The organism is Mucilaginibacter terrenus (assembly GCF_003432065.1).
Lineage (GTDB): Bacteria > Bacteroidota > Bacteroidia > Sphingobacteriales > Sphingobacteriaceae > Mucilaginibacter > Mucilaginibacter terrenus.
In genome coordinates this window covers 2,128,793-2,185,810 of the sequence record NZ_QWDE01000001.1, presented here as the reverse complement: position 1 = coordinate 2,185,810, position 57,018 = coordinate 2,128,793, and the positions used below count along the sequence as shown (strand labels likewise).

59 protein-coding genes and 1 tRNA gene (1 of these 60 running past the window's edge) are annotated in these 57,018 nt (G+C 44.4%); 25 read left to right on the top strand and 35 right to left on the bottom strand.

Translation table 11 applies throughout. The features are described from left to right. The first annotated feature begins 47 nt into the window (after positions 1-47). The 3 genes from DYU05_RS09795 to eno all read left to right on the top strand — a co-directional run bounded on the left by DYU05_RS09795 (position 48) and on the right by eno (position 4,067). Entirely contained in the window at positions 48-1,742 is a 1,695-nt protein-coding gene (locus DYU05_RS09795; protein ID WP_117382756.1) for an amino acid permease, read from the top strand. A 158-nt stretch (positions 1,743-1,900) separates the two neighbouring features. After that, positions 1,901-2,632 (top strand): DUF2490 domain-containing protein, encoded by a 732-nt coding sequence (locus DYU05_RS09790; protein WP_117382755.1) that lies wholly within the window; start codon positions 1,901-1,903, stop codon positions 2,630-2,632. Between the two features lie 136 nt (positions 2,633-2,768). Next, positions 2,769-4,067: a phosphopyruvate hydratase gene (gene eno / locus DYU05_RS09785; RefSeq protein WP_117382754.1), complete on the top strand. Its 1,299-nt coding sequence runs from the start codon at positions 2,769-2,771 to the stop codon at positions 4,065-4,067. Positions 4,068-4,204: 137 nt separating this feature from the next. Here eno and yiaK read toward each other — a convergent pair whose 3' ends face one another. Further along, positions 4,205-5,191 carry a 3-dehydro-L-gulonate 2-dehydrogenase gene (yiaK, locus tag DYU05_RS09780; RefSeq protein WP_117382753.1) on the bottom strand — a complete coding sequence of 329 codons (987 nt, stop codon included), beginning with the start codon at positions 5,189-5,191 and terminating at the stop codon, positions 4,205-4,207. 127 nt (positions 5,192-5,318) lie between these two features. Between yiaK and DYU05_RS09775 the strand changes: the two genes are divergently transcribed. After that, positions 5,319-5,825 carry a DUF5004 domain-containing protein gene (locus DYU05_RS09775; RefSeq protein ID WP_117382752.1) on the top strand — a complete coding sequence of 169 codons (507 nt, stop codon included), beginning with the start codon at positions 5,319-5,321 and terminating at the stop codon, positions 5,823-5,825. A 44-nt stretch (positions 5,826-5,869) separates the two neighbouring features. Then, on the top strand, positions 5,870-6,448 hold the full coding sequence (gene purN / locus DYU05_RS09770) for a phosphoribosylglycinamide formyltransferase (protein ID WP_117382751.1): 579 nt from the start codon (positions 5,870-5,872) through the stop codon (positions 6,446-6,448). Between the two features lie 20 nt (positions 6,449-6,468). Here purN and DYU05_RS09765 read toward each other — a convergent pair whose 3' ends face one another. The 3 genes from DYU05_RS09765 to DYU05_RS09755 all read right to left on the bottom strand — a co-directional run bounded on the left by DYU05_RS09765 (position 6,469) and on the right by DYU05_RS09755 (position 7,943). Beyond that, on the bottom strand, positions 6,469-6,837 hold the full coding sequence (locus DYU05_RS09765) for a response regulator (RefSeq protein WP_117382750.1): 369 nt from the start codon (positions 6,835-6,837) through the stop codon (positions 6,469-6,471). A 108-nt stretch (positions 6,838-6,945) separates the two neighbouring features. Continuing rightward, complete coding sequence (locus DYU05_RS09760) at positions 6,946-7,236, bottom strand: putative quinol monooxygenase (protein ID WP_117382749.1); 291 nt, start codon at positions 7,234-7,236, stop codon at positions 6,946-6,948. Between the two features lie 122 nt (positions 7,237-7,358). Continuing rightward, positions 7,359-7,943, bottom strand: coding sequence for a thymidine kinase (locus DYU05_RS09755; protein WP_117382748.1), 585 nt, complete (start codon positions 7,941-7,943; stop codon positions 7,359-7,361). 78 nt (positions 7,944-8,021) lie between these two features. Here DYU05_RS09755 and DYU05_RS09750 point away from each other — a divergent pair, with 78 nt between their 5' ends. Next, positions 8,022-9,194, top strand: a complete 1,173-nt coding sequence (locus DYU05_RS09750) for a hypothetical protein (protein WP_117382747.1) — start codon at positions 8,022-8,024, stop codon at positions 9,192-9,194. Between the two features lie 2 nt (positions 9,195-9,196). Here the strand turns inward: DYU05_RS09750 and rodA are convergent, their stop codons facing one another. From rodA to purH, 6 genes are all read right to left on the bottom strand, one after another. After that, positions 9,197-10,474 (bottom strand): rod shape-determining protein RodA, encoded by a 1,278-nt coding sequence (gene rodA / locus DYU05_RS09745; RefSeq protein WP_117382746.1) that lies wholly within the window; start codon positions 10,472-10,474, stop codon positions 9,197-9,199. Beyond that, the gene (mrdA, locus tag DYU05_RS09740) at positions 10,467-12,464 is read right to left on the bottom strand and encodes a penicillin-binding protein 2 (RefSeq protein WP_117382745.1); all 1,998 of its coding nucleotides are present in this window, start codon (positions 12,462-12,464) and stop codon (positions 10,467-10,469) included. The genes rodA and mrdA overlap by 8 nt, the downstream gene beginning before the upstream one ends. Then, on the bottom strand, positions 12,461-12,979 hold the full coding sequence (locus tag DYU05_RS09735) for a rod shape-determining protein MreD (protein ID WP_117382744.1): 519 nt from the start codon (positions 12,977-12,979) through the stop codon (positions 12,461-12,463). The genes mrdA and DYU05_RS09735 overlap by 4 nt, the downstream gene beginning before the upstream one ends. Beyond that, on the bottom strand, positions 12,972-13,805 hold the full coding sequence (gene mreC / locus DYU05_RS09730; protein WP_117382743.1) for a rod shape-determining protein MreC: 834 nt from the start codon (positions 13,803-13,805) through the stop codon (positions 12,972-12,974). Before mreC ends, DYU05_RS09735 begins: the two co-directional genes overlap by 8 nt. Before the next feature lie 93 nt (positions 13,806-13,898). After that, positions 13,899-14,921 carry a rod shape-determining protein gene (locus tag DYU05_RS09725; protein WP_117382742.1) on the bottom strand — a complete coding sequence of 341 codons (1,023 nt, stop codon included), beginning with the start codon at positions 14,919-14,921 and terminating at the stop codon, positions 13,899-13,901. Positions 14,922-15,104: 183 nt separating this feature from the next. Beyond that, positions 15,105-16,631, bottom strand: a complete 1,527-nt coding sequence (gene purH / locus DYU05_RS09720) for a bifunctional phosphoribosylaminoimidazolecarboxamide formyltransferase/IMP cyclohydrolase (protein ID WP_117382741.1) — start codon at positions 16,629-16,631, stop codon at positions 15,105-15,107. Positions 16,632-16,802: 171 nt separating this feature from the next. On the opposite strand from purH, the gene DYU05_RS09715 reads away from it, so the two are divergent. From DYU05_RS09715 to DYU05_RS09700, 4 genes are all read left to right on the top strand, one after another. Beyond that, positions 16,803-17,231, top strand: a complete 429-nt coding sequence (locus tag DYU05_RS09715) for a lipocalin family protein (protein ID WP_117382740.1) — start codon at positions 16,803-16,805, stop codon at positions 17,229-17,231. 155 nt (positions 17,232-17,386) lie between these two features. Then, complete coding sequence (locus DYU05_RS09710) at positions 17,387-18,805, top strand: alkaline phosphatase family protein (RefSeq protein ID WP_117382739.1); 1,419 nt, start codon at positions 17,387-17,389, stop codon at positions 18,803-18,805. Positions 18,806-18,822: 17 nt separating this feature from the next. Next, on the top strand, positions 18,823-19,953 hold the full coding sequence (locus tag DYU05_RS09705) for a lysylphosphatidylglycerol synthase transmembrane domain-containing protein (protein WP_117382738.1): 1,131 nt from the start codon (positions 18,823-18,825) through the stop codon (positions 19,951-19,953). A 222-nt stretch (positions 19,954-20,175) separates the two neighbouring features. Beyond that, positions 20,176-20,436, top strand: a complete 261-nt coding sequence (locus DYU05_RS09700) for a hypothetical protein (RefSeq protein ID WP_165852039.1) — start codon at positions 20,176-20,178, stop codon at positions 20,434-20,436. On the opposite strand, the gene DYU05_RS09695 is transcribed toward DYU05_RS09700, so the two are convergent. The 6 genes from DYU05_RS09695 to DYU05_RS09670 form a co-directional block, all read right to left on the bottom strand. Beyond that, positions 20,429-20,791 (bottom strand): response regulator transcription factor, encoded by a 363-nt coding sequence (locus DYU05_RS09695; protein WP_117382736.1) that lies wholly within the window; start codon positions 20,789-20,791, stop codon positions 20,429-20,431. The genes DYU05_RS09700 and DYU05_RS09695 overlap by 8 nt on opposite strands. Then, a complete protein-coding gene (locus DYU05_RS09690; RefSeq protein ID WP_235853982.1) occupies positions 20,788-22,338 on the bottom strand; it encodes a PAS domain-containing sensor histidine kinase in 1,551 nt (516 codons plus the stop codon). The genes DYU05_RS09695 and DYU05_RS09690 overlap by 4 nt, the downstream gene beginning before the upstream one ends. 521 nt (positions 22,339-22,859) lie before the next feature. Next, the gene (locus DYU05_RS09685; protein ID WP_117383011.1) at positions 22,860-24,599 is read right to left on the bottom strand and encodes a phospho-sugar mutase; all 1,740 of its coding nucleotides are present in this window, start codon (positions 24,597-24,599) and stop codon (positions 22,860-22,862) included. Between the two features lie 193 nt (positions 24,600-24,792). Next, positions 24,793-25,347, bottom strand: coding sequence for a GNAT family N-acetyltransferase (locus tag DYU05_RS09680; protein WP_117382735.1), 555 nt, complete (start codon positions 25,345-25,347; stop codon positions 24,793-24,795). Further along, positions 25,347-26,273: a hydroxypyruvate isomerase family protein gene (locus DYU05_RS09675; RefSeq protein ID WP_117382734.1), complete on the bottom strand. Its 927-nt coding sequence runs from the start codon at positions 26,271-26,273 to the stop codon at positions 25,347-25,349. The genes DYU05_RS09680 and DYU05_RS09675 overlap by 1 nt, the downstream gene beginning before the upstream one ends. A gap of 58 nt (positions 26,274-26,331) precedes the next feature. Beyond that, positions 26,332-27,003, bottom strand: coding sequence for a DUF6766 family protein (locus DYU05_RS09670; protein ID WP_117382733.1), 672 nt, complete (start codon positions 27,001-27,003; stop codon positions 26,332-26,334). A gap of 202 nt (positions 27,004-27,205) precedes the next feature. Between DYU05_RS09670 and DYU05_RS09665 the strand changes: the two genes are divergently transcribed. Both DYU05_RS09665 and DYU05_RS21110 read left to right on the top strand, forming a co-directional pair. Then, positions 27,206-27,979, top strand: coding sequence for an SDR family oxidoreductase (locus DYU05_RS09665; RefSeq protein WP_117383010.1), 774 nt, complete (start codon positions 27,206-27,208; stop codon positions 27,977-27,979). 9 nt (positions 27,980-27,988) lie between these two features. Further along, on the top strand, positions 27,989-28,153 hold the full coding sequence (locus tag DYU05_RS21110) for a hypothetical protein (RefSeq protein WP_165852038.1): 165 nt from the start codon (positions 27,989-27,991) through the stop codon (positions 28,151-28,153). 37 nt (positions 28,154-28,190) lie between these two features. Here the strand turns inward: DYU05_RS21110 and DYU05_RS09660 are convergent, their stop codons facing one another. The 5 genes from DYU05_RS09660 to DYU05_RS09640 form a co-directional block, all read right to left on the bottom strand. Continuing rightward, on the bottom strand, positions 28,191-29,252 hold the full coding sequence (locus tag DYU05_RS09660) for a zinc-dependent alcohol dehydrogenase (RefSeq protein WP_205771825.1): 1,062 nt from the start codon (positions 29,250-29,252) through the stop codon (positions 28,191-28,193). 72 nt (positions 29,253-29,324) lie between these two features. After that, a complete protein-coding gene (locus DYU05_RS09655; protein WP_117382732.1) occupies positions 29,325-29,807 on the bottom strand; it encodes a hypothetical protein in 483 nt (160 codons plus the stop codon). 73 nt (positions 29,808-29,880) lie between these two features. Beyond that, positions 29,881-30,420, bottom strand: coding sequence for a YciE/YciF ferroxidase family protein (locus DYU05_RS09650; protein WP_117382731.1), 540 nt, complete (start codon positions 30,418-30,420; stop codon positions 29,881-29,883). Positions 30,421-30,531: 111 nt separating this feature from the next. Next, a complete protein-coding gene (locus DYU05_RS09645) occupies positions 30,532-30,894 on the bottom strand; it encodes a response regulator (protein WP_117382730.1) in 363 nt (120 codons plus the stop codon). A gap of 240 nt (positions 30,895-31,134) precedes the next feature. Then, positions 31,135-32,022, bottom strand: coding sequence for a MerR family transcriptional regulator (locus DYU05_RS09640; RefSeq protein WP_117382729.1), 888 nt, complete (start codon positions 32,020-32,022; stop codon positions 31,135-31,137). A gap of 182 nt (positions 32,023-32,204) precedes the next feature. On the opposite strand from DYU05_RS09640, the gene DYU05_RS09635 reads away from it, so the two are divergent. Together DYU05_RS09635 and idi are read left to right on the top strand one after the other, a co-directional pair. Further along, a complete protein-coding gene (locus DYU05_RS09635) occupies positions 32,205-33,041 on the top strand; it encodes a phytoene/squalene synthase family protein (RefSeq protein ID WP_117382728.1) in 837 nt (278 codons plus the stop codon). Next, on the top strand, positions 33,038-33,562 hold the full coding sequence (idi, locus tag DYU05_RS09630) for an isopentenyl-diphosphate Delta-isomerase (protein WP_235853981.1): 525 nt from the start codon (positions 33,038-33,040) through the stop codon (positions 33,560-33,562). Before DYU05_RS09635 ends, idi begins: the two co-directional genes overlap by 4 nt. 281 nt (positions 33,563-33,843) lie before the next feature. Here the strand turns inward: idi and DYU05_RS09625 are convergent, their stop codons facing one another. From DYU05_RS09625 to DYU05_RS09610, 4 genes are all read right to left on the bottom strand, one after another. Further along, complete coding sequence (locus DYU05_RS09625; protein WP_117382727.1) at positions 33,844-36,495, bottom strand: DUF7133 domain-containing protein; 2,652 nt, start codon at positions 36,493-36,495, stop codon at positions 33,844-33,846. A 267-nt stretch (positions 36,496-36,762) separates the two neighbouring features. Further along, entirely contained in the window at positions 36,763-37,755 is a 993-nt protein-coding gene (locus DYU05_RS09620; protein ID WP_117382726.1) for a ligand-binding sensor domain-containing protein, read from the bottom strand. Between the two features lie 178 nt (positions 37,756-37,933). Beyond that, entirely contained in the window at positions 37,934-39,370 is a 1,437-nt protein-coding gene (locus DYU05_RS09615; protein ID WP_117382725.1) for a phytoene desaturase family protein, read from the bottom strand. A 241-nt stretch (positions 39,371-39,611) separates the two neighbouring features. Further along, positions 39,612-39,684: transfer RNA gene (locus tag DYU05_RS09610), tRNA-Phe, on the bottom strand. A gap of 255 nt (positions 39,685-39,939) precedes the next feature. Between DYU05_RS09610 and DYU05_RS09605 the strand changes: the two genes are divergently transcribed. The 3 genes from DYU05_RS09605 to DYU05_RS09595 are packed head-to-tail and all read left to right on the top strand — an operon-like array spanning position 39,940 to position 42,490. After that, entirely contained in the window at positions 39,940-41,241 is a 1,302-nt protein-coding gene (locus DYU05_RS09605) for a (Fe-S)-binding protein (RefSeq protein WP_117382724.1), read from the top strand. Position 41,242: 1 nt separating this feature from the next. Then, positions 41,243-41,686 carry a DUF2750 domain-containing protein gene (locus DYU05_RS09600; protein ID WP_117382723.1) on the top strand — a complete coding sequence of 148 codons (444 nt, stop codon included), beginning with the start codon at positions 41,243-41,245 and terminating at the stop codon, positions 41,684-41,686. A gap of 9 nt (positions 41,687-41,695) precedes the next feature. Beyond that, on the top strand, positions 41,696-42,490 hold the full coding sequence (locus DYU05_RS09595; RefSeq protein WP_117382722.1) for a (Fe-S)-binding protein: 795 nt from the start codon (positions 41,696-41,698) through the stop codon (positions 42,488-42,490). Between the two features lie 203 nt (positions 42,491-42,693). On the opposite strand, the gene DYU05_RS09590 is transcribed toward DYU05_RS09595, so the two are convergent. Beyond that, a complete protein-coding gene (locus DYU05_RS09590) occupies positions 42,694-43,152 on the bottom strand; it encodes a hypothetical protein (RefSeq protein ID WP_117382721.1) in 459 nt (152 codons plus the stop codon). 70 nt (positions 43,153-43,222) lie between these two features. On the opposite strand from DYU05_RS09590, the gene DYU05_RS09585 reads away from it, so the two are divergent. The 3 genes from DYU05_RS09585 to DYU05_RS09575 are packed head-to-tail and all read left to right on the top strand — an operon-like array spanning position 43,223 to position 44,692. Then, the gene (locus DYU05_RS09585; RefSeq protein WP_117382720.1) at positions 43,223-43,708 is read left to right on the top strand and encodes an ABC transporter ATPase; all 486 of its coding nucleotides are present in this window, start codon (positions 43,223-43,225) and stop codon (positions 43,706-43,708) included. An 18-nt stretch (positions 43,709-43,726) separates the two neighbouring features. After that, a complete protein-coding gene (locus DYU05_RS09580; protein WP_117382719.1) occupies positions 43,727-44,014 on the top strand; it encodes a YciI family protein in 288 nt (95 codons plus the stop codon). A 48-nt stretch (positions 44,015-44,062) separates the two neighbouring features. Then, entirely contained in the window at positions 44,063-44,692 is a 630-nt protein-coding gene (locus DYU05_RS09575; RefSeq protein WP_117382718.1) for a YdeI/OmpD-associated family protein, read from the top strand. A 35-nt stretch (positions 44,693-44,727) separates the two neighbouring features. Here the strand turns inward: DYU05_RS09575 and DYU05_RS09570 are convergent, their stop codons facing one another. The 5 genes from DYU05_RS09570 to rpsF form a co-directional block, all read right to left on the bottom strand. Beyond that, positions 44,728-45,279: a hypothetical protein gene (locus tag DYU05_RS09570; protein WP_133300210.1), complete on the bottom strand. Its 552-nt coding sequence runs from the start codon at positions 45,277-45,279 to the stop codon at positions 44,728-44,730. 83 nt (positions 45,280-45,362) lie between these two features. Further along, on the bottom strand, positions 45,363-46,106 hold the full coding sequence (gene mtgA, locus DYU05_RS09565; protein ID WP_235853980.1) for a monofunctional biosynthetic peptidoglycan transglycosylase: 744 nt from the start codon (positions 46,104-46,106) through the stop codon (positions 45,363-45,365). 87 nt (positions 46,107-46,193) lie between these two features. Next, positions 46,194-46,637 (bottom strand): 50S ribosomal protein L9, encoded by a 444-nt coding sequence (gene rplI / locus DYU05_RS09560; protein WP_117382716.1) that lies wholly within the window; start codon positions 46,635-46,637, stop codon positions 46,194-46,196. A gap of 16 nt (positions 46,638-46,653) precedes the next feature. Continuing rightward, positions 46,654-46,917 (bottom strand): 30S ribosomal protein S18, encoded by a 264-nt coding sequence (rpsR, locus tag DYU05_RS09555; protein ID WP_067054791.1) that lies wholly within the window; start codon positions 46,915-46,917, stop codon positions 46,654-46,656. Beyond that, positions 46,917-47,279, bottom strand: a complete 363-nt coding sequence (gene rpsF, locus DYU05_RS09550) for a 30S ribosomal protein S6 (RefSeq protein WP_117382715.1) — start codon at positions 47,277-47,279, stop codon at positions 46,917-46,919. The genes rpsR and rpsF overlap by 1 nt, the downstream gene beginning before the upstream one ends. 145 nt (positions 47,280-47,424) lie before the next feature. Here rpsF and DYU05_RS09545 point away from each other — a divergent pair, with 145 nt between their 5' ends. The 3 genes from DYU05_RS09545 to DYU05_RS09535 all read left to right on the top strand — a co-directional run bounded on the left by DYU05_RS09545 (position 47,425) and on the right by DYU05_RS09535 (position 52,113). Beyond that, complete coding sequence (locus tag DYU05_RS09545; protein ID WP_133300209.1) at positions 47,425-49,797, top strand: hypothetical protein; 2,373 nt, start codon at positions 47,425-47,427, stop codon at positions 49,795-49,797. 171 nt (positions 49,798-49,968) lie between these two features. Beyond that, the gene (locus tag DYU05_RS09540; RefSeq protein ID WP_117382713.1) at positions 49,969-50,214 is read left to right on the top strand and encodes a hypothetical protein; all 246 of its coding nucleotides are present in this window, start codon (positions 49,969-49,971) and stop codon (positions 50,212-50,214) included. Positions 50,215-50,283: 69 nt separating this feature from the next. After that, positions 50,284-52,113, top strand: a complete 1,830-nt coding sequence (locus DYU05_RS09535) for a DNA polymerase III subunit gamma/tau (RefSeq protein WP_117382712.1) — start codon at positions 50,284-50,286, stop codon at positions 52,111-52,113. Between the two features lie 53 nt (positions 52,114-52,166). Here the strand turns inward: DYU05_RS09535 and DYU05_RS09530 are convergent, their stop codons facing one another. Together DYU05_RS09530 and DYU05_RS09525 are read right to left on the bottom strand one after the other, a co-directional pair. Next, positions 52,167-52,598 carry a hypothetical protein gene (locus DYU05_RS09530; protein WP_117382711.1) on the bottom strand — a complete coding sequence of 144 codons (432 nt, stop codon included), beginning with the start codon at positions 52,596-52,598 and terminating at the stop codon, positions 52,167-52,169. Between the two features lie 71 nt (positions 52,599-52,669). Then, positions 52,670-53,377 (bottom strand): hypothetical protein, encoded by a 708-nt coding sequence (locus DYU05_RS09525; RefSeq protein WP_117382710.1) that lies wholly within the window; start codon positions 53,375-53,377, stop codon positions 52,670-52,672. A 294-nt stretch (positions 53,378-53,671) separates the two neighbouring features. Between DYU05_RS09525 and DYU05_RS09520 the strand changes: the two genes are divergently transcribed. Further along, entirely contained in the window at positions 53,672-54,901 is a 1,230-nt protein-coding gene (locus DYU05_RS09520; protein ID WP_117382709.1) for an NADP-dependent isocitrate dehydrogenase, read from the top strand. A 224-nt stretch (positions 54,902-55,125) separates the two neighbouring features. Next, positions 55,126-56,106: a type I phosphomannose isomerase catalytic subunit gene (locus tag DYU05_RS09515; RefSeq protein WP_117382708.1), complete on the top strand. Its 981-nt coding sequence runs from the start codon at positions 55,126-55,128 to the stop codon at positions 56,104-56,106. Positions 56,107-56,173: 67 nt separating this feature from the next. Here the strand turns inward: DYU05_RS09515 and DYU05_RS09510 are convergent, their stop codons facing one another. Continuing rightward, positions 56,174-56,608, bottom strand: a complete 435-nt coding sequence (locus DYU05_RS09510) for a response regulator (protein WP_117382707.1) — start codon at positions 56,606-56,608, stop codon at positions 56,174-56,176. Positions 56,609-56,624: 16 nt separating this feature from the next. Continuing rightward, positions 56,625-57,018: the 3' end of a PAS domain-containing sensor histidine kinase gene (locus DYU05_RS09505; RefSeq protein ID WP_117382706.1), read on the bottom strand. 1,091 nt of this gene lie beyond the right edge of the window; 394 of the gene's 1,485 nt are visible here — the last part of the coding sequence; its start codon lies off the right edge, out of view; the stop codon is at positions 56,625-56,627.

Genomic DNA, 57,018 nt, shown 5'->3' with positions numbered 1-57,018 from the left:
AAAAAATGGTTATGTTTGGTTTGCAGAACTTAACTGATCATACTCTAATGTCCAAAAGCATATTTCGCCGGAAGTCTGTTGATAGAATAATGGCCGACGTCGCAAGCGGCTTCAGCGATAGCGAACACTCGGGCTCCCACCTGGAAAAAGCATTAACTACAAAAGACCTTACCCTGATGGGTATTGCTGCCGTTGTTGGCGCAGGTATATTTTCTACTATTGGCGAGGCCTCTTTTAATGGCGGCCCCGGGGTTACCATTCTTTTTGTGCTTACCGCAATTACCTGTGGTTTTTCCGCGCTGTGCTATGCCGAATTTGCATCCCGTATACCTGTTGCAGGCAGTGCATACACCTATGCTTATGCATCGTTTGGTGAACTGATTGCCTGGATCATAGGGTGGGACCTGCTAATGGAGTACGCTATAGGCAATATTGCCGTAGCTATATCCTGGAGCGAATATTTTGTAAACCTGTTGGAAGGTTTCCATATCCACATGCCGGCGTACCTTACAATGGATTACTTCAGCGCCTTCAAAGCACACGAGCTGGTAATCTCTGGCAATACGGCAGAAATTACGGACAGAGTTAAACTAGCAGCATCTGCCTGGGCAAATGCACCGGGCGTGGGCAGCTTTAAGCTCATCGCCAATATTCCCGCACTCGCAATTGTTGTAGTAATTACCTATTTGGTTTACATCGGCATTCGGGAAACAAAAAGAGCTACCAACGCTATGGTATACCTAAAAATAGCGGTGGTAATTGCGGTTATTGCAATAGGTTTCTTCTATGTAACGCCTGCTAACTGGCACCCGTTTTTACCTAATGGCTTTGGTGGCGTAATGAAGGGGGTGTCGGGTGTTTTCTTTGCTTACATCGGGTTCGATGCCATCTCCACAACAGCCGAAGAATGCCAGAATCCGCAGCGAGATCTTCCTAAGGGGATGATCTACTCGCTTATTATTTGTACCGTACTTTACATTCTCATAGCGCTTGTACTTACCGGTATGGTAAATTATAAGGACCTGCAGGTAGGCGACCCGCTGGCTTTTGTGTTCAACAAAGTAGGGCTAAAAGGGATAAGCTATGTAATTTCAATCAGTGCAGTTGTAGCCACCGCCAGCGTGTTGTTGATATTCCAGTTAGGGCAGCCCCGTATCTGGATGAGCATGAGCCGTGATGGATTACTGCCGAAAGCATTCTCGCGGATACACCCTAAATTCCATACGCCATCGTTCGCAACCATTGTAACCGGTTTTGTTGTGGCTATACCTGCATTGTTTCTTAACCTTACCGAGGTAACAAACCTTACCAGCATAGGTACGTTATTCGCTTTCGTATTAGTTTGTGGCGGTGTATTGCTGCTGCCACGCGAGGCAACAGTAAAAGGCAAATTTCAGTTGCCTTACATTAATTCGCAGTTTATCGCACCCGTGCTGTTTATTGTAGCTGTATTCATATTCCGAAACCAAATTGTTAACCTGTTTAGTGGTGAGAACGTGCACCAGAGGTTCCCATATTTCTTATTCATCTTACTATCTACTTCTCTTACTGTAGCAGCCTTTATAAAAAAACTTTCTCTTATACCAGTGCTAGGATTACTAAGTTGCTTTTACCTAATGGCCGAACTGGAATATGAAAGCTGGATTCGCTTTTTAATTTGGTTGATAATAGGCCTGGTAATATATTTCTTTTACGGATACCGAAACAGCATTATTGGTAAAGAGCAAAAGACTAAAGCATAAACACAGACTGAGTAAACGTGATAAAAAGCCCCGAGTAAACGGGGCTTTTTTTATTATACACTTTCTCGATAAACTTAACACTAACTTAACATTAACACTTCTATATTTAACATTATAATAATATACCGATAATACATTTGTGTTAAAATATTAACAAAATGTTTAAGTTAAGTTTACGTGCCGCATTGCTGGTCCTGCTATTTAGCAGCTTTTTAAAAGTTAATGCACAAGATAGTAAATTAGGTACATGGGGAATAGCTACAGTAGTAATGCCCGGCGACAGCGTACACAGATGGGGCGGCTATACTGAGTTCCAGACGAGGACTAATGGTCCGTTTAGCCAGTTTCAGTACTATGAAGCGAAAGCGGGTATCAGCTATGATCTCGACAAGAACTTTATAGCCTTACTGGGTACTGGTACGTATCATACTTACGATTACAGGAATGTTAGTGCCGGCCCAAATACAAACGAGTTTCGCTTGTGGGAACAGATGACCGTTAACCAATATTTGGACAGGTTGAAGTTTGAACACCGTTACAGGGTGGAACAGCGATGGGTGAACGGTAACTACCGCAACAGATTTCGTTACCGGGTGAATATGTTTATTCCTCTTAACAATAAAAAGATAGTTGAAAAGACCTGGTTCCTTTCTGTTTTTGACGAAATATTCCTGAACAACAAACGACCAAACTTTGAACGCAACCGTGTATCGGCTGCCCTTGGTTATCAATTTGATAAAAAGTGGATAGCGCAAGCAGGCTGGATAAGGCAAACTAATTTTACAGAAGCAAATACCAGCGGCAAGAACAACATTATGCTGATGTTAATGTATCGTATAAACCGTAAAGGCAGTGCTCCACGGGAACAAGTACCTACTACAAGCGACTAAACAAGGCGATGCCAGCAGCTTAACTTAATAATAACACCATAAATACAAAATTTAGGTTGGTATTTGCGGCATTTGCGCTTAACTTAGCCGACCAAATAAGTATAGTAATTCTAAAGTATCACCCACAAATTCAACTATGAGCTTGATTATTGACGTTCATGCGCGCCAGATACTGGACTCGCGCGGTAACCCTACCATAGAAGTAGATGTTTTAACAGACAACGGCATACTTGGCCGTGCCGCGGTTCCATCTGGTGCCAGCACCGGTATACATGAAGCTGTTGAGCTTCGCGATGATGACAAATCAGTTTACATGGGCAAAGGCGTATTAAAAGCCGTTGCAAACGTAAATGACGTTATTGCAAAAGAACTGCAGGGCATTGACGTATTTGAGCAGGTTGCGATTGATAAGTTGATGATAGAGCTGGACGGTACCGAGAATAAAGGTAAACTGGGTGCTAACGCCATCCTTGGTGTATCATTAGCTGTAGCTAAAGCTGCTGCGCAGGAAAGCCGCCAGCCACTATACCGTTACATAGGTGGTGTTAATGCAAATGTATTGCCTATCCCGATGATGAACATCGTAAACGGCGGTTCGCACTCTGATGCGCCTATTGCTTTCCAGGAATTCATGATCATGCCGGTTGGTGCACCAACTTTCTCGGAAGCTTTACGTTGGGGTACCGAAGTGTTCCATAACCTTAAAAAGATATTACACGACCGTGGCCTGTCTACTGCAGTAGGTGACGAAGGTGGTTTTGCTCCAACTTTTGAAGGTACTGAGGACGGCGTTGAAACGATCCTGAAGGCTATTGAAAAAGCGGGTTACAAACCTGGTGTTGATATTTTCCTGGCTTTTGATTGTGCTGCCTCTGAGTTCTACAAAGATGGCAAATACGATTACACTAAGTTCGAAGGTGAAAAAGGAGCTATCCGCACCAGTGCAGAACAAGCTGAATACCTTGCATCATTAACAGAAAAATACCCTATCATCTCTATAGAAGACGGTATGGCTGAAGATGACTGGGATGGCTGGAAATTACTTACCGAGCGTATTGGCGACAAGGTGCAGTTGGTTGGTGACGATTTGTTTGTAACCAACGTAAACCGTTTGCAAAAAGGTATCGATACCGATACTGCTAATTCTATATTGGTGAAAGTAAACCAGATTGGTTCACTTACCGAAACTATCAATGCAGTTAGCCTTGCAAAAGATAACAGCTATACATCAGTAATGAGCCACCGTTCCGGCGAAACTGAAGACAGCACGATTGCGGATCTTGCAGTGGCGCTTAACTGCGGACAGATTAAAACTGGTTCTGCATCCCGTAGCGACAGGATCGCAAAATACAATCAACTACTTCGTATTGAAGAAGAACTGGGAGAGAACGCAAGGTTTATTGGTAAAAACTTCAAGTACTACAAAAACCGGTAATCTCCGGCTTGTAAAATGAATATAAAAAGCCCTGGCGTGAGCCGGGGCTTTTTATTGCCTTAGTGTTTGAAATTTGCTTATTAATCGTACTCCCGGCACTTTCCAAAGTACATCAAGCTACCAAAGGCGTTGTCTTATTATAGCTTTTTAACTTCCTCCCATATTTTTTCATCTACCGTTACACCTTCGCGCAGACTCTTTTCACGGGTACGCATCATGTTCTCACCTGGATATAATATTTCTTTGTTCGTAATAGTCGCACTTGTTTTTGTATAGTCAATAATCTGCTTTATAAGTTCTTCATTGTTACTGCCGTTTGGCTTAACGCAAATAAACACCTGCGACACCGCACTCTCTTTTTTGCCGTTTTTGGAGATAGCGGCGGTAGAGTTGCCGCCGCTTAGCAAGGCAGCAAGCATATCCAGCACCAGTGACAATCCAGACCCTTTCCAAAACCCGATTGGCAATGCCCTTTTTGTGGCCATAATGGTGGCGGCATCGGTTGTTAAGTTATCTTCATTGTCGTACCCGCCTGGCAGTGGCAAAGGTTTTCCCTCCGCTTTATACTGGCCTAACTTCCCAAATGAGTATTGGGAAATGGCCATGTCCAGTAACACGGGGCCGCCTTGTTTAGGCAATGCCACAACGAGGGGGTTATTGCCCAGGCGTGGCTCAGTTCCGCCCCACGGCGGCAGGTTAGCCGTAGTGTTGGTGAAGCATATGCTTATGCAGCCGGCTTCTGCCGCCTGCAAGCCGTAAGTACCACCGCGCATCCAGTGATTGGTGTTTTTTAAGGCAACACAGCCAATACCGTTTGCATCGGCAAGGGCAATCGCCCGGTCCGTACAAAACTGCGCATTCAGCATTCCCGGGCCAAGGTTTCCGTCCCACTGTTCTATAGCACCAAAAGCAGTCACCAACGCCGGTTCTGCACTTGGTATTAATAATCCTTCCTTAACATACTGCACAAACACCGGAAAGCGGTTTAATCCATGCGAGGCAACACCATCGCGGCTATTGTCGGCGAAAATTTTGGCGCATTCTTCAGCTTTCAGCTCAGTAAAACCGAGGCTAAGCAGTATCCGGGTAAATTCGTCTTTAAGCTGATCGTAGTGGACTTTCATGGCAGGAGATAAACAAAGCAGCAAGATAGTTGCTTAATACTTGTTTGTAAAATAATAACAGGTTTAAAGAGTTATTGGTTTGTATAATGTTGGTGTAGGAGAATTCCTATTTTTGCCGATATAGCTAATGAAAAGAAACGTCGTTTTTTTAGGTCTCCTGCTGATTGTCGCATCAATAGTAGTAAACTCTTGCAAGAAGCAGGATCAAAGCAACATTCCCAACCTGCTTACAGGCGGCAACTGGCAGTTGGCATCGTTACTGGTTTACCACTATGTAGGCGACACACAACAGTCGGTAGACACGCTGAACACGAAATGCGATACTACGCAACTGTTTGCCTTTTTTAAAGATAAAAGCTGTACGTACACTAATTTCGACTGCAAAGTACAGCCAATTGCCCGTGGCACCTGGAACCTAAGCGATAACAAATTGGTACTTAGTGCAGACATGACCTGCCAGGATACTACTAAAGCCGGTAGTTCAAAACCGTTTGCTAATTCGCAGATAATTAACCTGGGGGATTTTTCTTTAGTACTACAGACCGGAGATATAGAAAATTATTACACCTCAACTCAGCCAAGAACGATATACCGTTATGGTTTCATCAGGCAAAAAGCTACGGGTACAAGATAATTTGAAGAAATTTTATATTTTGCGTATAAAAGCAGCCATTAATTTTGAAAAAGAGAATAGCCATTTTTGCTTCCGGATCGGGTTCCAACGCTCAAAAGATAATGGAGCACTTTAAGCGTCATTCTGATGCGGAGGTTGTTCTGATACTTACGAATAATCCGCAAGCTTACGTATTACAACGCGCAGATAACTTCGAGATACCATCACACATATTTACCCGCAACGAGTTTTATCAAACCGATGATATTATTAACCTGCTTAAGAACCTGCAGGTAGATCTTATTGTACTGGCCGGCTTTTTATGGCTGGTACCGCAAAATCTGTTGAAGGCATTTCCTAACAAGATCGTTAACCTGCACCCTGCATTGTTGCCCAAGTTTGGCGGCAAGGGTATGTACGGCGACAATGTACATAAAGCGGTACTAGCTGCCAATGAAGAGGAGTCAGGCATAACCATCCATTTTGTAAATGCAGAGTTTGATGAAGGTGAGATCATCCATCAATCAAAGTTCAAGATTGAACCCGGAGACAGCCTGGAGATGGTAAAATTTAAAGGCCAACAACTGGAGCATCACCACTTCCCCAAAGTAATTGAAAGCCTGCTAAAGAAGATGAGAAGCTGATATCCTGCTTTGGTCTTTCGTTAAGCTGTATGCTTATCTATCATTTCAACTAAAGCGCTTAGCTCAAAAGGTTTTTTGAGATAGCCATCTGCAAGACCGGCTTCTGCAATTTCTTTAACGTTACTTACTGCCGAAACAATAATTACGGGTATGTGGCTGGTCGCCGGATCAGACTTTAGCTGTTTGCTTAACTGTTGGCCGTTAGCATCACTGCGCCATTCGGTAAGCCAGTTGTCTAGCAGCACCAAGTCGGGTTTATGCTGATCTATGTACCTGAGAATTTTTGCATTTTCGGACGAAATCACTTCATAGCCTGCATCCTCAAGGGCATAGGTAACCGTATCCCTTATATCTTTGTCATCTTCAATTACCAGTATCTTCTTAGCCATAGTTTTATTCAAAGAAGTGTATCTTCTAAAAAACACGTATCAATAAATAAACGCATAACATGGGCCATTGTTTACTTCAGGAAAGCGAAAATTTACGTCATAACACCCTCAAATCAATCTTGTGAGTATTTTTACGTCGGCAGCGGTTCTCAATAAAGCATTTGATACCCGCACAAAGTTTTTGTAATGAGGGGTTTCCATATGCGCGCCAAGTGCATCCTCATCAGTCCACTCTTCTTCAATAACGTATTTATAAGGCTCGTCTTTATATTGGTATAATTCGTACGCCAGACATCCAGGTTCGTCAACTGATGCTGTGACAAGTTTCTTTAATTCGCTTTCAAATGCCAGTTCAGCATCACTTTTACAATGCAAACAAGCAAGCAGGTTTATGCTCATAGGTGTATAGTAACGTTCTGAAGCTTTTAACGGAGACGAGCGCTTTTCGGTTGCACCGTTTTCAAGTGCGTGAGCGTAAGTTTGTTATTGCGCGATAAAACCCTTAAACTATCAAGTCACCTTTATAGGATATCTCCGTCAAGATTAAAGCAGTGGCGGCAACGTGGTTCGTAACTTTCTTTTTCACCTAATAAGATCTGGCTCTCATCAGGCACGAGGCGATAGGAGTGCAGCGCGGGGCTACCGCATTTTACACAAACCGCGTGCAGCTTGGTTACCGATTCGGCAAGGGCCATAATCTCTGGCATCGTTCCAAAAGGGCGACCTTTAAAATCCATGTCCAGCCCAGCCACAATCACCCTTACACCACTGTTGGCGAGCGAGGTGCAAACCTGCGGCAGATCGGCATCAAAAAACTGGGCTTCATCTATACCTACTACCTGGGTTTGGTCACTTATCTTTAATAATGCAGAAGCTTTATCTACAGGTGTTGAGGGAATAGAATTGAGGTTGTGCGATACTACAGCGCTTTTATCATAACGCGTATCGGTAACAGGGCTAAATATTTCCACCTTTACTTTGGCTATACGTGCGCGGTTTACCCTGCGGATAAGCTCTTCGGTTTTACCAGAGAACATCGACCCGCAAATTACTTCTATACTGCCCCCAACCTCGTTATTCCTTCTAAAAACCTGCTCTGTGTACAACGCTCAAAACTTTTGTGAGGGGCTAATATCAGAATTTTATAGTACTTTTGATAGGCAATTTTCCTAACATAATTGGCAATGAAGCAACAGGAAGTTTTTAAAAAAATAGGCGGGATAATACAGGAAATTAACGATCAGTACCAGTATCTGCAAGGGAGTGAGAACAACATGAACGACCTTGAACTGGAGCTTTTTGTCGCCAATACACATTTTCTGAAAGACCACGCGGAGATACTGCGGAAGCTTAACGCAATAAAGACCCCGGCAACCACAGCAAGCATAGGCAATGAGCCGAAATGGTTTGAGCCTGTGGTTCAGCCTGCCAAACCGCAATTGCCACCGAATACAACGTTTAAACTTGATGCGCCTGCCGCTCCAAAGGAAGAAGACCATATAAGGTATGAAATTGGTCAGCCAGAAGAACCTTCACCCACTGTTGAGTTTACCCCGGTTAATAAAGTAGCAAATGAATTGACGCAGGCTGCTGATGAACCAGTTGCAGATAGCATTGACCTGGGTGCAGCTACGCCTGATGACACTTACTCATTTGAAAGGGAAGAACCTGAAATAATAAAGCATCAACTGATACTGGATGATGAGCAAGCAACAGATGAGGTATCATCACCTGAAGATGAAGCTCTGTTAACGCCAATCACCTACGTAGATGAGCCGGAGCCTGAGGAGGTTGAAACCATTGATCTGCCCGTTGTTGACGTAGCGGAGCCTGAACCTGTTATTGAAGATGCTGCTGAAGAGCCCCTGACTGAAACTTTGCTGCTGCCCGAAGTTAACAAGGCAGAAACAAAACCATTTTCTGCCAGTATGGAGGAGATACAGGCAGAACATTTCAGCAATCAGGAGAACCAAAGGGTAAGCCAGGCTGAATTACCTAAAGAAGAGACAGACCTGAAAGAAGAGCAGATACTCACGTTAAACCAGCGCTTGTCTGCCCAGTTAAAGGACAAAAGCCATAATATATCAGCAGCAACACCTAAGGAAGTGGTGGAGCCGTTGGCTGATATAAAGGCAGCTATTACATTAAACGACAAGCTGCTTTTTGTTAAAGACTTGTTTAAGGGTTACAACCTGGCTTATACGGAAGCTATAGAAATAGTGAACCGTTTTACTAATTACGAAGAAGCCGAACGGTTTTTGAAAAATAACTACGTTACCAAAAACGACTGGGAAAGCAAACCTGCCACTGCCGAAAAGTTTTATGCGCTGCTAAGAAGGCGCTACGCCAAATCTTAGTACTAGCCGTAAATTATACCCATACGGTTGCTATCCAGTTTTAGCAGGATAAACAACAGGATAGTAAAACTCCACAGCGATGATCCGCCATAACTTATAAAGGGTAGGGGGATACCTATTACAGGCATTATACCCGTAGCCATAGCAATATTTATAAGCACGTGGAAGAAGATGATAGATGCTACCCCATACGCGTAAATTCGCGAGAACGGCGCACGCTGCCGCTCTGCTATAATTATAATTCGCAGCAGCAAAAACAGGTATAAGCCCAACACCACTACCGATCCTGCAAACCCCCACTCTTCACCAACGGTGCAAAAGATAAAGTCTGTACTTTGCTCGGGCACAAAGGAGAATTTGGTTTGTGTACCCTGTAAATAGCCTTTGCCCCATACCCGGCCTGAGCCAATGGCTATTTTTGCCTGGTTTTGGTTGTAGCCTACACCCTTGTTATCTTTTGTTAAGCCAAGCACTACATCTATACGCTTACGCTGGTGGGGTTTAAGCCCATGTTCGTACAACGGTTTTACTACAAAAACGAATGCGATACTAATAAGAGCACCTGCAACAATCTTGAAGATAAGCGGACGATTCCGTTTGATAGTAAGCACAATGGCTACTGTTGCCGCTACTATCGCCGCTATCACATACCAATGGTTAAACATAAGCGAAGTAACAAACAAGGTGATGAGCAGCCCAACTACGATCAGAAACAGCGGCGATAATCCTTCTCGGTACAGCACAAATATTAATGAACAAAATACAAGGGTAGAGCCATCATCTGGCTGCATTTTTATAAGCAGCATAGGGAGCAGGATAATGCCACCTGCAATGAAAAAAGACTTAACATCAGTAACCTTAACGTTGGTGGCGCTAAGATATCTGGCTAGAAGCAAGCAAGTGGAGAATTTAGCAAACTCCGAAGGTTGCAGCCTGAAACCTCCACCCATATCTATCCACGCCTGGTTACCACCTACGTTGTGGCCTATGGCCAGTACCAATATGAGCAGCAGTACGGTAACCACATAAAATAGGGGCGCCAGCGATGATAAAAACCTGCTCTCCAGCAGCAATATAACGGTACCTATGACCAGACCAGTCACAATAAAAATAAACTGCTTGCCATATTGCGTGTCGGTGTCCAAAAAGCCGGGATTGGATTCGTCGAAAACTGCCGACCTAATATTTAACCAGCCTATAATGCACAAGGCAAGATAAAGCAGCACTGTAACCCAGTCTACGTTGGAAAAGAAGCCTCGCTGCTGGTTGTTGTTATTCATCGTCTTTTGTTTTTGGCAAAATGGCTTTTGAATTGTTTGCGGTGTCTTTTTCCAAAGGTTCTTTAGCCGGCCGCTTCAACTTTAACTTTGCTAATGAATCGAGTTTTATTCTCTTTAAGCTATCCTGCTTCATTTTTTCCTTAGGAGTAAGCTTGGGTTCTATAATGGGTAGCAAGTTCGCATTCTCATAATACTCAGGGTATATGCCTGAAGAGCGTTTTGTTATAGTACCTTTAAGATATTTCTCTACAATAAAGCTGGCGATAGGTGCAGCCCATGTTGCGCCCTGCCCAGAGTTCTCCACAATAACCGCAATAGCGATCTTCGGATTATCGCGCGGAGCAAAAGCTACGAACACGGAGTTATCTTTATGGTTTTTAACCTCCACCGTACCTGTTTTACCGCACATAATAATGTCTGGTATTTTGGAACTTGCCGCCGTACCCACCTCAACCACCTGCTGCATTCCATTAATAGCGTATTTGAAATAGCTAGAATCTACCCCCACATAGTTCTTTAGGGTATATTCCCGCTTTATTACTTGTCTATCGCCGATAGACTTGATAAGGTGCGGTTTGTAGTAAAAGCCCCTGTTGGCAATGGTAGCTTCTATATTGGCCAGTTGCAGCGGTGTTGCTAATAACTCGCCCTGTCCAATAGCAAGCGAGGTAATAGTGCTGGAGCGCCATCCGCCTTTACGGTAAAGTTTGTCGTAATACGTTGCTTTGGGTATAAGGCCACGGCCCTCTGCCGGCATATCCAGATCAAGTTTATGGCCTATGCCAAATTTCATTACATTATTGCGCCACTCGCTGTAGCTGGTATCGGTATTTCTGCCCCCTTTACGGTTAATCAGCTTTTCAAATACCATGTTGAAGTACCCGTTGCAGGAATGTGCAATGGCAGTGCTAAGCGTAACTGCACCATGTACCTCGCCGTGGAAGCACTTTACCTTGCGGTTGCCTGCAATATAATAGCCGCGGCACACGTAAACAGTTTGCGGGTCAATCATTCTTTCCTGCATCGCAATAAGCGCACTCAACGGCTTGAATGATGATCCCGGCGGGTAGTATGCCTGTACCGGCCGGGTGAATAAGGGTTTATATGGGTCTTTGTAAAGTTTCGCAATGTTATTGCCACGCTCTTTGCCAACCAGCAGATTAGGGTCGTAAGTGGGCGTGCTCACATAGCAAAGTATCTCGCCGGTGGCAGGCTCAATAGCTACAATACTGCCTACTTTGTTCTGCATTAATTTTTCGCCCAGCTTTTGGATGCGCATGTCAAGCGAAGAGATGAGGCGTTCGCCGGCTACTGCCGCGGTATCGTAAGCACCGTTGGCATAGGAACCTTTGCGCACGTTACGCGAGTCTACCAAAACGTTCTCTACACCCCGTTGTCCGCGTAACAACGGCTCGTAAGAACGCTCCACACCGGTAATGCCAACATAGTCTCCGGGACTGTAATAGCCGCCAGAGCGTTTGATCATTGCATCTGTAACCTCACCTATATAGCCCAGGAACTGTGCAGCAGATGAATCAGGGTAGGTGCGTATAGACCGCGTTTGGGTATCAAACCCGGGGAACTCCGACCGGCGTTCCTGAAAGTAGGCGTTTTGTTGTGCCGTAATCTCCCGCTCAAATATGGATACCAGTCTTGGCGAGTACTTTTTTGCCTTAAGCATCCGCTTGATAAAAGTTGCTGTATCAATGTTAAGTACCTTGCAAAGTTCGGCAGTGTCGAGGTTTTTAACCAAAGCAGGCAGAACTATCATGTCGTACACAGGTTCGTTCTGCACCATAATGTGCCCGGTACGATCAAGGATAGGGCCGCGGGCTGGGAACTGTATATAACGGCGCACTACGTTCTTTTGTGCAAACAAGAAATAGCGGTCGTCTACCACCTGCATGTAAAACAGGCGGCCAAGCAGCATTAATATAAAGGCAATAAATATACCGGCGACAATGTATCTCCGTTCGAAAAAACTATTCATTTACGTTCTTTCCTTTTGTAAAATATCAATCCGGAAACCAGCATCAAAAATACGGTAAATATTGAACTCAATAAGAACCGGCTTAGTGTGTACTGGATTTCTGAAAAACGGAAAACCTCTATATTGAAAAGGAAAAAATGGTGAAATAAGGTGAGGATGAGCGCGTAGGTTAGGAACCAGCGAAAACCCATAATGCTTAACGTTGGCTCAGGTTCGTTATCAAATCCCTCTTTTTGTACGGTCAGGCTGATGAATATAATACGCACTAAAGCAAGCAGCGAACAGGCGGCGGCATGCAATCCGGGTGTATCGTAAAACATATCTACGGTCAGGCCCAATATAAAGGACAATAAAAATAGCAGCACATTCGGCGTTTCGAAGGGCAGCAGCAGGATGAACAGAATATAAAGAAACGGAGTAGACAGATCGTATAAAGCGATATTTTTGAGCAGGAACACTTGCAGAAACACAAGTGCTACAAACCGGATCAAATTGGCTATAATTACCCTAATCATCTTTTTTCTCCTGTGCCTCCAACGTGGCTTGCTCCAGGGCAAACTTGTTCTTAATTACGTATACGTACTCCAGCTTACTAAAATCTACCGATAGGTTTACTTCCATGTTAAGGAATAAGCCAGCCCCTTTTGTACGTAGTTTACTAACCTTCCCAAATGGTATACCTGCCGGGAATAGTGATAGCTGCGAGGTGACAACCATTTCACCTACACGTGGCTGCGCGTTGTTAGATACGTCAGTCAATACGGCTTTATGCGGGTCAAGGTTATCCACCCATTGCACATAGCCAATTTCTTTATTGGTGACCAGCATAGCGCTAAAGCGGGAGTCTTTATGCAACAGCGACTGAACAATAGCTAGATGTTCCCCTACAAACGACACTTTACCTACTACACCGCCCGCACATATTACGCCCATACCTTTTTCTATGCCGTCTTTAGCACCCTTCGCAATGGTAAGATAGTTGTTGCGCTTGTTAACAGAGTTGTTGATCACCTTAGCGTCTATATACTCATATTGCTGTTTGTATATAGTGTCGGTTACCAGGTGTTTAGCTAAAGTATCAGCATACTTTGCTGAACGGAGTTGATTACGTAATTGGGCGTTTTCTTTCGCCAGTTGGTCATTTACCTCCCGGAGTGATAAGTATCCCTTTACTTCATCACTGCGGGCATATAGTTCACCTGTAACTTTATTGGTGCTGTTTATAAAGGTGGCCTTTTGAAAAGAGTTGTACTTGATGTAAATAATAAGCGAAGCAATCTCAAAAATGAGAAAAAGAAAGAATGCGTTGTACTTAGTGATAAATATCAGGAGGTTACGCATTTGCCTGGAAGTTTCGAGATTAGAGACAAGAGTTAGGAATCAAGAGAGAAGACGTTCTTAATTCCTGACTCTTGATTCTTGTCTCTCTTTTTACTATTGCATTAAGAACTTAAAATTACCAATATTTTTAAGGGCGGTGCCGGTGCCGCGTACCACAGCACGAAGCGGGTCTTCAGCCACGTGCACGGGCAGTTTGGTTTTGGCAGCTACGCGTTTATCAAGCCCGCGCAGCAATGCGCCGCCGCCGGTAAGGTAAATGCCGGTTTGGTAAATATCCGCAGAAAGCTCCGGTGGAGTTATTTCCAATGCCTTTAATATCGCTTCTTCAATTTTAGAGATTGATTTATCAAGGCAGTGTGCAATTTCAGTGTATGATACGGTGATCTGTTTTGGTACACCTGTCATCAAGTCGCGCCCTTGAACTGCAAAATCTGCAGGTGGTTCGGTAAGTTCCGGAAGTGCTGCACCTACTTCTATCTTTATCTTTTCAGCAGTACGGTCACCAATCATTATGTTGTGCTGGCGGCGAATGTACTGTACAATGTCGGAGTCAAAGTTATCTCCCGCTACACGGATGGATTGATCACAAACAATACCCGACAAGGCAATCACGGCGATCTCGGTGGTGCCACCACCGATATCGATGATCATGTTACCCATTGGTTCTTCTACGTCAATGCCAATACCTACAGCAGCAGCCATTGGCTCGTATATCAGGTATACTTCCTTAGCGCCGGCAATTTCGGCACTGTCACGTACGGCACGTTTTTCTACCTCGGTGATGCCGGATGGAATGCAGATAACCATACGCAATGACGGAAAGAACCATCCTTTACCCTGGTTGATCATTTTGATCATCCCGCGGATCATTAGCTCGGCAGCGTTAAAGTCGGCAATTACACCATCTTTAAGCGGCCTTACGGTACGGATGTTATCGTGGGTTTTTCCTTCCATTTGCATGGCTTGGCGGCCAATTGCAATAACCTTATTTGTGGTACGGTCAAAAGCAACTATCGACGGTTCGTCAACAACAACTTTATCGTTATGTATAATGAGGGTATTTGCGGTACCCAGGTCAATAGCTATCTCTTGTGTGAAAAAATTGAATAAACCCATGTGGCGTATGTGTCAAATAATTTGCAAAGTTAACAATAAAGTGCTCCAATATTCATGAAAATGTTCAGCGTCAGCCGAAATTTCGGCGTTAAAACTAAGTAATAGTTAATAACTCCACTTTCTTAAAATTCGTATGAATATGAGCAATTTTGCGCGATTATTAACCCGTATTAATCAGAATAATTAGTGTTTAAAGTGACGTACACCGGTGGTTACCATTGCAATGCCTTTCTCGTTGCATTTAGCTACTGAAAGTTTATCGTTTATTGATCCGCCTGGCTGCAATACCGCAGTAATACCGGCATCAGCACCTATCTCCACACAATCCGGGAAGGGGAAGAAAGCATCAGAAGCCATCACCGCACCTTTTACATCAAACCCAAACTCTGCTGCTTTAACCAGAGCCTGTTTCATGGCATCTACGCGTGAGGTCTGGCCTACGCCGCTAGCCAGCAGCTGGTTGTTTTTGGCAATAACAATGGTGTTAGATTTTGTGTGCTTTACCAGTTTGTTAGCAAAATGCAGGTCTTTTAATTCCTGTTCTGTCGGTTTTACATCGGTAACGCTGGTCATCTGGTCCGGGCCTTCTACAACCAGGTCTTTGTCCTGCTCTATAACGCCATTCAGTAAGGTCTTGAACTGTTTTAACGGCAGCTCCACACGATTGCGAATCAACACTATGCGGTTCTTTTTGGCGGTAAGAATATTTAAAGCTTCATCGGTATAAGCTGGAGCGATAAGCACCTCGTAGAAGATATTATCTATTTCTGTAGCTGTCTCGGCGTTTATTTCATCATTAGCGATGATCACACCGCCAAATGCCGAAACAGGATCGCAGGCAAGGGCATCTACCCAGGCTTCTTTAATGAAATTACGTGTAGCTACGCCGCAAGCATTGGTGTGTTTTAAGATAGCAATGGTAGGTTCGGTAAACTCATCGATAAGTGATACCGCCGCGTCAACATCTACCAGGTTGTTGTATGATAGTTCCTTACCATTCAGTTTGGTGAACATGGCTTCGAGGTTGCCATAGAAAGTGCCTTTCTGGTGCGGGTTCTCGCCATAGCGCAGCGTTTGACTTTTTTGAATGCTTTGCTTGAAAACAGGCATCGGCTCCGTTGCATCAAAATACTGAAAAATATGCGTGTCGTAGTTTGATGATATGTTGAAGGCCTTTTGAGCAAACTTACGACGCTGATCTATCGTGGTAGAACCATCCTGCGTTTTAAGGATATCTTCCAGGATGCCGTAATCATCTTTTGAGGCTAGAATAACTACATCCTTGTAGTTTTTTGCCGCCGCGCGGATGAGCGATATGCCGCCGATGTCTATTTTTTCAATAATATCGTCCTGGTTTGCACCGGAGTTTACTGTTTCTTCAAACGGGTACAGGTCTACAATTACCAGGTCAATTTCCGGTATCTCGTATTGTGCAAGCTGCTGCTCATCGCTATCCAGTCCGCGGCGCGATAATATGCCGCCAAATACCTTAGGGTGCAAAGTTTTTACACGCCCGCCCAGGATTGATGGATAGGAGGTAAGGTCCTCAACTGCAATCACATCTACACCCAAATCGCGGATGAAGGTTTCGGTACCGCCGGTAGAGTATATCTTAACGCCTAAGCGGTTAAGCTCATGAATTATCGGCTCCAGGTTGTCTTTGTAATAAACCGAGATAAGGGCATTTTTTATTTGAACGGACTGGCTCATCAGCAGGGTGTTTTTTGAGCCGCAAAGGTAAGGAATTTAGTTAATTAACAGATTGGCAAAAAGCAGAAAGTATAGGGCGTATTATGTTAGCTGCTTGTGAAGCTTATGTTAAAGTTTTGTTGAGCTGTATCAGCTACGGTGTTGAAACCGTAATCTAAAGAAACCACTCCAATGAAGACACTGGTAAAACTTACAGCATGTTTGTTAATTGTGTTATTAGCAGCATGCACCAAAGAAAAAGTTGAAGCTGATAAACCCCTCGCCGGAACCTGGCAGCTTAACGCGGCTTACACCGACCCCGGCGACGGCAGCGGTAAATACGTTCCGGTGAGTAACCCGGGTAACAACAAGCTGACGTTTAAAAGCGACGGGAAACTGGAGGTAAGCGGACTAAATAATTCGGATAACTTCCTGCTGTATTTCTCGGCATACAGTACTTACACCGTTAAAGACAGCACTACGCTTGTATTTAAGAAGCAAACCGGGACCGATTCACAAAACTTCATTTATAAGATAGAAGGCGATATGTTAACATTATCCCCAGCCGGCCCGCTGATGTGTATAGAAGGTTGCGGTGTTAGGTTCATCAAGGAGGACTAAAATAAGTGTTTCCTTATAAATTTAACATAATTTAGCATACTTGCCGGTTGTATGTTATAATTACCGTGCTTAACGATAAGTAAATTAATTTACCTTTGCGCAATTGTTAAAAGGGTGTGCTGCGTAGCGCCCACCTCCCTAAATGATTTAAATTGATGCAAAGCAAAAAGCGCGTGCTTTTTTACCTGGTAGACGGCGCCCACGCCGAAGTAATGCCCGAGTTGTTAGAACAGGGACTGCTACCCAATATTAAAAGGATTATAGAAGAAGGTACTTACCGCAAAGCCACAACCTGTTTCCCTTCTACCACCGGCCCTGCTTACCTGCCGTTTTTAACAGGCCATTTTCCCGGCACTCAGGATATAACCGGCATACGCTGGTTTGATAAAAAAGAGTTTAAGCGCACCCGCTGGAACAAAAATGCGATGCGCAGCTATTGCGGGCCGGAAGCTGCCTGGTTTAACACGGATATGCACCCGGACAAGCCAACTCTGTTTGAGCTAATGGGCGAATCGTACAACCTGTACAACATGATTACCCGTAACGTGCCTGATGAATATGACTTAGGTAAAAAGGGTAAAGGTTGGCTATACACTAAAGCGCATTTTAAGCAGGTACACCATCCGGTAGATTTACAGGGCCACGACCGTATTATGCAAATGCTGGAATCCGGCAAAGACTTTGATTTTCTTTTTGCGGTATTCCCCAGCGTAGACTGGGACTCGCACTATCACCACATACGCGACGAACGCACCATTGAGGCATATAAAATAGTAGACCGCAGTTTAGGTACCGTACGTGCCAAGCTGGAGAGCAAAGGCATGTGGGACGATACATTGTTTGTATTGACATCTGACCACGGGCTTACGCCAACAACCAAGCACCTGGATCTGGGTGACTGGATGACCAACAACGGGCTAAAATCTGTTTACTACCCGGTTATCTGGAAAAGTAATCCAAAATCGGCCGTGATGATCTCCGGTAACTCATTTGGCAGCATCCACCTGCTGAATCATGAGGGTGACCATGTGCTACGCGAAACGGAGATTGTAAACATAATGGGTGCAGACAAGCTGCAGAAGCTGCTTAACGAAGATGCGGTGGATTTTGCTATTTACCGCGGCGATGAAGAACAAACCTTTATTGTACATAACAAAGCAGGCAAAGCCAAAATATCTGTCAGGAACGACGTGTTTACTTACGAGCCGCAAACTGCGAATGTGCTGGCATACGGGGGCAAAGTAGAAGCTACCGGCCACCGGGCTATACTGGAGGCTACCTTTGATACCGATTACCCGGATGCTATTTTCCAGATATACCAATTGTTCCAAAGCCGCAGGGCAGGGGATATTGTTATCAGCGCTAACGTAGGTTATGACCTGCGTGAGTTTTGGGAATACCCGGAGCACATAGGATCGCATGGTTCGCTCCGCCGCGAACATATTCATGTGCCGCTTATCTACAACCAAAAAGGCTGGAAAGAGGGCCCTGCCCGTACCGCCGACCTGTTCGATACTATCCTGAAGTGGAAAGGCATTACGCCTGAAAAGTCTGAAGGTGAGCCTTTATTTTAATTTTTATATTTGCGTTAATGGCACACCCCACGGATCAGGAGACAGTACAGGCAGAACAGCCGGAATTGGTAAAAGAAAGCAAGCAAAAGGCTTTACAGGCCGATAAGCAGGAAGTTACCACCGTATTTAACAAGTCTGTAATTATAAAAGGTGCCTTTTGGTTCGCGCTGATCACCGTAATCACTATCGCCGGTATTTTCTTTTATAACAACACCGGCGATACGGTAAAGGCCCTGTCGCACATATCTTACAAGTATATAGCAATTTGCTTTGTGATGCTTTTTGTGGACCTTATGCTGGGCAGCTGGCGCAACCACATTTACATTCGTAAACTGGCACCCGCGGTATCGCACTGGGTAAGTTTCAGGGCAAACGTAGCCAACATGTTTATGGGTGCGGTAACACCAGCGCATGGCGGTGCAGGCCCTGCCCAAATATTTGTATACACCAGCAATGGTGTGAAGTTTATTGATGCATTTGCCGTAAGCCTTATTAATATGGGCGCTACGCTTATATTTATGCCGTTGGCCGGCTTTGTTGCTATTACGCTGATGGACACCAGTTCGGTAAGTAGTTTTGTACCGCAAATGCTGCGCTTTGGGTTCACGTTCTTCCTGCTTTTCCTTACAGCATTCATGCTCGCCTTTTGGAAACCCTTGTGGGTAGGCGCGGCTATACGTAAAATAGCACAGTGGCTGGCTGTCTTACTTCCCAAGCGTAAAGAGAAACTGCACAACTGGGCCGAGAATTCTTTTACCAGCATCAGCAATTATCAGCAAACATGCAGTGTTATTGTAAAGCAGCACCCGTTCCTGTTTCCGCTTAGTTTGCTTATTACCACAGTACTTTACCTCAATAAATATTGCTTGCAATGGGTTATCCTGATGGGCCTGGGTGTTAATGCCAACCTGGTGCAGGTTATCGCTTTCCAGGTGATCATTCAGTTCGGTATCTATTTTGCGCCCAGCCCGGGGGGCAGCGGTTTTGCCGAGGTACTTATCTCCAAGCTGTTCGGTACCATTATCCCGGCTACGCTGCTGCCGATATTTACCCTGCTGCAACGTTCGTTCCTGCTGTTTTTCCCGGCAATGGTTGGCGCTTACGTGGTGATAAACCTGCTGCGCAAACAAACCATGAAGAAAGCGTAATACGATACACTACATAGCCTTCTTTTTAACGTCATCGCAAGGAACGAAGCAATCTCTCATTAAAGGGTCAACTCCAAGCATGAAATTGCTTATTTACAGCTGAATCAACACAATTCATAAACCGCAAAGTGGCTTGCTAAACAACCCCGTAAAACTACCTGATTTGATTTTTTTCCATTGAGGATGTACATACGTGCCGTAATTTGGTACTATATGTACATCATGAGCAATGATTTCCCCCGAAAAGACGAGCCTGGTGCAAGCGAGGAAAGCTATATACAACGGCTGTTAAACAGCACGTACAACCAGGAGAAGATTGATGCGGAACTGGAGCAAATACGTACGCGCTTTGTAAAAGAAGACCGGCGGATTATCTGGTTTATCAGCAGCATATTAATTATGCTGGTAATAACACTCATCATATTTTTGGTATACTTTTACGGCACCCCTGATAAGCTGCCGTTTTTGAACCGAGCTAATTAAGTAAGGCTTGCACCTTGTCAATAAGTTTATCTACATCAAACGGTTTAGCTACGAATTCGCTGGCTCCGGCGTCCGCAGCTATGCGCTGCCCTTCGGTACTTGCCGAAATAACAATCACCGGCATATCTTTAGTGCGGGGGTTTTTTCTTAGCGTACGCAGCACCTGGTCCCCTGATAAAACAGGCATCCAAAGATCAAGCAATACAAGATCAGGCTGTTCTTTCTCTATAAGGCTGTAAATGTTCAGGCTGTTACGTTCGGGTATAATGGTGTATCCACTGTCTTCCAATACCATTTCCAGCATATCCAGTATGCCCTCATCGTCATCACAGATCAATATCTTTTTGTCTGTCATACCGCGCTCCTCTCGCTTACAGGCAATGTAAAACTAAACGTAGAGCCCTTGCCTTTTTCGCTTTCCACCCATAATGATCCGCCATGGTTTTTGATGATCTGGTCGCATATGTACAGGCCAATGCCCATGCCCGGGAAGCGCTGCTGTATGTCGCTGGCGCGGTAAAAACGTTCAAATATTTTTTGCTGGTCCTCCGGGCTTATGCCCATGCCGTAGTCGGTAACAGAAACTTTAAGATAGTTGCTCACAAGTGATAAATAAACCAATATTTCGTCCCGCTCCGGAGAGTACTTTATGGCGTTAGATAAAAGATTGCTCATCACCTGTACCAGGTGCGATTCATCGCCTACAAAGTTACTGGTGGTTTTTCCCTTAATAACAATCCGGTGCGATTTGTTTGCGGTTTGCAGTCCGTCCACCGTTTCGCGCACCATCTTGTCAAAATCAAACGCCTCTTTGTGCAGCTCGATGTTCCCGGTTTGTATGCGCGATACATCCAGCAGTTCTTCTATCAGGTTGTTAAGCCTGTCTATATAGGTGCTTGTTTTGTTTACCACACCTTTAAATTTTTCACCTGCATTTTCGGGCATCAGGCGTTCCAGCATAGATACATAGCCCTTAATCGTGGTCAGCGGGGTTTTAAGCTCATGACTGGCTATGGACAGGAAATCATCCTTGCGGCGTTCTATCGAGCGGCGCTCGGTTATGTCTTCGATCGCAATTAAAATACGGTCCTTAAACTGGCCTTCTAGCTCTATACGGTGTGCATTAAGCAGCATTATCTTTTTGCCGATATGCGGAAAATCATGCTCCACTTCAAACTCTATTACGGGGTTGTTGGTGGGGAGTATTTTTTCCAGCAGCTCTTTCAAACGGGGTATATTCCACTGCCCGTTACCAAGCTGGTACATGTTCTTGCCTTCTGTTTCCTCGCTTGATACTTTAAAGGTGCGCAGGAAGTGCTGGTTAACACTTATTACGTTATAATCTACATCCAGCACAATAAGGCTTTCCCGTACGGTTTGCACTATACTGGCCAGGTATTCTTCGCTTTCTTTTAACAAACGGGTGCGCTCTTCAATGCGCTTTTCCATTTTATCTTTTTCCTGGCGTAATTCCTGTTCTGCTTTCTTACGCAGGGTAATATCGTTTTGTACACCAATAAAGTAGGTAACGTTGCCCTGTTCATCCTGTATAGGCGACATGTACAATTCGTTCCAGAAAAGCTCCCCGTTTTTGCGGTAATTACGAATTTCCACCACGCACTTCTCGCCATTCCGCACCGCGTTGCGCAATATCTCGCGCTCTTTTTGGTTGCGGTCGTCCATCTGCAAAAAACGGCAGTTATGGCCAATTATATCCCGGCGGTCGTATCCTGTGATACGTTCAAAGGCCTCGTTGCAATAAATTATAGGGTTATCGGGCTGCTGATTGTCAGTGATGATGATACCCGATATAGAGGCATTGACTGCTTGGGTAAGCAGTTCAAAATCTCTCTTAAGCGTTCCGTTGGAGAATGAAAAATCTCCGTCCTGAATGATATCCAAAGTAATTAATATGAAATAGGCATAGGTTTCCCCAGCCCGTAAAGGACCTTGCTAATTAGGGGGAATATGGTACATCAGCTAAACCCGGTGCAACATATAATCTGCTAAACTAAATAAAACAGCCAAAAGTTTTTTGCTTTGAAGGATATTTTTTTACACAAATAAAGAATATTCCACAGCGGGTAGAAGATGAGAAAACCTGTTAAGGCTACTGTTGACGATTGCAACAAATGGATATAATGCTGCAGGCCTTGGACCTATAAAAACTTTCTTTAAGGCGGTCAGCATCGAGGTGTTTTTCTACCTGTAATATCACCTATTACTTGCAAATAAAATTTAAAATAGCAGATTTTTTTTGTGTGGTTTTTGAAGAACTCTGCATTAAATTTTAAGCAAAAAGTGCGATTCGACTGCAGATTGGCGCTTTTTACGAGGATTAACGTAAAGCGGTAAGCAGGTGTTCAAAACGCTGTTCGACAAAAAAAGCTGAACACTTTTGAACACCTGCGCGCTTTATGGCACTATTCTACTCCAAGGTCGGTCATGATCTTTTTGATCTTCTCGTCAAGCTGTTTATCGGCTTCAGCGTAGGCTTCTTTGCTTTCCAGTTTGCCGTTAACGCTGCAATAGAACTTAATCTTCGGCTCGGTACCAGATGGGCGTGCCGAGATGATGCTGCCATCCTCTGTAATAAACTGCAGTACGTCTGATAATGGCAGCTCGATTGGTTTAGTGGTATTGGTGGTAAGGTCAGTTTCTATACGCTTTTCGTAATCCTTAAGCGTAATCACCTTAGATCCACCCAGTTCACTTGGCGGGTTGTTACGGAATTTCTCCATCATCGCTACGATCTCTTCGGCACCTGTTTTACCCTTTTTGGTTAAAGAGATCAATTTTTCTTTGTAGAAGCCATAATCTATGTAGGTCTCCAGCATGGCATCAAACAGGCTGCTGCCTTTATCTTTGTAAAAGGCGGTCATCTCAGAGATAAAAGCTGCCGATACTATAGCATCCTTATCGCGAACCAGTTCGCCTACAAGGTAACCGTAGCTTTCCTCGCCGCCGCCAATAAAGGTTTTTTGGCCCTTGTACTTGGTGATCAGTTCACCTATGTATTTAAAGCCTGTAAGCGTGTTGTAGAATGTAACGCCTTTAGCCTTAGCTATCTGCTCTATAAGGTTGGTGGTTACAATGGTTTTAACAATGTATTCGTTTCCGGTAAGTTTACCTTTTTCCTGCCATGCGGTGAGCAGGTAGTTAATAAGCAAGCTGCCGGTTTGGTTACCATTAAATAGGATGAACTCGCCTTTATTATTCTTTACCGCAATACCAACACGGTCTGCATCCGGGTCGGTTGCCAATACCAGGTCAGCGTCAGTTTCCTGAGCTTTTTTCATTGCCAGGGTGAGAGCTTCTTTTTCCTCCGGGTTTGGATAAACTACGGTAGGGAAGTTACCATCAGGTGTGGTCTGTTCATCAACCAAAATAACGTTCTCAAATCCGAACATTTCCAGCGCTTTAGGCACTAAGGTTATACCCGTTCCGTGGATAGGAGAGTACACGATCTTCAGGTCCTTCTGGCGTTTAATAGCGTCAGGCGATACCGACAGTTTTACTATGCCATCAAGATACAGTTGGTCTATTTCTTCACCAATTTCTTCAATATTAGCATCAACACGATTAAACTTAACGTCGTCTACGCTCTTGATTGCCGCAACTTCATCCATCACGGCTTTATCATGCGGAGCAACGTACTGGCCGCCATCATCACCGTAAGCTTTGTAGCCGTTGTACTCCTTAGGGTTATGAGAGGCCGTGAGCATTACACCACTCTTGCAACCAAAGTGGCGCACCGCGAATGACAACTCTGGCGTTGGCCTTAAAGCGTTAAAAAAGTAAACATGTATATCATTAGCAGAGAATACCTCGGCAGTTATACCTGCAAACAGGTCGGAATTATTGCGGCTATCATGCGCTATGGCCACCTTGATCTTTTCGCCGGGGTAGGTTTTTTTGAGGTAATTGGCCAATCCCTGCGTTGCCGAGCCTATTGTGTATTTGTTTATGCGGTTAGTACCAGGACCCATTATACCACGTAAGCCGCCGGTACCAAATTCAAGGTCGCGGTAAAAAGAATCTGTCAGTTCGGTATAGGCTTTGTCATCCAGCATTTTTTGTATTTGCTGTTTCACGTCGGCATCATAGTTTCCTTCAAGCCATGAATTGACTTTCTGGAGAATGGTTGGGTCTAGTTCCTGCATAGTGGTATTTGTATTTTCGGTTATTAAAGTTGTAAAATCAAATATGATAATAAAAATGTATTTAATAAGCAATGAGGTACATTCCTCAGTGCCAATAAACATATGGTTTACTAAATAACCTGCAAGGCCATTTTGTTTATCTATTTGTTAATTAATTAGCGGCTAAATTCAGCTAACGATGGTTGCTGTATTCTCAATAATTGTGTTGCATATGGTAATGCTGCCCTCCTAAAAGGTATTTTTTGCCGCAAATAGTAAAGCCCATGCTTGTATAAAGCTTTTGAGCTTTATGATTATCAACATCTGCCAGTAAACCTACAACAGCATGCCCGTTGGCAGCTGCTTTTTCGATTGTACTTTTGAGCAACTCTTTTGCGATGCCTAGTCCCTGGTATTGCGGATATACAGCAAGGCAATCAATGTAAAATTCACCGGCAGACGTTTCATCCTCAGGTGTGCCCTCAAAGCCCAGTGTTCCGCGTATATAATCAAGAAAGCGGCTGCGGAGCACATCCAATTGTGCGCCGTCATATCCCATGATCATCCCTCTTATCGCATCTTCTTCTGTATCAACTAAAATGTTTTGGTAGCTATACTGATTTAACGGCTCTCCTATAAAACGCTCGAAAAGCGCTCGTGTAGCGTTGGTATCGTCTGTATTGGCAAACTTTGCTGCCAGCGGCCCCATCGCCAAAATTATCAAAGGGGCAATCTGCGGAGCGTCCTCGGGTAGGGCTTGTCGTATCATTATAAAAAGCTGTCTGCCTCACGGTAGGCCTGTATCAGCGCGAGCTCGCCAGCTTTGCCTTTCCCGGCAATACCATGTTCCATCCCTACTACCCCTTTGTACCCTTTGTTATAGATGTGCTTAAATATATTTTTATAGTTTATTTCACCAGTACCGGGTTCGTTGCGGCCGGGGTTATCGCCAACCTGGTAGTAGCCAATTTCATCAGATGCCCAGTCAAGGGTAGGAAGTATGTTGCCCTGGTTGCGCTGTACGTGGTACATGTCATACAATATTTTGCAGGATGGGCTGCCTACGGCTTTACATATCTCAAATCCCTGGTCTGGTGTGCGCAGAAAAAGGTTCGGGTTGTCGCTTAGTGGCTCCAGCACCATAACAATGCCGTGAGGCTCCAAAACAGCAACTCCTTTTTTGATAGCTTCTATAACATTCCCCATTTGTATTCCTATAGGTAGGTTTCGTTGAAAGTCGCCGGGTACCACTGTTACCAGTTTACTGTTAATTCGCTTGGCAACTTCGACGGCCTGCGTACACGACTTTATAAAATTATCTACCTGGTCGCTTTTGCCTGTCGCCAGCATATTACCATCGTTACTTAAGCCCGGCTGCACAAACACGCCCATTCCCATGCCCAACTTGGCCAGGGTATCGCCTATTTTCTTTTGTTGTTCTACCGGCCTGCCAGACATTCCGTTGTCTTCAATCGCCCTAAAACCTTGGTCGTAAGCAAACTTTATCTGATTAATAAAGTCATCACCTGCATGGTTTTTAAACATGCCATCGTGAATGCCGTAATTTAAATTGAACGGTTTGCCGGCTATCTTATCTCCCGCCGGTTTGCCAGCTATATTTGCTTTTACAGCATTGCCTGCAAGCAGCGATGCACCTGCCAGCAGCGAGCTTTGCATGAAGTTTCTGCGTTTCATGTTTGGTAAGTTTGGTACGGCAATATAGGCGGAATAGATGAGCCGTCCAAAGTGTGCCTTACTTACCTGTTTCCATATGTGGTGCATCAACAGGCTTTGATTCAGGCGAGCCCTTTTGACGCAAGTAGATGGTGAGGAACACGATAGACACGATAGACAAAAACTCACTTTGCCAGTTTTGAAATGTTTCAAACCAAAATTCTGGTTCACTCAAATAAGTTAGCAGATCTTCCTGTGGTTTATGCATCAGCATTTGCTCGTCGTTGTGGTTGGTAAAGCTGCCATACAAATGCCCTGCCCAACTCAAAAGGAACAAACCCAGGAAACACAAAGACAATGAATTACTATAAACCCATAACAGCCAGCCACCTTTGCGAACAGCAAAAGGTGCATCGGGCCCGGGTTTAGGTTCACGGTCTACCTCTTCTTCGCCCTCCATACTTTTAGATTCTGCCGATCCTATCTGCCGTAATCCTACAGTGCAAAGTACATACATCCCCATCTGCAAAAACTCGCTTTGAAAGTTCTCGAAAGTGGCGGAAAAGAAATGGCCCGATCCGAGGTAGGCGCCAAACGTTAGTGCTTGTCCGCCTTTTTCCTGTATCTCCTGGTTGTTTTGTTTCCATCCGGTGAATGCCTGGGCAACCAGAGTAATAATGAAAAGCGCCAAAAAAAATAGTGTCAACCCGTTGCGCTTAAAGAAGGAATATTTTAATGGAGAGTCAGGCATGGTAAAGCAGCTCAAACACCATATGGTGTATATGATAGTATTAATTAATCATTTTTCTTTTAATGAAACACAAATACACCTTTTCTGTTTTTCAGACACATACCAGCTCATGTTTTTATATCTGCCGGTCCGCAATGCCATTCTCACGGGTATGTACCATTGGACATCATTAATCGCAGAAATTAATAAAAACAATATAACTATGACAGCTGAAACAGATAAGTTATTACACGACATTTTACCCGGAACGGTAAACGGTTTATCAATTATTATAACAGGTGGTACAACCGGTATTGGAAGGATCGCGGCAATAGCATTAGCGCAGCAAGGTGCAAACGTGCTCTTTGCCGGGCGCGATCAGCAGCACCTGGATGATACCCTTGCCAGCGTAAAAGGGCAGGAATTTAGTGGAAATTTGCACGGCATTGTTGCCGATTTGGCCACCAGCGAAGGAATAGACCATTTATTTAGTGAAGCGGACGAACGTTTCTCTAAGCTAGATGTATTGATCAATAACGCTGCGCTTGCGTTCCAAAGCGTGAGCGAAGGAGATTATGCTGACTGGGAAGAGGTTGTTAAAACAAACGTTCTGGGCTACATGGGTTGTACCCGCAAGGCACTGGACCGTATGAGAGCTAATAAAAGCGGCCACATTGTAAATATTGGATCGATGAGTGCCGATATAAGAGAGCAAAATAGCTCTATATACGTTGCAACAAAGTCGGCCATACAAGGCTTTTCAGAAGCGCTGCGTAAAGAGGTTAACGAAGCGGGTATTAAGGTTACCCTTATAGAACCAGGCGCGGTAGGTACAGATATGCAGCCGGTAAGTGTACCGGATCAGCAGGAAAAAGAGGAAAACCTCGAAATGTTAAAAGCTGAGGATATTGCCGGCGCCATCTTGTTTGCGTTATGTCAGCCAAAACGTTGCGATGTAGTTAATATACAAATAAGGCCGCATTTGCAGCTGATATAACTTAGAAATATGGAAAGCGGAGTAAAATTTGTGAAAGGCCAAAAGGTATTGGCTCCCGAAGGTGAAGGTTCTGTAATAGAGGTAAACGGCGGCGAGGTGAAAGTGAAACTCTCCAATGGCGAAGTGAAGTCGTACCAGGGTACCGACCTGGAAGATGACTCCGATGCAGGGTAAAACTAAAGAGGCGAGCCATGAAGCTCGCCTTTTTAGTTTATGTAGTTAGCGCTACAAATACGGCTGCAGTTTCCTGCTTGTTTTTAGCTGTTTCGAATGCCTGGTTAATATCGTCCAGTGCAAAACTATGGCTGATCATTTTTTTTGCGTTGAGTTTTCCCTTTGCTAAAAGTTCCAAGCTCATTTGCATTTCAGGATAGATGTCCCAGTACGAATAACTCGCGCTTCCAATAAGCTTTATTTCGGACATTTGCATCCGCTGCCACTCCAAACCTATGGTGGTGATGCCTTCGTCAAAACCACCTACTATAACCACCTTGCCGCCCCTTCGTGCAAAGGTTGTGGCCTGCGGAAGCGTAATGGGCATTGCCTCGCCACCGGCACATTCAAAAACTATATCAGCACCGCGCCCATTGGTAAAAGCCATTACTTTATCTTTTGGATCCTCTTTATCAGAGTTAATTACTACATCGGCACCAAGTTCTTTAGCGAGTTGCAGAGCGGAGTCTACTTTATCTATAATAACAACATCAGCCCCGCAAATTTTAGCGAGTTGTAACTGACCTAAGCCAATGCAGCCTGCTCCAATTACAACCACCTTGTCGTTTAACTTTATTTGGCTTAGCTGTATGGCATGTAATGCCACCGAAAAGGTGTCGAGCAAAGTAGCTTCTTTGTAACTTACGTTCTCCGGCAGTTTATAGCATTTTTTCGCCGGAGCAATTACATACTCAGCAAAGTCGCGCGATACAGTTTCTGATCTTACCGGGTATAGATTAGGGCATAAATTATATTGCTGTACGCGGCACCAGTCGCAGCTTTCATCACCCAATACTGTCTCTACTACTACGCGGTCGCCAACTTTCAAATCTTTTACCTGATCGCCAACGGCAACAACTTCGCCCGCAGTTTCATGGCCCATTATTTTGCATGCCAGGTGGGGTTCTGCTTTTTTCCAGTGCCGCAGGTCGGTTCCGCATATTCCCACCACCTTTATATTTACAAGCACCCAATCTGGTGCCGGGAGCGTGGGGCGTTCAACTTCAGAGATCTCAAAATCGCCTTTTTCGGTCTTTAAGGCAGCCTTCATCTTATCCATAACAAGTTATTTATAACTTAAATTATTATTTATAAGGGAATTTTGAGGTTATTTGTTTGAACTCAGCATTAGCTAAACAATGGTTTTTAATAAGGCAGCCTTTTTGCGTTTACTATCTCTAATGAGCTGGTAATTAAGTGTAGCGAATATGGCAAACACTACATGTGCAGGTATACGCTGCAGGTAGTATTTGTTATAGTTTATCCATGGTGGCAGCGGGTGTGCTTTAAACGTTCCCTTCCATATTAGCGCACCGGCAATGCCGCTTATACCGCCAATAACCAACGCTGTTTTGAGATTGGCCTTTATTTTCCCTGCTTCCCAGAGCTCCACGTAAATGCCGGCGAAGACAACCCCCATGGCATAATGCGCGCCCCAGCCGGCAATGGTTAACCATTTTTTATCCAGCGCAGGCACAAGCCTTTTTACCATGGTTTGTAGATGGTCTGGCTCGCGAAAGTTTTCACCTGCAAAATAGGAGTGAAGCGCACTATAAGCTGTCATGAAGTTAGTACCCATAAAGGCCGACAGCAGAGTTTTTTTTAGCTGATCCATGTGTTCACTTGTTTAAAGTAAAAATGCCGGAGCGCTAAAAATGTTTGTTTATAAGAGTAGCAGCGTTAAAACCCTAACTTCCCGTGCTGGACACAATATATTTGGAGCCGATAAGCAGCAACAGCGTACGGTCGGCTTTTGCTTCGTCGTAATTTTCTCTAAGCAGTTGTTTTATCTGTTTGTTCCTGAGCTTAACGGCAGCCATTTGCAAAACCTGGAACGACGCCATTTCCAGGCTCTCTATATTTTGAAGATAGAACACGATAGACATATCGCGCAGTTCATTTTCTTTAGCATGTTTTTTTATGTCTTCAAAGGCATCGTCAACAAGGCCCGCAAGCCCTCCGCAATTTGCATTGTTAGGGCTGGAGTCCAGCAACTCATAAATAACTTCCATGCGTGCCATTTGTCGTTCTACATCCTCTATAGTTTCCCGAACGGCTATCTTAAGATCGGCGAAGTGAGCTTCCTCTTTAATAGTAGGCAGATGGTTCACCAGGTGTGCTTTTGCAGAATAAATTTTATCGAGGTGGGAGAGGAAAAATCCCCGTAATTTTTTAGAGCCGAGGCTTATTTTCTTTCTTGGTTCGGGCTTATTTGTATCGTTGCTCATGTGACCGGCTTATACTATATTGTATGTAGGTGAATTATCTGTTTATTAAAAAAGTAATTGCTTTTTATGTGGCAATTTTTACGGTAAAACGCAAAATGAAGTTTGAAAATTTTACATAAGGTGCTTATTTACCTGCATTGTCATTTTGAAGATATCAAACGGCTTTGGTATGAAACCGTCTGCACCGCATTGTTTAGCTAACGAAGCAAGGTCGTGCTCACCCGAAACAAGTATAACCGGCAACTTTAAATCTGGATAGAGCGACTTTATTTCGGCACATATTTGCAGCCCGTTTTTAGTGCTGCCTTTTATCCTTACATCTAGCAATACAATGTCCGGGTGGATAACAGATATATGATCCGCTGCCTCGCTGGTATTCGAAACTACCACATCATACCCTTCATCCTGGAACACTATATTAAGTATCTCCAAAATATCCTCGTCATCGTCAATTATAAGTATCCGTTTTGCCATCTCGTTTAATTCTCTCAAGCATTACAAATACCATTCCGTAAAGGCTTGATAAACATTAATTAAGCTTTAATTTCGTTATAAGATATTGGATTATCGTTCTAATTTTTAATGGTTATAATTTTAAGCTCACAACTTTAAGCTCATTTAAAAATGTATGCTTAAAACCTGCGTTTTGTTTAATTTTAAGTACAATGCGTTAGACAAAGTAAAGCACTTTAACTTTAAGTTGCAATAGTGTTGTTATGCTGCGGATTTTTGAAGTAAAGAAACAAGATCGGCAACTGAATAAAAGTTTTTTCCAAAGTCGCTTATCTTCCCTGTAATCAATCTTCCGGTAAAATATACCGGGATGCCTGGCAGGGCTTTTCTTAGTAGATGTGCATAGTCCGGTAGCGATAAAGCATTAAGAGATGTGGTCATGCCGGTAACTACTACGTCTGGCTTACAGGTTTCTGCAACAAGCGGCAGGCTTTCCAGCGGAACGGATTGGCCGAGGTAAATTGTACGGTACCCTCGTATTTTAAATGCATAGTTGTAAAACAGCAAACCAATCTCGTGAAGTTCGTTCTCCGGCAAAAGCAGAAGTACTAATTGCCCTGCTCCAAATTCGCTGGTCTTGACAGCATCTGTGGCGGCTATTATCTTCTGCCTGATCAGGTTAGAAAAAAAATGTTCCTGGGCGGGGTTAATTGATCCCGTTTGCCACATTACACCTATCTTTTCGAAAAAGGGAAATATAACGTTGATGAAAGCTTTCTCGAACCCCATCTTTAGTAAGATGCTCATGAACGCATGATTGAACATCGCCTCATTCATTTCTATTAGGCTCAGTAAAAGGTTCTCCTGTACAGCTTCCGTTCCGTCTCCGGTCAGGGTAACTGTGGACATGTGGCCCGCTATATCCGCATCAGACATGCCAGCGATAGCAGAGATCTTATACCCGTTCTTATTCAGCAAACTGATGTTAAGGATATGCCGTAAGTCGTCGTTAGAGTAAAACCGGATGTTGGCGTTAGTACGGCTGGGCTTAATTATATCGTAACGCTTCTCCCATATGCGGATAGTATGGGCCTTAATACCGGAAAGTTTCTCCAGGTCACGAATAGAATAGCGGGCGGTAGTGCTCATAAGGCGGTGGATCCGAACAGGTGGTTTGCTGTTGCTAAATTAAATTAAAAATTTAAACAATGTTCTTTTATGCAAAAGTAAATCCAAGAATTTTGTTTAACTTTTTACAAAAAACATTAAACAAAATATTATGTTTGTAAAGCAGGCTCAACTTAAAACAGAAGGGCTTGCTAAAATAATATATGAAAGCGCTCTTTGACGAGATAAGTACCACCTGCAGTAAGCTGGTTACACGTACTTACAGCACATCTTTTTCTCTTGGGATAAGGCTGCTTGATAAACGCCTGCAAACCCCCATTTATAACATTTATGCCTTCGTTCGCTTTGCCGACGAAATTGTTGATTCATTTCACGGCTATCCTAAAGCAGCACTGCTGAAAGATTTTCGCTCGCAAACTTACGCGGCACTTGAAATGGGCGTTAGCTTGAACCCTGTGTTGAACAGCTTTCAGCATACCGTGCGCAAGTACGGTATAGACCAGGTGCTGATAGATACCTTTTTGGATAGCATGGAGATGGACCTTAACCAGCAAACCTATTCTCGGAGGTTGTATGAACAATACATACTAGGCTCGGCAGAGGTGGTTGGTTTAATGTGCCTGCGCGTATTCTGCGAGAATGATAATGAGCTGTACGAACGTTTGAAGATCCCGGCTATGAAACTGGGTGCAGCCTTTCAGAAAGTGAATTTTTTACGTGATATAAAAGCTGATTCACTTGATTTGGGCAGGATGTACTTTCCGGGTTTACAGATCAACAGCTTCGACCAAAAGCATAAGAGATTAATAGAGGAAGAGATAGAGGCAGATTTTGAACAAGCGCTTGCTGGAATACGCGGCCTGCCTAAAACAGCACGAAAGGGCGTTTACCTTGCATATACCTACTACTGGGTGCTTTTCAACAAGATAAGGAGGTTAGAGCCCGCGCACGTAATGAGTGCAAGAGTTAGAGTGTCTGACAGGTATAAGTTTGGGTTGCTGTTAAGAGCGCTGATACTACCCCAGGTAAAACTATTATGATGCAGGGATATGACCAGGTGATACTGGTGGACAGTGACGACCGGGAAACCGGTGTAATGGAGAAAATGGAAGCACACCGAAAGGGGTTGCTGCACCGGGCGTTCTCTGTAATTGTATTTAATGACGAAGGGCAAATGCTGTTGCAGCAGCGTGCGTTAAGTAAATATCACTCTGCCGGGTTATGGTCAAATACCTGCTGCAGCCACCCTCGCCCCGGAGAAGAAACACATGCCGCTGCCAACAGGCGGCTACTCGAAGAAATGGGTTTTGAATGTGAATTAAAAGAGATATTCACCTTTAGATACCGTGCCGAGTTGGAGAACGGGCTTACAGAACATGAAATAGATCATGTATACCTCGGAAATTATAATGGTATACCTGAAATTAATGCGGAAGAAGCTGATGCGTGGCGCTACGCCGACTTAGAAGAGCTAACAGCAGATGCTGCCGCAAACCCCGACCATTACACTTACTGGTTTAAAGTACTGCTAAAAGAACTTACCGTACGCGACTTGATCTAACCGCAATGTTTTTAGGAATGGGTACCCGTTAATGTATTGTTTATAAAAAAATTTGCTGTCCCAAACTGTCCCAAAGCCGGTGTTTATGGCACAGTTTGTAAATGATCGAATTTCAGTATAACAGCCTCTTATACTGACTTGTAGTTGTTTTTATTAAAGCTTTTATACTGTCCCGCACTGTCCCGCTTTAATTACGCAAATTACTGGTTTATAGATAGATGTCTTTTTTAGGTGTCCCGGGTGTCCCGATTAAAGAGCGGGACACCCTAGAACATGTTATCCTAGTTTTTCTGTTGAGAAAGGAAGGTCACGAGGGATGCAAACTCTTCGTACGATAGCGCGTTTGCCAATCCTGTTGGCATCATCGAAGTTTTCATTTCTTTACGCGATATCACATCCGACTTTTTGATAGTATAAACATTGCCGCCTATGTCGCGCATTACCATCTTTTGTGCCGAATCCTCTGTAACAAAGCCGGTATAGCTCTTGTTTCCTTTTGCCGTCACCATCACCGTAGCAAACCCCTGTGATATGGATGCGTTTGGCTTCAATATCGATTCGGCTATTTGCTGGCGGGTCATGATAGAGCCTATCTGGCCCATGAACGGCCCTTTAGGTTTTTGCGACCTGCTAAGATTATGGCACGCAATACAGCCCTGTTGAGCAAACAACGCCTTGCCTTTTATCGGGTCACCCTTTATCTTAGCTAAGGCGAGCATAATATCTTCTATGGACGATTTACCTATTTGCCCTTTTTTGTTCCGGATCTTGTCCAGGTCAACCTTTACTTCCTTGGAAGCTAATACTTTTTCTTCACCTCCAAACGCCGGGATACCCATTTGATTACGGGCATTCAGGTCAGCAAAAAATGTTTTTCCTGCAGCATCAGACTTGGCGCGAACCGCTGAAAGGAAGGTTTTTATTTTAGGCGATGAGCCCCATAGCACGGCGTTATAATACGGGCCATGTGAATCGGGCCGGGTACTCCACCACCATGAACCATCATAGTCTTTTTCCTTACGGTACAGCCGGCCAAGTGTTGTAAGTATTTGCTTCTTAACTTTCTCGTTTTTAACACGTGCATAAGCTGATATTAAGCCGCTTACTGCTTTATCGTCATGCATGTACCGCAAGGCCCAAAGCGCAAGGGTGTTGTTTTGTGTTCCGATTGCATTTACGCAGGCGTTTACCGCGTTTAAGCTTACAAGCGCCCGTACGGCTAAATGTGCGGGCACTATTGCGGAGTTTGGCTTAGCATGTGGGCCTTCTGCTTCTTTGCCGGGTGCTACAAAACTTGCAGGTACTTTAGTTTGCAGTAGCGCCTGTGCAATTTCAGGTCTGTTGAGCCTGCCAAGGCCAATAATAGCTGCCGCCTGTACCCGTGCAGATGTATCTTTAAGGCCTTTCAAAAAAGGCTCGGTTGGCACATCCTGGAGAGTTGCTTTCCTATCGGCCAGTGCCCTTAGTGCAAACTCTTTCATTTTAACGTCAGCAGATAACTTCACGAGTGAAGGAATAGCCTGTGCGCCTGCGAGCTGGGCGTAGGTATATAATGCTACCACACGCCCGTAAAGCGGCTGATTAACTTGTTGTGCAATATTTAAACACGCTTTAGCAGCTTCATCTGCCGGGCGAGTTAATAATTCCTGTGAGGCGTTTATCCTGGCAACTGCGCTGCCTGAGGTAAGCATGCGGGCCAGGTCCTGAATCGAAGCCGCTTTTAGGTTTGGAAAGGCTTTGTACGTCCAGCCTGTTGGTACCGCCCGTAAAACGTAGCCTTTATCCGGTGCACCCTCGTACCCTGCGCCATCCCAGGCAGATAAGTATAATCTTCCGGAGCCGTCCACGTCAAGGTCCGTTATCTGCGACAGGTCAATAAAGTTTTCTTCTTTTTGTGTAAAGCTGGCACCGCTTGGCGTTACGCGGTGGATGAACAACTCGTTTCTTCCCCAGTCTGCCATCATGGGCACGTGGTTGTATTTAGCCGGCCATGTATCTTCATCCATAAAAAGGCAACCAGTTCCCGAGCCACCGCCAAGGTCTGCCAGGGCAGGGATAATCTCATCAGTGAAATGCTGGAACAGCAGCGGATAGCCATATTCTGCAGATTGTATATGATGAGAGAACCTGATGTTCCACCCGCCGCCATCATTGGTATTATCGCGGGTGAAAATGTTCATGTAAGGGTCAATAGCAACATCATATATGTTCCGGGTACCGTGGCTGTAAATTTCCATTTCGGTGCCGTCGGGCCGTACACGCACAATGCCACCACCCAGCATAGTTAGCTTTTTTCCGCTACGATCAACAGCATCGTGAAAGCCAAAGTCGCCCACAGCAATATATATCCAGCCATCTATACCTAGCCGTATGCCATTGGTAGCATGGTCGGTACCGCGTTCTGCCAGCATGTTAGGGTTGCTGATATGTTCTATTAACGGCTTAGAAGGTCCGTCAGCTACGCCGTCTTTGTCTTTATCTTCAAACACCACCAGGTCCATGCCAGTAGCAGTGTGGGTTTCGGGAGAGAAGATGGTGTGCAGTACATAAACTTTATTTCCGATGATCTGGATGCCCCGGGGATTGTCAACTTTGGCAAACTCGGTATGGCTGTCCAGTTTTCCATCGTTATCTTTATCTACAAGCCGCAGGATACGCCCTTTGCCTGGCGCTTTTCCAAGCGAGCCCATCATATCTACACCCACATAAACTTCGCCTGTTGCTGCAGTAGCTAAACATGCAGGACTGGGGGTAAGGTCGGGCCCGGTAAACGGGGTAACTGTTAAGCCGTCGGGCCAGTTGGCCTTAACGGGCAACTTGCCCTGATTTTCCTTTTTGGCTGATGTATTACTTGCCGGCGTACGATCACCAAAGAAGGTAATCACGCTCAGAAAAGTAGAAATAAAAAGTAGTGTAAAAGAGAATTTAAACATGAGATTATTGGCGTTTTAACAACAGAACAGCAATAATAATTATAAAAAAAGTATATCTTTTTATAAATATAGAATGTCTGTCGCTGAGCTTCTTTGCTGCCAGTTAAATTCAGCCACACATGTTCATATCAGGGGGGTATTTTTTTTTAGCGGCGGGGGTAAAATAAGAATGTAGACTAAGATTGATGTTTCTGTGCCTCTTTTGGTAACATCTTTTTTACAAATGTAAGGCGATGAACAAGCCTGAAAACTCCTTCTAATGTTAACTCACATCTTTGGATTGTAAACTACTACGCCACCATAGTAGGTGCCCAGCCATTTACGGCCGTTGTTATCTAAAGCCATCGAAAGGATAGGAGAGTCCGTCCCGGGCAGGGAAATCAAAGGAGCCTTTTTATCGCCAAAGCGGGAGAACGTTGCGCCGCCAACCCACACAGCATCATCGTTCACAACCATTGTCCTTAAACCTCGTGCCTGCTCTGGACGGGTAAGTTCATCCCAGCTGGTGCCGTTAAACTTAATGGCGGCCTTTACTACAGTGCCGCCGAGTACGGCAACGGGATTGTTGTCTCTCCCTATTTCAATATCATACGGGATAGCAGAGGTATAACCCATTTGGTCGAGCCGGTAGGTAGTCCAGCGGCCGTTGGCATATTTCTTTATCATGGCGATAAACGCAAAGTCATTAAATACTCCTGCCCACAAAGCACCATCCCGATCAGTGGTCAGCGAAAGCTTCACGTTATATTCTTCAATATTGTCCCACTTGCCGTCACTTACTTTTACAATACCATCATCTGTTGCTATCCACGTAGTATTATGCGCTGCATCGTGCGTAATGCACTTTATATTATTGTTTGGAAGTATGCTGTTGGACATCGTATAAACGGACCATTGTTTGTTATGCAGACGGGCAAGGCCGTTATCGGTACCTACCCAAACGGATCCGTCGTTTTCTACAGCCACAGCCTGGATCATATCTGACGGCAGCGCCGTATTAACCTTATTATAAATATTCCATTGGTCGCCTGTTAAACTGGCGAGTCCGCCGGCAGTTGCTACCCACTTTACGTTGTCTTTGCTTACGGTAATAGCATTCACCTGGTCATTAGGCAACGCAGAATTTGTGGTGCTGTAGGTAACCCATTCCGGATAGGTGGTAGGCGTTGGTGCAGGAGCTGGTGATTGGGGTTGGTCTTTTTTGCAGGAAGACGAAAAGCAGATCAGGACTACAAGTGAGAAAAGAGTAAAATGTTTCATTGTAAAACGGTAACGTACCGTGTAGACTAGGCACGCCAAATAAACGTTGCGATAGAAAACCTAATTTTTTGTTGTTGAAGTCACGATGGAGTATATACTGTTGGGTATATTAAAAAGTGTGGTTTTTGCAGATTTTGGTTCACCAAACCCGCTTAAAACATCCTTTTAGATGTGTTTTTTACCGAATATTCCAGATATCTTTTAGCGCGCGCCTGGCGGCATGGTACCCGCACATGCCGTGCACACCGCCTCCCGGTGGAGTAGAGGAGGAGCAGATGTATAGTCCCTTTGCAGACGTTTTGTAAGGTGATGCTCTTAAGACAGGTCGGGTGAACAACTGGGTAATGTCCAGCACTCCGCCATTTATATCCCCGCCAATGTAGTTAGGATTATGCTCTTCCATCTGGGCCGTATCAAAAGTGTGCCGGGCAAGTATACGCTCCTTAAAGCCTGGTGCAAAGCGTTCTACCTGGTTTTCTATGATAGTAGTCATGTCCTTTTTAGAACCATTTGGCACGTGGCAATAAGCCCAGCCGGTATGTTTGCCGGTGGGTGCCCGTGTGCTGTCGAACAGGCTTTGCTGGGCGAGCAGCACATACGGCCGTTCAGAATGCTGTCGTTTGAAAGGTGCCCGTTCAGATGCAGCAATCTCCTCAAAAGTGCCGCCGATATGTACAGTACCCGCTTTACGGCATCCCTGGGCTGAAAACGGAATTGGTGCATCCAGCGCCCAGTCAACCTTAAAAACACCATCTCCGTAACGGAAGCGGTTGAGTTGCCATTTGTACAGCGATGAAAATTTATGGCCTGCTATCTGCAATAATTGTTTCGGTGTGATATCGAACAGAACGGCGTGAGATGATGGAAGCTGCTGAAGAGATCTTACGTAAGTCCCGGTTTCTATTACGCCACCAAGGGATATGAAGTAATTGCTGAGCGCGCTTGCTATGCTTTGTGAGCCGCCTTTGGGTATTACCCATCCGTTTAGATGTGCATTGGCCATTAACACCAGCGCAATTGATGAGGTGGCTATATTACTTAAAGGCTGTATAGCATGAGCGGCCATACCTGCAAAAAGGCCTTTAGCTTCCACCGTTTCAAACTTCCTTTGAAGCCATGTAGCAGGCTGTATGGCAGAAAGCCCGAATTTCGCCAGCTTAAGCGGATGTTTAGGAAAGCCTAACGGACCTAAAAGCTCGGGTGCCAGGTAGGGCCAGTTTTTGGTAACAGGTCGCATCAGGTCCAGGTAGTTCTGGCGGTCTGCGCCAAGCCGGTTTGCTGTTTCTTCTATCGACCGCGAAAGCGAAGCTGCAGTTCCATTGTCGAACGGATGAGCCGCATCTATTTCCGGATAGATCCACTCCAATCCGAACCTATCTAGTGGTAACGTCTTAAAGAACGGTGATCCCGCCGCTAAAGGGTATATGGCTGAACAGATATCATGTTTGAAGCCCGGCAAGGTAAGTTCCGCTGTGCGCAGGCCGCCACCTATGGTGTCTTTTGCTTCAATTACCAGTACCCTTAACCCATTTTGTTGCAAAAGTATAGCTGCGGCAAGCCCGTTGGGGCCAGAGCCAACCACCACTGCATCGTAATCTCGCTTTTCTAACACCATCTATCTGAACAAAAATAAGCTATAAAAACGTTACTACGATGACTAAGCTTTATACCATTGAAAAAGGAACGACCTAGCGGATTTGTTTATCTATTGAATTGTAGAAATAAGATGTCAACAAGTTTTATTTAAGAGTTTAGATGAGTAATCTTTGTCTTGTGACTTATCTTTAAAGAGCAGTTGCCCGTAAATATCAGGTAAATAAAAAAACCCTGTAGTAATTACAGGGTTTTTATTGGTGTGGTATCAGCTGGAATCGAACCAGCGACACAAGGATTTTCAGTCCTTTGCTCTACCAACTGAGCTATGATACCGTCCCGATTGGGATTGCAAATGTAGCGTTTTTTTTATTCCCCAAAAGTTTTTTTTCATTTTATAGACAATCAACGTACTGCTTTAGTGCGTTTAAGTTGTGCGTCAATCATTTACATTGTTAAAGATCCTTCAAAAAAATTATAAAGCATTTATCAGGGCCGTCTTTAAAACAACTAACCAAATTTTACCTTTACAAGAATAAGCACGAGCATCTGGTATTTTACATATTAAATTACTATGCTTGCATAATAAATATGATTGGTCAGATTATTTTCATTGTTGTTTTACTCGGTGCAGTTTACCTTTTTGCCAGGAACGTAGCAAAAGTGCGGCGTAATATTTTGCTGGGCAGAGACGTTGATCGCAGCGATAACCCAGCAGAACGCTGGAAAGTAATGGCCAAGGTAGCGCTCGGTCAATCAAAAATGACAAAGCGTCCCATGGCTGCAGTGCTGCATTTTTTTGTTTATCTGGGCTTCATCATTATCAACCTGGAAGTGCTGGAGATTACTATTGATGGCATTTTCGGTGGTCATCGGGTGTTTTCAAAGCCGCTTGGTAGTTTGTACAGCTTACTGATAGGCGGATTTGAAGTTTTAGCTTTGCTGGTATTGCTAGCTTGCGTTGTATTCCTGGCTCGCCGTAATGTACTCCGTTTGAAACGCTTTACCGGCACAGAGATGACCAGTTGGCCTAAGAGTGATGCAAATTATATATTGATCACAGAAATACTGCTGATGACGGCCTTCCTGACCATGAATGCTGCCGATTATAAACTACAGGCAATGCATTTCGGGCACTATGTGCAGGCAGGGAGCTTCCCGGTTAGCTCGTTTATAGCACCGCTGCTGCCATCTGCTGCGGCAACGTTAGTTGTTTTAGAACGCGCCTGCTGGTGGTTTCATATTGTAGGTATCCTGGCGTTTCTGAACTACCTGCCGTACTCCAAACACTTCCATATTCTGCTGGCCTTTCCAAATACGTATTATTCAAAGCTGGAGCCTAAGGGAGAATTTACCAATATGGCGTCGGTCACAGGAGAGGTAAAAGCCATGCTTGATCCGTCCTTTGTTCCGGAGCCCACCACAGAGGCCACCCGGTTTGGCGCAAAAGACGTTACAGACCTTACCTGGAAAAACTTAATGGAAGCTTACACCTGTACCGAGTGTGGCAGGTGTACATCGGTATGCCCGGCGAATATTACAGGTAAGCTGCTGTCGCCGCGCAAGATCATGATGGACACCCGCGACAGGGTAACTGAAATCGGCAGAAATATAGATAAACACGGCAAAGACTATACAGACGAAAATGTGCTGCTGGACAATTACATCACACGCGAGGAGTTATGGGCTTGTACTACCTGCAACGCGTGCGTAGAGGCCTGCCCGGTTAACATCAACCCGCTGGAGATTATTACCGAGATGCGGCGCTACATTGTTATGGAGGAATCTCAGGCGCCGGGAAGTTTAAATAACATGTTCGGGAATATGGAAAACAACGGCGCTCCCTGGAAGTACAGCCCCGCCGACCGCCTGAACTGGGTAGATAAGAATTGATATGCTGCAAAACGATATAGCGATAGAAGACAAGTACCGGATTTTTGTAGAAAAAGTTTCGGCCTCAAAGGCGGTATGGGCGTTACAAAGTAAAGGCGGTTGGGCCAACTCGCATTCTAATGAGGATGAGGAAATAACCGTAGTTCCGTTTTGGTCGGAGAGAGCGTATGCTAAGGCATGTGCACGTGACGAGTGGAAGGGGTATGCTCCTGCAGAGGTATCGCTGGCGGAGTTCCTGGAAAGCTGGTGTGTAGAAATGGCCGAGAGCCATGCCCTGGCCGGTGTGAACTGGGACGCCAACATGTTTGGGGCCGAAAGCCAGCCCTTGCAACTTGCATTGGATGTGCTCAACAAGCTCAAGGCCATCAACTCGGCAATTAAGTTTAGGAACTATACCAGCATCGACGACTTTATTGAGGACATAAGCGAAGCGGACGACGAATAAGCGCAGACAATGACAACAGAACTGATGATACCTACCATGGCCGAAATGGCTGCCCAGGGTAAAGAACCCGAGATACTGTTTTGGGTTGGCTGTGCCGGGAGCTTTGATGAGCGTGCGCAGAAGATAACCCGCGACATATGCAAGATACTGCAGCATGTGGGCATAAGCTTCGCGGTATTGGGCACCGAGGAAAGTTGCACCGGCGATCCTGCTAAACGGGCCGGCAATGAGTTCCTGTTCCAGATGCAGGCGATGATGAACATACAGGTGCTGGATGGCTATAACATCAAAAAGATTGTTACGGGTTGCCCGCACTGCTTTAATACCATTCGTAACGAATACCCCGGCCTTGGCGGTAATTACGAAGTAATACACCATAGCCAGCTTATCCAGCAGCTGATTGATGAAGGTAAGCTTAAAGCCGAAGGCGGCGAGAGCTTTAAAGGCCGCAAGATAACCTTTCACGACCCCTGCTACCTGGGCCGGGGTAACAACATTTACGAGGCACCACGCAAAGCGCTGGAGATACTTGACGCGGAGCTGGTAGAAATGAAACGCTGCAAAAGCAACGGGTTATGCTGCGGTGCCGGTGGCGCGCAGATGTTTAAAGAGCCCGAACCCGGCAGGAAGGACATTAACGATGAACGGATGCTTGACGTAATAGAAGCCAAGGCAGATGTAATTGCATCGGGTTGCCCATTTTGTATGACCATGCTTACCGACGGCGTAAAACACATGGAAAAGGAACAGGAAATTAAGGTGCTTGATATCGCCGAGCTAACCGTACGCGCCAACGGGTTGTAACAACTGTAACACGACAGGGTGTTACACCTGTTACAGTTTTTTGGGTCGAAAAATAGTTAAGTAACAGATGTTTAGCACATAAGCTAAAAACCGTGTTACAGTTTTTGGAACCATGATACAGTTTTTTACAAATATTTAAGTGGTGATACACTTCTGCAGGTACATGTTTGCGGCTGCGTAGTAGCGAGTTTACGCGTCTTTTGCTATAGGTTCTTACCCTTCAAAACTTCCAGTGCTTGTTTTAGGCTGTCCAGCCGCCCGGCAGAAAGTTTCCGTACCGGCATAACAAGCATGGTGGCCATCGAGTCGATGTCGCCTTTAGGATCGTTATAAGTTTGGTAGATGATGTCGTCTGCACGGGTATGAAAACGCAGGGTATCGTTAACCGCCCCTGGCACATAGTCCATTTCTGCAAAACGCTGCATATTGAAGGAATAATATTCCTGTTTACCCTGTTGATAAGTTTTTCTGAGCCGCATAAAATGGTCGGCGGTAAGCATTATTTCCCACTTCTTTACCCTGGCTTCGGCAAGCGGGTCCACGCTCTCGCTGAGTGCGTGGTTAGCCCATGTTATCCAATCCTGTTCTGCGTTAAATGCCTTAAAACTGCACAATAGGGCAGTTATTCCTAAAATAAGAACAATCTTACGCGCTTTTCTCACTCCTGTAGAATTGATGGTAGCCTGACAACAAATTTCAGCTTCAAGTTAATAAAATGGCTAAATTCGCAACATGGAATTTTCTTCACACTCCCGGGTTTGGATCTACCAGTCGGACCGTAAACTTACCGACGCAGAAGTGATTGACGCGCAGGTATTGCTGGACAATTTTACCCGCGACTGGACGGCTCATAACAACCAGCTTAAAGCAAAAGGGGAGGTGAAGTATAACCGTTTCTTTATTCTTGTGGTTGATGAAAGCCAGGCGGGTGCAAGCGGCTGTTCTATCGATAAGTCGGTGCGTTTTATGAAAGAGGTGGAACAGCATTTCGGCATCAACCTGTTTGATCGCTTTAACCTGGCTTATCGCTCCGGCAGCGAGGTGTTGTCCGTTCCGCGCAAACAGTTTGAAGCGCTGTTGAAAGAAGGCGTTATTACCCGCGACACCATCGTTTACAACAACCTGGCTCAAAACCTTACCGAACTGCAAACCAAATGGGAGGTCCCTTTTAAGGATAGCTGGCATATACAGTTATTTAAGGACCTTGTAACGGCTTAATGCCTGCCAAAGCTTATCATGTTCATTATCAATCTCCGATATATTGTACCACTTGAACAGCTGGACAGGCATATGACAGAACATGTAGCTTATCTAAAGAAGTACTACGCTGCCGATGTTTTCATCATGAGTGGCAGAAAGGTACCCCGTACAGGCGGCATTATCATTGCACAGGCAGATTCTGAGGAGATACTGTGGAAGATCATAGAACAGGACCCGTTCCACCAACACGGCCTTGCAGAATTTACAGTTACGGAGTTCCTTCCGTCCCAATCACATCCCGCGCTGAAAGGCTTGCTGCGTTAATAGGCGGCATCTGTTTTGCTTTTTTACCAGACAGTATTATATTGCGGTATGGAACAGTACGATAGCCGCGTGGACGCTTATATAGAGAAGTCTGCCGAATTTGCCAAACCCATTCTTAAACACCTGCGAGAAATAGTTCACAATGCGTCTCCGGAGATTACGGAAACTATCAAGTGGAGCGCTCCATTCTTTGAGTACAAAGGCGTGCTTTGTTTTATGATGGCGTTTAAGCAGCATGCAGGCTTTGGTTTTTGGAAGGCGGAGCAACTGCCCGATCCGCACCAGATATTATATACAGAAGGTGGCGAAGCTGCCGGGAGCATAGGTAAGCTAACCAGTATAGCAGACATCCCGGATGCCGACATCCTGGTGTGGTACATTAAACAGGCTATGGCGCAAAAAGACGCGGCAGGGCCGGTAAAAGCAAAACCAGCTGCTAAAAAGGTAACAGGGCCTAAGCCGGCTAACACTACTTTAGACACGCCAAATTATTTAGCCGAACTGTTCATCTCTAACCCGGAAGCTAAGGCGTATTTCGATAAGTTCAGCCCTTCACAAAAGAAAGAATACATTACCTGGTTTGAAGATGCCAAAACCACCGCCACGCGCGACAAGCGCTTAAAGGAAGGAATAGAGTGGATGAATGAGGGCAAAACCAGGAACTGGAAATACAAGTAATTAAAGTACCTGCGGAAGTATAAAAGGCGTAAGGGTTATTTGCTGACGTTAAACGAGCCGATTACGGTATGTAAAGTACCGTCGTTATCATTTGTAGCCAAAATGCGGAAATACCCTTTTACAAGATAACCGTTGGTATCCTTACGAACAATAACCGCCTTTACCTTCCCGCTGCTGTCATCGGTAAGCCTGAAATCCTTGTAAATAAGCCAAAGCAGGTCATCAGCAAATTCTCCGGCCCTGGCGGCGCTAAAGTTTAGTTTGAACGTTACTTCCGGCGACACCTGATCTGCCAGTACCATGGTATAGCCGGTTGTTGCCGAGCCGTTGTTGGGGGTAATGTCGGCAGTAGGTTCTGTTAACGTTACATTTTCTCCATCGTCTATCTTAAACACTATTGTGTTTAGTGCGCCAATAGGTACGGTATAAAAGCTATCCGGTCCTGCGTCGGGTATAGTTGTTGTATCCGGCTTTACAACCTCCGGCGGCTTTTCTGCAATGGGGTAAACGGGCGCGTCCAGCTTACAACTGCTGGCGGCAATTGCAACAAAAGCTATCATGCTCAGAACGTGAAGAAAACGTCCCATTGGTTGTTAAATTGGTAGATAAACTAAATGTACAGTTTATCTGCTAATTAAAACCAATTATCTGATGAATTAAGATTTTTTCACTAGAATTCCAGCGGGCCCAACCGCCGCATGTTTTGCCTGATAAGGTACTGCCGGTGTTTAAGATAGCGTGTAGGCTTTGTTGCCGACCACTTAAGCGGGCTTGGGAAAATTACCGCAATAGCTGCAGCCTGCCGTGTGGTAAGCCGCGAAGCTGGTTTATGAAAGTAGGCCTGGGATGCAGCCTCGATGCCGTAAATGCCATCGCCCATCTCAATTACGTTGAGGTAAACCTCCATTACCCGTTTCTTACTCCAGAAGGTCTCTATCAGTACAGTGAACCAGGCTTCAAATCCTTTGCGGATTATGGACCTGCCCGGCCATAGGAAGACGTTTTTGGCAGTTTGCTGTGTAATGGTACTGCCGCCTATCAGCTTTTTACTGTTGGCGTTCTTTTTAATGGCCCGCTGGATAGCTTTAAAGTCGAAGCCGTGGTTCTCCAGGAAGGTTTGGTCCTCAGCAGCAACAGCGGCGCGTTTCATGGGGTCGGCTATGCTGTCAAACTCTACCCAATCTTTATCAATCTTCCAGTGCTTGCCGTCTGCCTTACGCTCGAAACCGCGCTGCACCATTAGCCAGGTGAACGGCGGGTTAACAAAGCGGAACAGCAACACCCCGAATAAACTAAGCGCTACAAACGAAATAACAACGAGTTTTACAATCCGGAAGATGAGCCGGAGCAAACCGCCCTTAAACAGGCTTTTAGAGGTATTCTTTGCGGATGCGTTAGTGCTTCGTTTTTTCACGCGCCAAAGGTAATTATTGTAAACAAAAAAGGTGTTGTGATAAAACACAACACCTTTTTATTTTGGTATTCTTTAAAGATGGGTAACTTATTCAGCTACTACTTCAAAAGGAACCTGAACCTTAACTTCTTTATGCAGGTTTACGTTTGCAACGTACTCGCCAACAAATTTTGGCTCCTGATCAAAAGTGATACGGCGACGGTCAACTTCAAAACCTTCTTTCTTAAGGGCATCAGCCACCTGGATGGTGTTGATAGCACCGAAGATTTTGCCGCTTTCGCCTGCTTTAGCGCCAATGGTAAGTTTTACACCTTCCAGTTTAGCAGCAATAGCATCAGCATCCTTACGGATCTTGTCTTGTTTAAATTGAGCCTGTTTCAGGTTTTCTGCTAATACTTTACGGGCAGATTCTGTGGCTAATATGGCATAACCCTTAGGAATAAGGAAATTACGGCCATAACCTGGTTTAACGTTCACTACGTCGTCTTTATCACCCAGGTTTTTTACATCTTGTTTTAAAATAACTTCCATTTTGTAAACCTCCTGTTTATTTTAAAGAATCGGTAACGTAAGGTAATAAACCAATGTGGCGCGCACGCTTAACAGCCTGAGCAACTTTACGCTGGAACTTTAATGAAGTACCTGTTAAACGGCGTGGTAATACTTTACCCTGGTCGTTAATAAACTTCAATAAAAAGTTTGCGTCTTTGTAATCAATGTACTTGATACCGTTCTTTTTAAAACGGCAGTATTTTTTACGGTTATCCTCCACCTTAGGAGCGGTAACGTATTTAATTTGGTCGTTTGCCATTAGTTTGCTTCCTCCACTTTTGCAGATTTCTTGTTAAAAGCACCGCTGCGTTTTTTGTCGTTGTAAGCAATGGCGTGTTTGTCCAAAGCAATGGTAAGGAAACGCAAAACGCGCTCATCGCGACGTAATTCTACCTCCAATTTGTTAATTAAATCACCTGGAGCCCTGAATTCAGTTAAGTGATAGTACCCTGTAGTCTTCTTTTGAATAGGGTACGCTAGTTTTCTCAAACCCCAATTATCCTCCTGGACAATTTCGGCTCCGCCGTCTGTTAAAACTTTGGTGTATTTGGCAATAGCCTCACCAGCAGTTTCGGTAGACAGCAACGGGGTTAGAACGATCACAATTTCGTACTGTTGCATTTTTACTTGTTTTTTAATTTACCCGCTATTACGGGGCTGCAAATATAGCCATAATAACCTTAATAACAAATACTTCAAATACCGTTATTTAACGGGTTGATGCTTATTCCTGATTGTTGTAGGTTGGTCATCTAAACCACTTATCATGAACACCCCTCACACTCACAACAATCTGTGGCTTAGGTACCTATATATGCCGGCCATCTTCACGCTTATTTTTAGCTCCTCATTTGCTCAGCGCGCTCCCAGAAAGGCTGAATTGAAGCCTGCAAAGCCTGTATTGGTTAAGTCCACGGTGCAAATTAGTAATGATGGCCATATAGAATATTTTACCATTGGCAACGTGGAAAGGTTAGGAGATAGCCTGGCCGTGAGGACGATTTATATCCCATTTGATATTAACGGCCCTGCACCCGCCAAAGATGTTGTAGTTACGCTTAATTTAATTAATGAATTTACCACAGCCCGGCCGGTGTTTGATAACAGGAACACTACCAAAGATATTGTTATAGAAAAGGAATTATTTAACGGTAAACCGCATACCATCAATCAGGGCGTATTAATAAAGTTCAACCTTCAGCCCGCGATAAGCGGAGAAGCCAATATACGTATTGGCAAAGGCGGAAGTAATGTGCGCCTGAATTTTGATTATATAAGGTCTGCTGCAGATATACAGGTTAAAACTAATGTTAAGCCGGATGAAAAAAGTGACATACCACAAACACCCTTATCTAAACCGGCTGTAGCTTTGGTTTCCGGCAGTACCGACGTGAGTTTAGATACACTTTTAAGTCCTAATATCACCTTTCACAAGTACGCCAAAGTAAAATTACGACTGAACAGGTCTGAAGGAAAGGACACTATCATAAAATTCGACCTGTTCCCGGTAGGAACACTCGAAAACATAAAGTTAGCAGGTACAGATGCCGGGCACGCTACACTTAAGTTGTACAAACACGATTGGGACGACACTAAGGAAGTTGAAATTGAGCGGGACGTAAGGATAGACCTTGAACAGGCAGCTGCGCTATCCGGCGTACAGTTGATAGATATATATCTGCCTGATGGTAAAGTGAAGCATACTTTTAAGATCAATCCGTATACATCTAAAAAGAAGGCTGTTTATAAACCGATAGCCGCCGGTGGTGCTGAGATAGTTCCGGGAGCTACAGCAAATATAGAGCGCCGGTACGGATCGGTTATAAGCGCGCTTGATACAATAAGCGTGAGGGTGAAATTTAATGGAAACTTTAGCCCGGAGGCAAACCAACTATTGTTTGGGTTTGCTGATACGGCGCTTAATAAAACCTACCAGATAATTGAAAACCCAATAACCGTGACAAGGGAAGAATGGGTGCAGGGAAGTAAAAAAAAGCCTGATCTTGAAACTGAGCTAAAAACTGCGATGATGAAAGACGGAAAGGACGAATCATCAGCAAGCACTGAGGCAAAAATTCAAGCTGGCAAAATGACGGAGGGTATACTTGTGCCCTTACATATCCGCACCATAAAAGCTACAGATACTTTAAACACCGTTAGAGATGTTGACCTCGTAATAAAGGGCCAGACGCAGATATTGCGGGGCAGCCAGCGTTTAAAAGTGATAGTACCCGACCGAACTTTTTGGGCGGAAGTAGGAACCAACTTTGATTTGTTGGATAACATTAAAACCAATAATTTTTACGCAGCCATTTTCGGGCATATGAAAGATGTAGCGACATTATGGAGTAAAAAACACCCAAACAATATCAGTTTTGTTGGCGGTGTGTACGAGTCGCAATCGGTAAGCCAGAGCTCTTCTTTGTCAAGCGGTTTTACCTACCGGGATGGTAGCTCCAATATACTGGATAGTTTGAAAAAAGGGTATCCCTACTACACAGATACCGGTCGCATACAATCAACAACAAGTGTTAAAAGTATAGGTCTGATGTTTTCACCACAGATAAGGTTAAATGGCAAAAGGTTGAATGAAGACGGTTTTCATTGGTCAATATCTACTTATTTCGAATTGCTTTGGCAACGCATTACCTCTACAATAGACTACAGTAAAACCGCCCGTAATATAGTTGCTTATGATAGCACCCTGACCGCGCTAAACGGCCGTACATTTAAAGAGGGCCGTTTTGATTTTGACAGCAGATCGCACTACATAGGTGCCGGCTTATCAACCTACATAAAGGAAAGTGATTATACCCTTTATTTAAACGGTATACTTGGTACAACAAATCAGGGTTTTACAATAGTAAACCCGTCACGGATAGGCAATTCAACACAATTTAAAAAATTGTATGACCTTCCTGAAGGCTATTTGGACTTTTTAAACGCCCGTGAACCAAAACACCGGTGGAACGCATTTTATGTTATACAATACCGCCTTACCGAAGTTGCTTTTGGGCTTACTTTTAGCGGGGAAGTTCGAGGGCTGCTGCTAAAAGGCGCAAAGCCGGTAGTTACATTGGCACTCAGCAAAAAATTTGATCTAACAGCATTGCTTAAACCGTTGCTGGCACCATTCTGATACATATTAAGGTACTAACTTGACCAACAGCCTGCTATAAAACCATAGCGGGCTGTTGCTTTTGTACCTGGCAGTGCTAAAAGCATTTTACACAAAAACATCACAAATAATTAACGTTAACATTCAAACACATCTTTACTTTCGGTTGTCTTCTAACTAAACACATTTGTTATGCAATTCTCAGAAAGCAGGTACTACGAAACAAGCGATTCGGGTTTTATGTATGATACCCTTTTTTTACAAGCACCGGACGAAGATGAAGAAATAGTTGATGGTGACTGGGATGATGAGGAGGACGAAGATTTTGACGACCAGATGGAGTCGACAAACGACCTTCACGAGATACAGGTAGACGATGACCTGGGCGAGCCCGATCCTGAAGATGACGATCATCTACCGGAAGAGGAGTTGCAGTAGTTGTTTGCAAATTATCCACACATGCTTTTTATGTTTTAGGCAAAGCATTTTCTTGCTACCTTTATACCTGTGGATAATTTCATTGTTTCGGCACGCAAATACCGCCCGGCTACTTTCGAAACGGTTGTTGGTCAGCAACATATAACCAACACGCTCAAAAATGCTATTAAGAGCAACCAGCTTGCTCAGGCATTTTTATTCTGCGGGCCGCGTGGTGTAGGTAAAACAACCTGCGCCCGTATTCTTGCTAAAACTATTAACTGTACCAACTTACAGCCAAACGGCGAGGCATGCAGCGAGTGCGACAGCTGCCGCGCTTTTCAGAATGGCAACTCCTTTAATATACATGAACTGGATGCGGCATCAAACAACTCGGTTGATGATATCCGCAGCCTGATAGAGCAGGTACGCATACCGCCACAAGGTGCGCGCTACAAGGTTTACATTATTGATGAAGTGCACATGCTTTCGCAGGCGGCATTTAATGCTTTCCTGAAAACGCTTGAAGAACCGCCTAACTACGCCATCTTTATTCTGGCCACTACCGAAAAGCACAAGATACTGCCTACCATTTTATCGCGGTGCCAGATATTTGATTTTAACCGTATACGGGTAGAAGACATGGCAGGGCACCTGGCCGGTATTGCTAAAAAAGAGAATATCAGCTACGAGGCCGATGGCTTACATATTATAGCACAAAAAGCCGACGGAGGATTAAGGGATGCCTTATCCATGTTTGACCAGATCGTGAGCTTCTCCGGCGGCAATGTTACGTACCGTTCGGTTATTGATAACCTCAATATCCTTGATTACGACTACTACTTTAGCCTTACAGATAAGCTGCTTGCAGAAGACAATGCTGCAACGCTGCTGTTGTTTGATGAGATATTAGGGAAAGGTTTTGATGGCGCGCATTTTATCTCTGGCTTGTCCGAGCATTTGCGTAACCTGCTGGTAGGGAAAGATACGGCTACCATTAAATTGTTGGAAGTAAGCGAAACCATTAAGGCCCGCTACCTGCAGCAATCGCAAACCGCATCCACCTCTTTCCTCTTATCAGCATTAAATATTGCCAACCAGTGCGATATTACCTACAAACAAAGTAAGAACCAGCGGTTACAGGTTGAGCTGGCACTCTTGAAGATGTGCCACTTGCTTTCGGTATTTAACCTGGCAACATCGCCAATGCCGCAGGCAGCCGCTGTTCCGCAAGGAGAGTTAAAAAAAAAACCTGATACCGCTGTAAATGCACCTGAGCCGCCAGCGGCAAAGCAGGACGAAGTGCCTGTCCTTCGCGATACCCCGGTAGCCTATACAGCAACCCCGGCGCAAGCCGCATCCGTACAAGCAGCACCTATTGCCCCTCCTGCTAAAGAGGAGCCTGTTGCCGAAAAAATAAAGACCGCCTTTATCCCCAATGTACACACATCCGCTACCTCGGTGAAAATACCGTCGTTAAAAGATCTGGGTAAACAGGTAGAGGAAGCAATGGCAGAGGAGGAAGACCCTTACCTGAAGGGTACTGATAAAGCTGCTTTTACCATGGATGCTTTCCTCCAGGCATGGACCAATTATGGGGCAAAGCTAAAAGCAGAGGGTAAACCGGTGGGTTTGTACACGATATTTACAGCGGTTACACCACAGCCTAAAGGGAACGAGCGATTTGAAGTTTTGCTATCAACCCGCGTGCAGGAGAACGCCTTTAGGGACGAGCGGCCGTACATCATGAACTACCTGCGTACGACTTTAAAAAACTTTGATATTGAAGTAGAGGCGAGGGTAGAGGAAGGATCAATCGTCAGGAAGCCTTATACATCTGTAGAGAAGTTTCAGCATATGGCGGCCAAGAACCCCAAGCTTATTGATCTTAAAAACAAATTCAACCTGGATTTCGATTAAAAAAAGAAGGGACAGCCTTTAGGCTATCCCTGTCTTCTTATAAAGGGTCTGCATTACCTTATATCTTTAGGCGTATCGTTTATAGGGTAACCTTCTTCGTCCAGATCGTCCCGGTCATCCTCAGGTGTATGTGCCAGCTTAGCGTCTAGCGGGTCCAATTCAACTATTTTGCCACCGTCTATATGCATGCCCAGGCTGTCTGCATCTGTTTCAATTGAACGCGTTGCATCATACTCGCCTTTGGTATCGTAAGGGTTGGCTTCGTCGTAGGTAGAGTTAAAGTCGTCGCCGTTTGGTATGGCTGTATCGTACGGATCAGGGTGGTCATAATCCGGGTCGTCACCTTTTACATCGTATTCAAAGCTGTTTTCGGCTTCGTTAAAATTCAGGTCGTCCAAACTAGCGGTATCTTCACCGTTATTGGCCAGGTCAGCATCCCTGTAGTCGGGATCTACCTTATCGAAATCGTCGTTATCAGGTATCATAGGTGTTTAATTAAATACGTTAAGTATACATTAAAAACCCTGCCAAACTTACCCTTGTTGTGGCAATTTAGTTAATAATGTATCTGCTTGCTATAAGATGTAACGCCGCCAATTGCAAACTTTAGGCCTATACTGTACTGTACCAGCTTGTCTTTGCTTTTTCCGGCAGTAAACCCATCCATATTGTCGCCAAAAGATGAATTATACTGCATCGCAAAGTCTATTTTAAATGACGGCTGATCGTACTTGTTAAAGAATTTGAGCTCGTAACCAACCCTTATCGGAATAAAAAGCTCTTTGGCTTTATCTTCGCCACCGGTGAAAAAGCCGGGTGTAATCACCGATTCGCGGTTGATCTGTGTAATATCGTTAATCATATAGCCTAAACCGGCAGAAACATAAAGGTTCTTGAGCCCGTTCATTAAACCACTGCGGGAGTAATCAATCAACTCGCCCGCCTGCAGCTGCGCCCTAAAAACCAATGCTGTATATCTATTTTTAAAATACCTTCCAGATTTGCTGGTATCGCTACCACCCTCCAGCTTGCCGGCCTGTACTTCAACTATATAGTTTAGGTATGGCGTATGGTTGTAATTAAAACTAATGCTTACAGATGGTGTGTTCTTTATAGTTTCAGCATCGCCGTAAACACGGTTAATGTTAGCGCCAAGGCCAAAATCGTATTGTGCATAATCGTAGCCTATTTGCGCTTTTGCCATAAACGTAATAGCGGTGAGCAAAAAAGTAAAGAATATAGTTTTAGTAAAAAGCTTAATCATACTTACAATAGCAATGCGTTGGTTATAGCTAACGGTTATTTAATTCAAAGTAACACCAAAATTTCAATATTTAATGCCGGCTTAAATCATTTGCGGCCGTAAAATACACTAATTATTTTATTGTTTAATTATTAAGACACCGCAAACTTACAAGTGCAAACCCGGGTACATGCCTGTTTGTTGATAGCAAAGCATTATATTTTTTGAAAATTATGTGAATTGGTTGAAAAACATCAAATGAAATTTTATGTAAGTTTGAAACCGTTTAATATGAAAAAATAACCCAAATCAGGTATGTCAAAAATTAAAGTAGAAAACCCGGTAGTTGAGCTGGATGGGGATGAAATGACCCGAATCATATGGAAGTTTATTAAAGATAAATTAATTGTTCCTTATCTTGATGTAGATATAAAGTACTATGACCTGGGTATTCAATACCGTGACGAAACTGATGATCAGGTAACTATAGATGCTGCTAACGCTATCAGGCAATATGGTGTGGGTATTAAATGTGCCACCATTACGCCAGATGAAGCGCGTGTAGAAGAATTCGGTTTGAAACAAATGTGGAAATCGCCAAACGGAACCATCCGTAACATACTTGATGGTACTGTTTTCCGCGAGCCTATTGTAATGAACAACGTACCGCGTTTGGTACCTAACTGGACAGCGCCTATTTGCATTGGCCGCCACGCTTTTGGCGACCAGTACCGCGCTACAGATTTTGTTACTAAAGGTAAAGGTAAGTTAACTGTGAAGTTTACGCCTGAAGACGGAAGCCCTGAGCAGTCTTTTGAAGTATTTAACTTTAAAGGTGACGGCGTTGCGCTTACCATGTATAACACCGACGAATCTATTATTGGTTTTGCTCACGCTTGCTTTAACCAGGCGCTGATGAAGGGCTGGCCTTTATACCTGTCTACCAAAAACACCATCCTTAAAAAATATGATGGCCGTTTTAAAGATATTTTTGAAGAGATCTACCAAAAAGACTACAAGCAAAAGTTTGCTGAAGCAGGTATTGTGTACGAGCACCGCCTGATTGACGACATGGTTGCATCTGCCCTTAAATGGAATGGTAACTTTGTTTGGGCTTGTAAGAACTATGATGGCGACGTACAGAGCGACACAGTTGCACAGGGCTTTGGTTCACTGGGCTTAATGACCTCTACATTAGTTACACCAGACGGAACTGTAATGGAAGCTGAAGCAGCGCATGGTACCGTTACCCGCCACTACCGCGAGCACCAGGCTGGCCGCCCAACATCTACCAACCCAATCGCGTCTATATTTGCATGGACCCGTGGTTTAGAGTTCCGCGGTAAACTGGACGGTAACCAGGAACTGATTGATTTTTGCCACGCTTTAGAAGAGGTTTGTATAGAAACTGTAGAAAGCGGCAAAATGACCAAGGATTTGGCTATTACCATTAAACCAAAGGTTGAGCACGGTACCGATTACCTGTACACAGAGGAGTTTTTGGAAGCCATTGACGAAAACTTAAAAAAGAAGTTGGGTAAATAATACTTAACAATATAGTAAAAGCCCATTCTAATCAGGATGGGCTTTTTTATTGATTGTGCTTTTATTCAGTTGGTACCGAAAGCGTCCGTACGTTTACATCAGCAGCTACAAAACGTTTCAATAAAAGTTTGGTTAGCGTAACAGCAACGCTTATTTTAGCCGCACAAACTGAGGTATACCTGCAATTAGTTTTTTGTTGATTTACCTTTCTAAAACATCATACCATGTCAGCATTGTATCCGTTAAAATTTAAGACCATATTTAAAGATAAAATATGGGGAGGCCATAAAATTGAGACCTACCTGCATAAGAACATCGGCGACCTGCCTAATTGTGGCGAAACCTGGGAAATATCAGGCGTAAGCTCCGATGTATCTGTTGTGGAAAGCGGCGCGCTGCAGGGCCAGTCATTAGATAAACTGCTGCAACAATACAAAGCAGAGCTGGTAGGAGATAAGGTATATAACCATTTTGGTGATACATTCCCGCTGCTGGTAAAGTTCATTGATGCCAATGACGACCTGTCTGTACAGGTACACCCGAATGACGAACTAGCCAAGAAACGCCACAACTCCTTTGGTAAAACAGAGATGTGGTACGTTATAGAGGCTGACCCGGGTTCCTCGCTTATTGCCGGGTTTAACCGTGAAATGACGGAACAGGAATACGTTGAAGCGCTTGACGGTGGGCATATAATGGATACACTGAACCGTGAAGATGTAAGCGCGGGAGATGTGTTCTTTTTACCTGCCGGGCGTGTGCACACAATAGGTAAAGGCCTGCTTATTGCCGAAATACAGCAAACATCAGACATTACTTACCGCATATACGATTTTGATAGGGTAGATGATAAAGGGCAAAAACGTGAGCTGCACACCCAGGAAGCACTTGCTGCAATAGATTACAAGCATTATCCCGAATATAAAACGCAATATACCCCTGCGCAGAACGAGACGGTTGAATTGGTAAAGTGCCCGTACTTTACCACCAATGTTCTTGATTTTACGCACGCTACCACAAAGGACTATTCAAACCTTGACTCTTTTGTGATACATGTTTGCGTTGAAGGTGAATACACCATTAAGCATAACAGCGAAACCTACAATGTAAAAATGGGCGAGTGTATTTTATTACCCAAAACAATTAACAGCGTAGCATTAGAGACCACCACAGGCTTTAAAATATTAGAAAGCTATATCGAGTAGCCAGCAAAATACTTCTAAAATGTTATTTAAGGAAGACGCGGTAATTCGCGTCTTTTTTATTGAGATACTAACCTATTTGCTGAAAGCCGAAACCGGGATCTATGGAGTTGAAGATGTCCTTCATGTAAGCCTCGTCTATAGGCTTAAGGATGTAATCTTTAATCACAGAATTATTTTTTGCACGAATAATATCATCTATGTCAATTGATGAGCTTATAGCGTAAACCGGGATTTTTTTGCCCAAACGAGCTTTAATTTCCTCGTAGTTGCAGGTAAATTCCCAGCCGTCCATTACCGGCATGTTAATGTCTACAAATATTACATCGGGTAAAGTGTGCGTGTTAAAGGGATCTTTAAGATAGTCGATAGCTTCTTTGCCATTGCTAAAATCAAGCGTATCAGCGTGTATACCCTTAATTTGCATCAGCTTTTTAAAGCCGTAAACAAAAATTTCATCGTCATCAATAATACAGGCAGTCATTCTTTTTCTTTCATCACTCATTATACAGTAGTATCTTTTACGATAACCTTACTGTAAATTTAGTGCCAACATCAACGGTACTTTCTACGTCTATACTCCCGCCCAGTGCTTCTACCTGGTTCCGTGTCATGAAAAGGCCTATGCCTTTAGCATCTTTATTATTATGGAAGGTGCGGTACATACCAAACAACTGGTCGCCATACCGCTGCATATCTATCCCCACACCATTATCCTCAAAAACGAGGTAGATGTGTTCCTGCTCTTTATAAGTATAACAGGTGATAATCGGCTGCCGCTGCGGGTGGCGGTACTTAATTGCATTGGTAAGCAAATTCTGAAAGATGCTCTCCAGATAAGCAGGAATATAACTTATCTCTTGCGCTCGGCTAAAGTCGGTTTTAAGCTGAACCTTGCCGGCCTGTATATTGGTG

Coding starts and splice junctions, on each gene's coding strand:
- DYU05_RS09795 (WP_117382756.1), top strand. CDS start 48: ATGTCCAAAAGCATATTTCGCCGGAAGTCTGTTGATAGAATAATGGCC.
- DYU05_RS09790 (WP_117382755.1), top strand. CDS start 1,901: ATGTTTAAGTTAAGTTTACGTGCCGCATTGCTGGTCCTGCTATTTAGC.
- eno (WP_117382754.1), top strand. CDS start 2,769: ATGAGCTTGATTATTGACGTTCATGCGCGCCAGATACTGGACTCGCGC.
- yiaK (WP_117382753.1), bottom strand. CDS start 5,191: ATGAAAGTCCACTACGATCAGCTTAAAGACGAATTTACCCGGATACTG.
- DYU05_RS09775 (WP_117382752.1), top strand. CDS start 5,319: ATGAAAAGAAACGTCGTTTTTTTAGGTCTCCTGCTGATTGTCGCATCA.
- DYU05_RS09765 (WP_117382750.1), bottom strand. CDS start 6,837: ATGGCTAAGAAGATACTGGTAATTGAAGATGACAAAGATATAAGGGAT.
- DYU05_RS09760 (WP_117382749.1), bottom strand. CDS start 7,236: ATGAGCATAAACCTGCTTGCTTGTTTGCATTGTAAAAGTGATGCTGAA.
- DYU05_RS09750 (WP_117382747.1), top strand. CDS start 8,022: ATGAAGCAACAGGAAGTTTTTAAAAAAATAGGCGGGATAATACAGGAA.
- rodA (WP_117382746.1), bottom strand. CDS start 10,474: ATGAATAACAACAACCAGCAGCGAGGCTTCTTTTCCAACGTAGACTGG.
- mrdA (WP_117382745.1), bottom strand. CDS start 12,464: ATGAATAGTTTTTTCGAACGGAGATACATTGTCGCCGGTATATTTATT.
- DYU05_RS09735 (WP_117382744.1), bottom strand. CDS start 12,979: ATGATTAGGGTAATTATAGCCAATTTGATCCGGTTTGTAGCACTTGTG.
- mreC (WP_117382743.1), bottom strand. CDS start 13,805: ATGCGTAACCTCCTGATATTTATCACTAAGTACAACGCATTCTTTCTT.
- DYU05_RS09725 (WP_117382742.1), bottom strand. CDS start 14,921: ATGGGTTTATTCAATTTTTTCACACAAGAGATAGCTATTGACCTGGGT.
- purH (WP_117382741.1), bottom strand. CDS start 16,631: ATGAGCCAGTCCGTTCAAATAAAAAATGCCCTTATCTCGGTTTATTAC.
- DYU05_RS09715 (WP_117382740.1), top strand. CDS start 16,803: ATGAAGACACTGGTAAAACTTACAGCATGTTTGTTAATTGTGTTATTA.
- DYU05_RS09710 (WP_117382739.1), top strand. CDS start 17,387: ATGCAAAGCAAAAAGCGCGTGCTTTTTTACCTGGTAGACGGCGCCCAC.
- DYU05_RS09705 (WP_117382738.1), top strand. CDS start 18,823: ATGGCACACCCCACGGATCAGGAGACAGTACAGGCAGAACAGCCGGAA.
- DYU05_RS09700 (WP_165852039.1), top strand. CDS start 20,176: ATGAGCAATGATTTCCCCCGAAAAGACGAGCCTGGTGCAAGCGAGGAA.
- DYU05_RS09695 (WP_117382736.1), bottom strand. CDS start 20,791: ATGACAGACAAAAAGATATTGATCTGTGATGACGATGAGGGCATACTG.
- DYU05_RS09685 (WP_117383011.1), bottom strand. CDS start 24,599: ATGCAGGAACTAGACCCAACCATTCTCCAGAAAGTCAATTCATGGCTT.
- DYU05_RS09680 (WP_117382735.1), bottom strand. CDS start 25,347: ATGATACGACAAGCCCTACCCGAGGACGCTCCGCAGATTGCCCCTTTG.
- DYU05_RS09675 (WP_117382734.1), bottom strand. CDS start 26,273: ATGAAACGCAGAAACTTCATGCAAAGCTCGCTGCTGGCAGGTGCATCG.
- DYU05_RS09670 (WP_117382733.1), bottom strand. CDS start 27,003: ATGCCTGACTCTCCATTAAAATATTCCTTCTTTAAGCGCAACGGGTTG.
- DYU05_RS09665 (WP_117383010.1), top strand. CDS start 27,206: ATGACAGCTGAAACAGATAAGTTATTACACGACATTTTACCCGGAACG.
- DYU05_RS21110 (WP_165852038.1), top strand. CDS start 27,989: ATGGAAAGCGGAGTAAAATTTGTGAAAGGCCAAAAGGTATTGGCTCCC.
- DYU05_RS09660 (WP_205771825.1), bottom strand. CDS start 29,252: ATGGATAAGATGAAGGCTGCCTTAAAGACCGAAAAAGGCGATTTTGAG.
- DYU05_RS09655 (WP_117382732.1), bottom strand. CDS start 29,807: ATGGATCAGCTAAAAAAAACTCTGCTGTCGGCCTTTATGGGTACTAAC.
- DYU05_RS09650 (WP_117382731.1), bottom strand. CDS start 30,420: ATGAGCAACGATACAAATAAGCCCGAACCAAGAAAGAAAATAAGCCTC.
- DYU05_RS09645 (WP_117382730.1), bottom strand. CDS start 30,894: ATGGCAAAACGGATACTTATAATTGACGATGACGAGGATATTTTGGAG.
- DYU05_RS09640 (WP_117382729.1), bottom strand. CDS start 32,022: ATGAGCACTACCGCCCGCTATTCTATTCGTGACCTGGAGAAACTTTCC.
- DYU05_RS09635 (WP_117382728.1), top strand. CDS start 32,205: ATGAAAGCGCTCTTTGACGAGATAAGTACCACCTGCAGTAAGCTGGTT.
- idi (WP_235853981.1), top strand. CDS start 33,038: ATGATGCAGGGATATGACCAGGTGATACTGGTGGACAGTGACGACCGG.
- DYU05_RS09625 (WP_117382727.1), bottom strand. CDS start 36,495: ATGTTTAAATTCTCTTTTACACTACTTTTTATTTCTACTTTTCTGAGC.
- DYU05_RS09620 (WP_117382726.1), bottom strand. CDS start 37,755: ATGAAACATTTTACTCTTTTCTCACTTGTAGTCCTGATCTGCTTTTCG.
- DYU05_RS09615 (WP_117382725.1), bottom strand. CDS start 39,370: ATGGTGTTAGAAAAGCGAGATTACGATGCAGTGGTGGTTGGCTCTGGC.
- DYU05_RS09605 (WP_117382724.1), top strand. CDS start 39,940: ATGATTGGTCAGATTATTTTCATTGTTGTTTTACTCGGTGCAGTTTAC.
- DYU05_RS09600 (WP_117382723.1), top strand. CDS start 41,243: ATGCTGCAAAACGATATAGCGATAGAAGACAAGTACCGGATTTTTGTA.
- DYU05_RS09595 (WP_117382722.1), top strand. CDS start 41,696: ATGACAACAGAACTGATGATACCTACCATGGCCGAAATGGCTGCCCAG.
- DYU05_RS09585 (WP_117382720.1), top strand. CDS start 43,223: ATGGAATTTTCTTCACACTCCCGGGTTTGGATCTACCAGTCGGACCGT.
- DYU05_RS09580 (WP_117382719.1), top strand. CDS start 43,727: ATGTTCATTATCAATCTCCGATATATTGTACCACTTGAACAGCTGGAC.
- DYU05_RS09575 (WP_117382718.1), top strand. CDS start 44,063: ATGGAACAGTACGATAGCCGCGTGGACGCTTATATAGAGAAGTCTGCC.
- DYU05_RS09570 (WP_133300210.1), bottom strand. CDS start 45,279: ATGGGACGTTTTCTTCACGTTCTGAGCATGATAGCTTTTGTTGCAATT.
- rplI (WP_117382716.1), bottom strand. CDS start 46,637: ATGGAAGTTATTTTAAAACAAGATGTAAAAAACCTGGGTGATAAAGAC.
- rpsR (WP_067054791.1), bottom strand. CDS start 46,917: ATGGCAAACGACCAAATTAAATACGTTACCGCTCCTAAGGTGGAGGAT.
- rpsF (WP_117382715.1), bottom strand. CDS start 47,279: ATGCAACAGTACGAAATTGTGATCGTTCTAACCCCGTTGCTGTCTACC.
- DYU05_RS09545 (WP_133300209.1), top strand. CDS start 47,425: ATGAACACCCCTCACACTCACAACAATCTGTGGCTTAGGTACCTATAT.
- DYU05_RS09540 (WP_117382713.1), top strand. CDS start 49,969: ATGCAATTCTCAGAAAGCAGGTACTACGAAACAAGCGATTCGGGTTTT.
- DYU05_RS09530 (WP_117382711.1), bottom strand. CDS start 52,598: ATGATACCTGATAACGACGATTTCGATAAGGTAGATCCCGACTACAGG.
- DYU05_RS09525 (WP_117382710.1), bottom strand. CDS start 53,377: ATGATTAAGCTTTTTACTAAAACTATATTCTTTACTTTTTTGCTCACC.
- DYU05_RS09520 (WP_117382709.1), top strand. CDS start 53,672: ATGTCAAAAATTAAAGTAGAAAACCCGGTAGTTGAGCTGGATGGGGAT.
- DYU05_RS09515 (WP_117382708.1), top strand. CDS start 55,126: ATGTCAGCATTGTATCCGTTAAAATTTAAGACCATATTTAAAGATAAA.
- DYU05_RS09510 (WP_117382707.1), bottom strand. CDS start 56,608: ATGAGTGATGAAAGAAAAAGAATGACTGCCTGTATTATTGATGACGAT.